Genomic DNA, 57,671 nt, shown 5'->3' with positions numbered 1-57,671 from the left:
GATATTGCAAAAAGAATTGCAGTGATGGACAGTACATCTCCTGAAATTATAAATGAGGTAGAACAAATTCTTGAAAGAAAGCTTTCTACTACCGTTACTCGTGATTATACAAACACAGGTGGAATCGATTCTGTCGTAGAAGTGTTAAATCAGGTAGACAGAAGTACAGAAAGAACCATCCTTGACTCTTTAGAAATTCAAGATCCGGAATTGGCAGAAGAAATCAAGAAACGAATGTTCGTATTCGAAGACATTGTTACGCTTGATAACATGGCAATACAGCGAGTAATTCGTGATGTGGAAAATGAAGACATGATGCTTGCTCTGAAGGTTGCCAGTGAAGAGGTCAAAGAAATTGTGTTTAAAAACATGTCTAAACGAATGGTAGAAACCATGAAAGACGATATGGAATACATGGGTCCTGTTCGCTTAAAGGATGTCGAAGAATCCCAATCTAGAATCGTAGGTATCATTAGAAAGCTTGAAGAAGCAGGGGAAATTGTCATTGCTCGTGGCGGAGGAGATGACATCATTGTCTAAGTTAATAAAATCATTTTCTTTAATAGAAGGAAATAAGGAATCTGTTTCCATAAAAGTTGCTCCTATATTCAAGAAAAACCAATCGGAGACGAAAGCGGAAACAGTACTTGGCCATAGTATAGAATCCATCAATCTTGCTATTGAAAAAGCAAATAGGGACGCCGCTGACATTTTGGAACAGGCAGCCTTAGAAAGACAAAAAGCAGCAATGGCAATTGAAGAGGATAAGAAAGCTTGGGAATCAGAGAAAGAGTTATGGATGCAAAAAGCGTATAACGAAGGACATGAACAAGGATTTCAAGCAGGTGAAAAACAGGCACGAGCATTATATGAAGAGCGGCTTAATGAGGCTAACCGCATTATCGAATTGGCTAAATTGCAGTACAACGAAAAACTTGACAGTTCAATCGAGTCCATCGTCATGCTTAGTGTTAAAGTTGCAGAAAAAATTATTGGATCCTCCTTGGATTCAGACCCTTCCACTTTTTCGCAATTGGTTCAGACAGCGCTGAAAGAAGTCAAAGAAAAAGAGGAAATAAAAATTTATGTAAGTCCTAGCCAATACCCAAATCTACTGATGAATAAACAAATTTTGCAAAATATCATCAATAGCCAGTATGATCTTATTATTTTTCCTGATGCAGATTTACAAGATAATGGATGCTGGATTGATTCTACTGCAGGACGAATTGATGTTTCGATTGATACGCAGTTGAAAGAAGTTAAAGAACATCTTTTGCAACTTGTCAGGGTGGAGTTGTGATTATGTTGACCATTGACGATTTGCTGAAAGAAATAGATACAATAAACCCGTACAGGCGTTACGGAAAAGTAAAAAGAGTTATCGGGCTAATGATTGAATCTAAAGGGCCTGAAAGCTCCATTGGGGATGTATGTAATATCATCATCCATAAAAAGAAAAGAAGAGTTGTCCAAGCAGAAGTTGTTGGCTTCAGGGATGACCATGTTATTTTAATGCCATTTACAGATATTCAGGATATCGGACCAGGATGTATGGTGGAAGCGACTAATAATCCTTTAGAAATCAGAATCGGTGAAGAGTTAAGGGGGATGGTACTGGATGCAATGGGCAAACCATTAAATCCAGAAGAGGAATTACCTGTTGGTTTAGGTAAATACCCAACGGACCAGGCACCACCAAATCCAATGACGCGGCCATCTATCACAGAAGAGTTGGAAGTGGGAGTAAAAGTCATAGACGGCCTGCTTACAGTCGGCAAAGGTCAGAGGGTAGGAATCTTTGCAGGTAGTGGGGTAGGAAAAAGTACGCTTCTTGGCATGATTGCACGAAACACTCATGCAGACATCAATGTGATCGCACTCATTGGAGAACGTGGCAGAGAAGTTCGGGACTTTTTGGAACGTGACCTTGGTCCTGAAGGATTAAAACGCTCCATTGTTATTGTAGCCACATCCGATCAACCGGCTCTTATGCGTATTAAAGGGGCGTATACCGCGACCGCCATCTCCGAGTATTTTCGAGATATGGGATATAATGTCATGCTCATGATGGATTCCGTAACAAGGGTAGCGATGGCGCAGAGAGAGGTGGGCTTAGCTGTGGGAGAACCACCGACTACCAAAGGCTATACCCCCAGCGTATTCTCCATGCTGCCTAAGTTGTTGGAAAGAACCGGTACAAACCAATTAGGCTCCATCACAGCTTTTTATACTGTGTTAGTGGATGGTGATGACATGAATGAGCCAATAGCTGATACGGTGCGAGGTATTTTAGACGGCCATTTCGTTTTAGATAGAGACCTAGCCAATAAGGGACAATACCCAGCTATTAACGTATTAAAAAGTGTGAGTCGAGTAATGAATCATATCGTTGATCATGAACATAAAAGGGCAGCGGAATCCATGCGGGAAAAGCTATCGAAATATTACCAAGCAGAAGATCTCATCAACATTGGCGCGTATAAACGCGGCAGCTCCAGAGAAATTGATGATGCCATTCAATCCTACCCGGCCATCATTAACTATTTAAAACAAGAGGTTGATGATAGCTGGAAGTTTGCTGATACAAAAAAAGAACTAACAAACTTAATGAAGTAGGTGGTAGGCATGTCTGTAAGAAAAGGACGTTTAGAGAAGCTGTTGGTAGTGAAAAAAGCGGAGAAAGATCAAGCGAGTTCAGAATATCAAACAGCCATTTCACAGTTTGAAACGGAAGGACAAGCCTTATACGAACTTTTAAAGAAAAAAGAGCAATTAGATGAATCACTCCAAGCTAGCCTTCAAAGCGGAATACCAATAGAAACACTTAAACAGCAACAATTTTTCATGGGGAACTTGGAAAAAAACTTGCTACACCAACAAAAAAAAGTAAGCCATGCGAGAGCGTTCATGAATCTTAAAGAAGAAAAACTGAAAGAACAATCCGTGGAATGTAAAAAATATGAAGTGTTGGATAACAAAGAAAAACTTTACTGGAAGCAAAGTGATCTTAAAGTGGAGGCGACTTTTATAGACGAACTCTCCATCCTTCAATATTCGCAACATACGAATAGGTGAATAAATGATGAAAAAAGAGAAACAAACAGAAGAAGTAGAAGAAAAATATTCATTTTTGCAAAAGCTTTTATACTTGTTTATCATTCCACTTCTTTTTACTTTGGTCATTGTACTGGGCTATCTGACATATGAGGGCAAGAATATATTTGAAGTTGCCCAGTCTTTTCTCCCAGCTGATGAAAAGATGACAACAACAGAAGAAAAGAAAGAGGAAAAGGAAGTGTCTTCATCACAACAAACAGATAACCAAAATTCTTCACAAGAAATCATTCTCTTAGAAAGGCAAGTTAGTGAAAAAGAGAGAGAGATTACAAAGCTTGTTGCAAGTCTTGAAGAAGCGAATAGTAGAATAGAAGATTTAGAGAAACAACAACAGGAAATAAAGACTTCAACCAAAGAGCTGGCAAAGCTATATGAAGGTATGTCTACGAAAAAGGCTGCTCAAATCATGATGGAACTAGATGAAGAAATGGCCCTCCTGATCTTAAATCAATTAAGCACATCGAAAACATCTTCCATATTAGGACAGCTAGAACCACAACAGGCAGCAAGATTTACGGAATTACTAGCCGATAATGAATAGGTTTTTAGAAAGGAATGAAAGAAGTGAACTTTTTTGTAACAGGTGAAGGTTCTGCTTCTGTCGGATCAAGCAAAAAAATGACCAACGACGGAGTGAGAAAATCAGAGCAACTTACCGAAAATACATCGGACAGTTTCCGTTTTATTTTGTCTGAAAGTCTTCTTTCCACCAGGATGTCACTTTCAAAGCCCAATAGTGACATGGTTGACGATGAAAATGTCATCATCGAGAAGTTGTTGAAAGAAATGGATGAAACTCTGACATTGCAGCTTGTGTTGCTAAATGAACTTCAAGAATGGCGAGAGATGGAGTCAGATACAGCTGATACAAAAGAATACTTCCATCTTTTAGAAGATGTGATGGCGATGATGTCACTATTCGCCAATCTAGACGGTAATTTTCAAGGAAAAATAGATAAACAGTTGATACAACCATTCACTCAAGTTTCAGAAAGAGTGATGATGTTCATAAAAAGCTATATTATGTCAGTTGATGAACAGACAGAACTGCAAATAACTACTAAAGAACAGTCAAACGTAAAGGATCTTTTAAAGGCGATAGAATCCAAATTGGGGAAGGTGGAACAGGTGATTAGGGCAACTCATCCAGTTTTACAACCATCCACATCGGATTCGCCTACTACAAGAGCAGCTTTTGTGCCTAATAATGAAACGTTTCTACAAAACGGTCCGATTACGATGAACTTGTTGCATCAACCAAAACAGACAACCATTCAATGGGTCGTAGATACAACAACAAATGAGGTTGCACGTGAACAGTTGATGCAAAAGCTAGAAGGTATTCTGTCTAAAACAACGACAAAACTAGTGAACGGTAACCAATCCATGACTATAAGATTGGCCCCGGAGCATCTTGGAACATTACATATTAAATTGCAGGAAACCCAGAACGGCTTAGTCACAAAGCTAATTGTCCATTCCAAGTCTGCTGCCGCGCTTCTTGAAAGTGGAATGAGCAATTTGAAACAAACTCTTGCCCAAACGAATACGAGTATAGACAAGATAGAAGTCGTGTTTTTAGATCATGATCAAAAATTAACTCAACAGCATAAAGGAACAAACGAAGAAAATGCTCAACAGAAGCAATCTTTTAAGCAGGACAAACAACAAGACGATTCAAATCAATCTTTTGAAGATGTCCTTTTAGAAGAGTTAGAAACAATAAATCCTGAAGGTGAGAGAACATGACAAATTCCATTTCATCTGATCTTTTCATTCAGAACCGTCCGGTAGAATCGACCAAACAAAATAATGTAATGGGAAAAGATGATTTTCTTCGGCTACTTATTGCCCAATTACAAAATCAAGATCCTTTAAATCCGATGGAAGATAGAGAATTTATTGCCCAGATGGCAAACTTCTCCTCCCTTGAACAAATGGCGAACTTGAACAAGAGCATGGAAGGTTTTATAGACACCCAGAATAAAATGAACGTACTCTCCTTGCAACAGTATTTAGGCTCAGAGCTTACATGGCAGCACACATATATGGTGGAAAACGAACCATTTGTCGAAATGAAGAATGGTACGGTTACAAGTATCTCTATGCAAGCTGGAAAAGCTAGATTAATTATGGACGATGGAAGTCAAATTACCGTAGAGCAAATCACTAAGGTGAATCAATCTGAAGAAGTTTCTCAAGGCGGAAACGCTTCTCTATTATCAGCAAGTCATCTTATAGGAAAAAAGGTTTCCATAAGCTTAGGGGAAGAATCCTATGAAAATGTCTTGGTAAACTCTGTTCTTACAAAGGATGGAAAAATCCATCTCACTGTCACTGATGAGCGCTTGTCAGATAAAAAGATACCACTAGAAGCCATCCAACAAATTACACAATAAAGAATATCGGTAGAGAAGAAGGGGGAAAAAAACATGCTACGTTCCATGTATTCAAGTATCGGCGCACTAAGAAATTTTCAAACTAAATTAGATGTGATCGGAAACAACATCGCAAATGTCAATACGTACGGATTTAAGAAAGGAAGAGCCACTTTTCAAGAGATGATGGTTCAACAATTATCAGGTGCAAGTGGCCCAGCGGCAGGTAAAGGTGGGGTTAATGCGAAGCAAATCGGTTTAGGTTCCATGATCAGTACAATAGACACTATCCAAACTCAAGGGTCCCTTCAAACCACTGCACGACCATTAGATTTAGCCTTATCAGGTGATGGATTCTTCGCAGTAGCCTCCATTGCAGACGTGACAAGAGTGAATGTGGATAGTGCCACCACCTACGGCGACAACAAAATCTTAGGTGGGGCGATTAACAATGCAGTTGCAATGAATTATACAAGATCAGGTAACTTCTACCTTGATAATAATGGCTATATCGTGAATGCAAACGGTATGTACATGATTGGGGAAACAGGGGAGAAGAAAATTCCAAATGACCAGATCATGGCTGCATCCAACGCTGCATTGAATTCAGGAGAGATTTTCTTCGATGAATACAGGGACTTCAGAAATGATACGAACAAATACCTTGACCTTGCAATGAAGTTCCTGGAGGCACAACGGACATTTGAAGATGCTGAAAAAGCGAATTTGGAATCTGGAGGTAATGATCCTCAGCTGGCAGCGGCCGCAACGGCAGCCCAAACTGCTAGAGATAATGCAGCAACCCAGTTCAATGACTTTAATACAGATATCTATGAAAACCAAAGAACAGGATTTATAACTTCAGCTCAAAACATGAACAATGGAATTGATAGTTTCATAGGTGCAACTGGTGAAATAGCATACAGAATGATTGACCCGGTTGTCCAAAACCCGACCATTCCAATTCCAACTGGAGCAACAGCCAATATCAATGACTTATCTAATCTCGTCAGCTATGCACAGTCCGTAAAGACCAGCCTTGACACGGCTTTCAAGACTTTCGAGAATTTCATCGCTAAAGCGGAAATGATCCAGCAACCTACATGGACAGATTCATTAAGCGGCAGTCCAGGGCTGATTCAAATTCCCCCTAATGCAAGAAGCTTCAGTATTTCCGGTGATGGAAAAGTGAACTTTATCGATCAATTCGGAGACTTAAAAGTTGCTGGCCAGTTAATGTTAGCGAAGTTCCCAAATGATGCTGGATTAGAAAGAATCGGGGAAAACCTATTTCAACAGTCAAATAACTCAGGGACAATGGATAAAAACGGAGACGGAATTCAACTTGATGAAATGTTCAGACCCGGTGACAACGGGGCTGCATCTATTATTTCCGGGACGCTTGAGATGTCGAATGTAGATTTATCAGAAGAATTCACGGAGATGATTACAGCTCAAAGAGGATTCCAAGCGAACACAAGAATCATCACGACATCAGATGAAATACTTCAAGAGCTCGTCAACCTGAAGCGATAAAGGGGGAAGGGCTAAGTGGGAATGACTTGGCCCGATAGATATGATAAAGCTAACTAAACTCAATGGTCGTCCTTTTGCGGTCAATGTTTGGTTGATTGAACAGGTTGAAGAAACACCAGATACGATGATTACTTTAAATAACGGTAAAAAAGTGATAGTAAAAGAGAGAATGGAAGAAGTGATTCTGTATTGCAAGGAGTTCTATGCTCACATGCATCATGGAACACATTTGGAGGGTAAAAAAGATGTTTCGCAATAAATTACTTAATATCATGATTATTATCCTTCTTGGTATATCACTTATTGGAGTAGTTGCACTCATTACAGTGGATAAATTTTATGCGGATGAATCAACAGAAGATCCCACCATTGATGAAATCATTAAATACTCTGTTGATTTTGATGAAATAACAACAAATTTACAAAGCGGTGGCTATGTACGTTTGAAGATGAAAGTCCAAACGGATAGTAAAAAAGCAACGGAAGAACTATTGAAAAGAGATTTCCAGGTGCAAAACATCGTGATACATGAAATTGCCAACAAGACTGCTTCCGATTTTGAAGGTGGAAAAGGTCTGACTCAATTGGAACAGGAAATTCAACTAAAAATAAATGAAGTGATGCAGGACGGAGAAATCGTGAAAGTCTATACAACCTCCTTTCTCCTTCAAAACTAATCACCAAGAGAACGATGTAAATTAGGAGGTGATGGATATGTCGACAGAAGTGATGTCACAAAGTGAAATTGATGCGCTTCTTTCAGCCTTATCAACAGGGGAAATGAACGCCGAGGAGCTAAAAAAGGAAAATCAGGAGAAAAAGGTTAAAGTTTATGACTTTAAAAGGGCACTTCGTTTTTCCAAGGATCAAATCCGAAATTTGACTAGAATACATGAAAACTTTGCTCGATTATTAACGACCTATTTTTCTGCACAACTTAGAACCTACATACAAATCAGTGTTGCATCTGTTGATCAACTCCCGTATGAAGAGTTCATTCGTTCGATACCTAAAATGACAATTCTGAATGTGTTTGAAGTAGCTCCACTTGAAGGAAGGGTTGTCCTTGAAATAAACCCAACCATCGCCTATGCAATGCTTGACAGGCAACTTGGCGGCAAAGGGACAGGCGTTAACAAAGTGGACAGCTTGACAGAAATAGAAACAAGACTTATGACCACCCTTTTTGAGGGAGCCATTGAGAATTTCGGTGAAGCTTGGGATACAGTAGCCGAAATACATCCGTTTCTCTCGGATCTAGAAGTGAATCCACAGTTTTTGCAATTAGTTTCTCCGAATGAAACGGTCATTGTAATATCCATGAATATTACCATCGGTGAAGTGACAGGGATGATCAATATCTGTATTCCCCATGTCGTTTTGGAACCGGTTATCCCGAAATTATCTGCTCACTATTGGATGGAAGAAAAAAATAAAGTGAGGCAAGATCACGAGATAGCAACTCTAGAAAAAGCAATCAGGGCAACATCATTAACAATAACGACTGAATTGGGGAATTCAGAAATATCATTTTCTGACTTATTGAACATAACCATTGGCGATGTACTCCCATTACAACAGAAAATAGATGAGCCTATCATTGTCAAAGTAGACAATAAACCTAGTTTTTATGCACAGGTCGGCCAGGTAAAGAAAAACATGGCCGTACAAATATTAGAAAAAATCAAGGAGGGATACGAGGATGATGAGTGATGGAATGTTATCTCAAGATGAGATAGATGCGTTGCTTCGAGGAACAGATAACAACAATGAAGAACCCCTCTTTGTTGATCTTAATATTGAAGAATATCTATCTACAATGGAACAGGATGCGCTTGGCGAAATTGGGAATATATCATTTGGTAGTTCGGCAACCGCTTTATCTACTTTATTAAATCAAAAAGTCCAAATAACAACCCCAAAGGTGTCTCTGGTAGAGAAGAGCAGGTTGGAAAGTGAATTCCCAGATCCATATGTAGCCATAAGAGTCAGTTATACAGAAGGTTTTTCAGGTTCTAATATACTAGTAGTGGAACAAAGGGATGCTGCTATCATCGCAGATCTAATGCTTGGAGGAACAGGTGAAAACCCTCAAAGTGATTTTGATGAAATTCATCTCAGTGCCGTTCATGAAGCGATGAATCAGATGATGGGGTCTGCGGCTACTTCCATGTCGACAGTGTTTGCAAAAAAGATTGACATATCACCACCATCTGTCATGCTAATTGATTTTAAAGCAGGAGACGGAACTGCGGAGATGCCTGAGGATGAACTATTAATAAAAGTGGCATTTTCCATTAAGATCGGCAACTTAATTGACTCATCCATTATGCAAATACTTCCTTACCCTTTTGCAAAAAAGTTAGTGGAAGAGCTATTACACCGTGATGATGACAAGATTCAATCTCCACAAGTTAACCAAGAAGCTGAAACACTAACTAATCAAGCGAGCGTAAACTCCTATGAACAGCGTAATCAATCACAAACGGCTTCTTCGGCAAATCATTATCATAAAGAGGATGAGCACTACGTTGCTGAAACTCCTCAAAGAGAACATGCATATGCAGGTGGGCATGAAAGACCTAGCAATCCTACACCAAGACCGCAGCAAGCTGTTAATGTGCAACCTGCAGTTTTCACGAGTTTTGAGACCACAACTGTAGAGGAATCTGAACCTAATAACTTAAATATGCTATTGGATATACCTCTTCAGGTTACGGTGGAATTAGGAAGAACGAAGCGTTCTGTCAAAGACATCCTTGAATTATCAACAGGCTCCATTATTGAACTGGATAAGCTTGCAGGGGAACCGGTGGACATCCTTGTCAATAATAAACTTATCGCTCAAGGTGAAGTAGTCGTGATAGATGAAAGTTTTGGAGTAAGAGTAACAGATATTGTAAGTCAAACAGATAGAATCAGAAAACTTCGATAGAACCTAGGAGGAAATAACATGAGTAAAAGAATTTTAATAGTTGATGATGCAGCATTTATGAGAATGATGATAAAGGATATCCTGACGAAAAATGGCTATGATGTTGTAGGTGAAGCGGCTGATGGAGTCCAAGCTGTGGAAAAATACAAAGAACATCACCCAGACTTAGTTACAATGGATATCACCATGCCAGAAATGGATGGAATTACTGCACTTAAGGAAATCAAAGCGATCAATCCGAATGCAAAAGTCATCATGTGTTCTGCAATGGGGCAACAAGCAATGGTCATTGATGCAATCCAGGCGGGTGCGAAAGACTTCATCGTAAAACCTTTCCAAGCGGATCGAGTGATTGAAGCTATCCACAAAACTCTTTCCTAGAGGTGTCTGTTTTGTATGCCAACAAGATATTACGTAGTTTACTAGTTTTGGCTTTTCTATTTTCACTGCCGATGATAGGTTTTGCGAATGGTCTGGAAAATAGTGTGAAAAACCAACTGGAAAAACAAAAAACTGACCAAACAGAAGGAGAACGGAACACTCCTTCTGAAGTTGAAAAGGATATTTTGGAGCAAAAGCCGCCATCTGTTTCCTTTTTTGATTTTATTAAAATGATATTTGCCCTGCTATTTGTACTGGCGCTGCTTTATGGAGCTTTGAAACTAATCAATAACAGAAATAGGTTAGATAGTGGTCGTTCGGTTGAAAATATTGGTGGGACAAACCTCGGAAACAACAAATCTCTTCAACTTGTAAAAGTAGGAAACAGTGTGTTGGTTGTTGGGGTTGGAGATTCCATTAATCTTTTAAAAGAAATTACAGATGAACAAGAACGTGAACAACTGATTCAGTCCTACCGTGATCGCTCAGAGAATCTCGCCATCAATACGGATAGGCTATCAAGTTTGGTGGAAAAGGTTAAAGGAATGAAGAAAACTAAAAGTAAATCGAGTTTTTCATCACTTTTACAAGATCAATTAGGGCAATTATCTAAAGATCGGAAAACGAAGTTGACGGAAATGGATGATAAGAAGGAGCATGGACAATGACGGAATTCATGGAACTATTTAGTGGGAATGAAGCGTCAACCGTCTCCACATCCGTGCAACTATTATTATTACTGACAGTTTTCTCATTAGCACCGGCGATACTTATTTTAATGACGAGTTTTACGAGGATCATCATTGTATTATCGTTTGTCCGAACATCTCTTGCAACTCAATCGATGCCGCCAAATCAAGTTCTTATAGGCCTTGCTTTATTTTTGACGTTTTTTATTATGGCACCAACCTTTTCACAAGTGAATGATCAGGCACTTCAGCCTCTTTTCAACGAAGAAATTACGCTCGATGAGGCATATGAAAAAGCGAGCATCCCTTTGAAGGAGTTCATGAGCAAACATACAAGACAAAAGGACCTGGCATTATTTATCGATTATGCAGGAATGGAACGACCAGAAAGCATCGAAGATATACCTCTTACCGTTCTGGTTCCGGCGTTTGCCATTAGTGAGTTGAAAACCGCCTTTCAAATCGGCTTTATGATTTTTATTCCCTTCCTAGTTATCGATATGGTTGTCGCAAGTGTTTTGATGAGTATGGGGATGATGATGTTGCCTCCAGTAATGATTTCATTGCCGTTCAAAATCTTATTATTCGTCCTTGTTGATGGTTGGTATTTAATTGTTAAATCTTTATTGCAAACATTTTGAATGAGGTGTAGAAATGAGCCCGGAATTTGTAATATCTATGGCAGAGCGGGGAGTATATACTATTCTATTAATTAGCGCCCCTCTTCTGATACTGGCTTTAGTTGTGGGCTTGATTGTAAGTATTTTTCAAGCAACTACCCAAATCCAAGAGCAGACGCTAGCTTTTATACCTAAAATTGTAGCGGTATTGGTGGGATTGGTTGTTTTTGGTCCGTGGATGCTGTCCAATATGCTTTCCTATGCATTGGAAATTTTCAATAATATTCACAGGTATGTGAGTTAGTCCCATGCTAGAATGGGTGAACTATTTTCCGGCATTTTTATTAGTTTTAACAAGAGTGACAGCATTTTTTGTTACGCTTCCTCTTTTTTCTTATCGGAACGTTCCTTCTACTTTTAAAGTGGGTCTTGGATTTTTCTTTGCACTCGTCATGTCTTTTTCCTTAGACCTTCCGATCGTCGGTATTGATGGGACATACATTTTGTTAGTGATAAAAGAGTTGATGGTAGGTTTGCTTATAGGCCTGGTCGCTTATATGGTTTTATCTGCCATTCAAATAGCAGGAGGTTTTATCGACTTTCAAATGGGGTTTGCGATTGCCAATGTTATTGACCCGCAAACAGGTGCACAAAGTCCAATCATGGGACAGTTCTTCTATATTTTTGCGCTGCTGCTCCTTTTATCTGTAAACGGGCACCACTTAATGATGGACGGGATATTTTACAGCTATGAATTAATAGCGATCACGCAACCATGGATACCACTTGGGGAATCACAAGTGTTTGAATTTATTTTAAAGACAATCAACACGATGTTTGTCATTGCGCTTCAACTTGCCATTCCAATCGTCGGCGTTCTATTTCTCGTGGATGTGGCACTGGGGATCGTTGCTAGGACAGTTCCGCAGCTTAACGTTTTCGTGGTGGGTCTTCCTTTAAAGATTGGGGTAAGTTTTATCACGATTATATTTTCACTCACCATACTTTTCACACTGTTTTATAAGCTGTTTGAACTCATGCTTCATACGATGAGAGGCTTAATGGAATTACTTGGGGGTTTTTAGATGACTAACTTGGTGAGGTTAGACCTGCAATATTTCAGTGGTGAAAAGACCGAGAAAGCTACACCGAAAAAGAAGCAGGATACAAGAAAAAAAGGACAGGTTGCCAAAAGTGCCGACGTGAACACTTCCTTCGTTTTAATTTCAGTCTTTCTATGTCTGTTGGCTATTGGCCCTTGGATGAAGGTAGAGGTCTTACAACTTTTTGAGCATTCCTTCCGTGTTTATTTGCTTGAGGAAGTAACTGTCCAAAAAGTTCATATGATTTTTTTGGAATTGATCATGAAATTGGTTTGGATCGTAGGACCGATTATGCTTGCTGCTTTCCTTGGGGCTGTGATTGCAAATTATCTACAGGTTGGTCCTTTATTTTCAACTGAAGCAATTCACATGAAACTAAATAAGCTAGATCCTATTCAAGGATTTAAACGAATCTACTCTGTACGCGCTATCGTCGAATTTGTTAAGTCTATGTTGAAAATAGTATTTGTTGGGGTCATCACTTTTTCTATTTTGTGGCTGAGTTTAGAAGAAGTGCTGATACTTTCCCAAAAGAACTTACATGAGGCGTTTTCCTTTTTAGGGAGCTTGACCGTACGAATGGGGTTATTTGCTGGAGGAGCATTATTATTTTTATCCATTTTTGATTATTTGTATCAAAAATATGATTATGAAAAGAACATCCGAATGTCCAAGCATGATGTGAAGGATGAATATAAAAAAGCGGAAGGTGATCCGCTTATCAAATCTAAAATCAAGCAAAAACAACGGGAAATGGCGATGCAGAGGATGATGCAGGATGTTCCTCAGGCAGACGTTATCATTACAAATCCAACGCACTACGCTATTGCATTGAAATATGATGAAACTAAAGGAGATGCGCCAATCGTTCTTGCTAAAGGAGTGGACTTTGTCGCCAAAAAGATTAAAGAGAAAGCAAAAGAACATAACATTGCCACAGTAGAAAATAAACCGCTAGCAAGGTCGCTTTATGCACAGGCTGAAATAGGAGATGCCATTCCGGAAGAATTCTTTCAGGCGGTTGCAGAGATTCTGGCGTATGTTTACCGATTACAAAATCAAGTGAAATGATGGTTGGAAGAAAAGGAGAGATAGAAGTCTATGTCAGCTAGAGATTTATCCGTATTACTTAGTGTCATTCTAATTATTGCCATGTTAATTATTCCTTTTTATCCATGGATGCTAAGTATTTTTATCATTATTAATATCTCCCTTGCTCTGATTGTTCTTTTAACAACCATGAATATTCAAGAGCCGTTGCAATTTTCGATATTTCCTTCCTTACTTTTACTACTAACACTGTACAGGTTAGGTCTAAACGTTTCTACGACAAGATCCATTCTGAGTGAAGGTACTGCGGGTACTGTTGTAGAAACGTTTGGAACATTCGTTGTAGGTGGCAATGTCGTCGTTGGACTTGTTGTTTTCATAATTTTGGTGGTCATTCAGTTTGTGGTTATTACAAAAGGCGCAGAACGTGTCTCCGAAGTTGCTGCACGTTTTACGTTGGATGCAATGCCTGGTAAGCAGATGAGTATAGATGCAGACCTGAACGCAGGAATGATTTCCGAACAAGTTGCCAAAGAAAGACGTGAAAAAATTGCTAAAGAAGCGGACTTCTATGGAGCAATGGACGGAGCCAGTAAGTTTGTGAAGGGGGACGCCATTGCAGGGATCATCATCGTGTTCATCAATGTCATCTTCGGTATAGTAATCGGAATGGCGCAGATGGGATTAAGCTTTGCTGAATCTGCTCAAAAGTTTACTCTTCTTACAGTCGGGGATGGGATTGTTTCTCAGATTCCTGCCCTTTTAATAGCAACTGCTACAGGTATCGTGGTGACAAGGGCAGCATCAGAGGGGAATCTTGGTGGAGATATTACGAAACAATTGTTTGCCTACCCGCAGATGCTTTATGTCGCTGGTACCACCATTCTCCTACTAGGAATTGCCACTCCTATTGGGCCTATATTAACGGCACCTATTGCTTCTCTTATCATTGTTGGTGGGTACATGATAAGTAAAAAGCAAAAAGAAGATATTGTGGTGGAAGAGGAAACGGAAGAGGAAGTTGTTACAGATGAACTGAGGAGTCCAGACAGCGTAGTCAATCTTTTATCTGTCGACCCAGTTGAATTTGAATTCGGCTATGGGCTGATCCCACTAGCAGACTCCAAACAGGGAGGAGACCTGTTGGATAGGATCGTCATGATAAGACGCCAATTAGCTCTTGAGCTGGGGTTAGTCATACCTGTTGTTCGCATAAGGGACAATATTCAGCTACAACCGAACGAGTACCGTTTGAAAATAAAAGGAAATGAAGTCGCTAAAGGCGAGCTATTGCTTGATCACTACCTTGCAATGAGCCCAGGAATGGACGAGGACAGCATTGAAGGGATTGATACGATAGAACCCTCCTTTGGTCTTCCTGCTAAATGGATAAGTGAAGATATGAAGGATGAAGCAGAAATGTATGGCTACACCGTTGTCGATCCTCCTTCTGTGGTATCGACCCATATTACAGAAAAAATGAAACAACATGCCTATGAGCTGCTTGGAAGGCAAGAAACAAAACAACTAGTCGATCATTTGAAGGAAAGCACTCCGATTTTAGTAGAAGAGGTAACTCCATCACCACTTTCTATTGGGGATGTACAGAAAGTCCTTGCCAAACTATTGAAAGAAAATGTGTCAATCAGGAACCTGCCTATAATTTTTGAAACGTTGGCAGACTACGGAAAAATGTCAGCAGACACTGACCTTTTAACTGAGTATGTAAGGCAAGCATTAAGTAAACAAATTACCAATCAATATGTTGTAGGAAACGAGACGTTTAAGGTCGTTACATTGGCAGGCAGGGTGGAAAAACTGATTGCTGATCACATTCAGCAAACAGAACACGGGAATTTCTTATCACTTGATCCGAATGTATCGATGGAAATTGTCCAGAAAGTGGGAGAGCAGATGGAACAGTTCTCTGTTTATGAACAATCCCCAATCCTTTTATGCTCGCCGGCTGTCAGAATGTATGTGAAGCAAATGTTAGATCGATATTTGCCGCAAGTACCTGTTCTATCTTATAACGAGTTGGAAGCAAGCATCGAAGTACAAAGCATCGGGGTGGTGAATGTGGAAGGATGAAAGTAAAAAAATATAAAGCTGAGAATATGCAACAGGCAATGCAACTGGTTCGTCTTGAATTGGGTGATGATGCAGTCATCCTTAATTCAAAAGCAGTCAAAACATCAAGGTTTTTCGGGCTCCTTTCCAAAAAAGGAGTGGAAGTGATAGCTGCAGTGGATGAAGAACCGTCTATTCAAATGGTGAAAACTAAGAATGCCAATATGCGTCCCGTGCCGGGAATGCAAGATTCCAAGGATACAATCACTTCTCCAACATCAAAGGGAGAGCAGGATAAACTTTTTGACAGTATTCAGGAAATGAAGAAGATGATGAAAAGCCTAACGAAAGAAAAGCAGCGGGATCCTTTGCTGCCAGATTACTTCTTCCATTTGGAAGAAAAACTCTCAACAACTGATATCAACGCGGTAAAGGTTGAAGAGATAATGGATAGGTTGTATGAGAAGTGGTTGGAAAATAAAACATTGGCTTATAAATCTATGTTGGAGCTAATAGAAGCGGATGTGCTTCAGTCTTTGGAAGAGGTATCGTTTGACCCAAAACCTTACAAAAAGAAATTCATCTGCCTCGTAGGCCCGACAGGAGTAGGAAAAACAACGACATTAGCCAAATTGGCTGCTAACGCCGCCCTTAAAAAAGGGAAATCCATCGGCTTCATTACAACAGATACTTACCGTATCGCAGCAATTGAACAATTGAAAACTTACGCTAGCATATTAGAAGCACCTATAGAAGTCTGTTATTCTGCCGAAGATTTTTTAGCTGCCAAAAACAAGCTTTCCCATTTGGATGTCGTCTTCATAGATACAGCAGGAAGAAATTTTCTAAACGAACGTTTTGTAGAAGAATTGAAGGAAGTACTCAATTTTAGAGAAGAAATGACCACATTTTTGGTATTATCTCTTACCTCTAAATTGTCTGATATGAAAAAAATAACGGATCAGTTTTGGAATGTGGGAATCCACCAATTCATTTTTACCAAAAAGGACGAAACAACCTCGATAAGTTCCATGTATGAGATTTCTAGGGTGTATAAAAAAGGGGCTGCGTTTGTAACGGACGGTCAAAATGTTCCTGAGGACCTTATCCCGTTCACAAAAGAACTGATGGTCCGCTCCATCATGGAGGAAATTCAAGAATGAATGATCAGGCAAGAGCGTTAAGGGAACAAGTAAAAGAATCAAAGAGACAGCCTGAAGAAGAAATTACGAAAAAAAATGAAGCCAGGGCCATTGCAGTGATGAGCGGAAAAGGTGGTGTCGGCAAGTCGAACTTCTCTTTAAACTTTTCCTTAACTCTTCAAAAAAAAGGCTATAAGGTATTACTTTTTGATATGGACATAGGGATGGCTAACATAGACATACTGCTGGGAGTAACTCAAAGATATAGCATTCTGCACCTTTTTGAACGTAACCTTTCTCTAGAAGAAATTGTTCAGAAAGGTCCAGAAGGATTATCTTATATTGCCGGTGGTTCAGGCTTAAAGGATATTTTCCATTTTGATGAACAAAAACGAAACCACTTTCTCTCTCAACTGCAACGGTTGTCCTTTCAATATGATTACATTATTTTTGATATGGGGGCAGGAATTACAAGTGAAAGTTTACAGTTAATCTTGGCATGTAATGAGATAATACTGATTTCAACATGTGAACCTACCGCTATGACGGATGCCTACTCTGCCATGAAATTTATTCACAACCACGACCAGAATATACCTTTTCAATTGGTTGTCAATCGTGCAGTAAGTCTTAAACATGCGATAAATACCGCTATGAGGCTACAATCCGTCACTCAACAATTCTTAAATAGAAACCTTTCCCATTTGGGGTCGTTGCCTGACGATAAAAATGTGACGTTAGCTGTAATGGAACAAACTCCATTTGTAATAAGATTTCCCAACAGTCATGCAAGTCGTGCCGTCCGTGACATTGCAGCCAACTACATACATGGACGTGATACAACTACCATCAAGAATACGAACACATTTATACATAAGCTTCGACGACTGTTCGGTTAGGTTTATGGGAGAGGAAGGGCTGTAACATGAAAAAAGTGAAAGTACTTATTACAGATGACTCCATATTTATGAGAAAGCTATTATCCGAGCTGCTAGAGAAACATCCCAAGATAGAGGTAATAGCTACCGCTAAAAACGGAAAAGAAGCTATTGAGAAAATAAAAGAGTATTCTCCAGATGTTGTCACCCTGGATGTAGAGATGCCCCAAATGAATGGCTTGCAGGCACTGGAGGTCATTATGAGGGAACACCCGGTTCCTACAATTATGCTATCAAGTACAACATCAGAGGGTTCCTTAAATACAATCATTGCAATGGAACAAGGCGCAGTTGATTTTGTTGCTAAACCATCTGGTGCCATTTCGCTGGATATACATAAAGTGAAAGAAGAACTCATCAACAAAATACTGTTGGCGTCTAAATCAAACCTGTCACTTTTCAAGCAATCTATTAAAAAAGAGAAGGAAATACTTTCCTCCCATAATTTTTATAGTAAAATAGACCTATTAGGAAAACGCCGTAAGGATGAGGATGCATTGGTCTGTATCGGGACATCTACTGGTGGACCTCGGGCGTTGCAAACACTCCTTTCCACGCTTCCAAAATCTTTTCCTGCACCGCTTTTTATTGTGCAGCACATGCCAAGACATTTTACCAAGTCACTTGCTGATAGACTTAACACCTTGTGCAATATCACAGTACTTGAAGCCGTACATAATCAAAAAGTAGAAACGGGAACCGCCTATATCGCACCTGGAGATTTTCATATGGAAGTGATAAAGCGTGCCGGAAGCCTATATATTCACCTTCATGATGCTCCGCCTAAAAGAGGTCATCGTCCTTCTGTAGACATGTTATTCCAATCTATTAGCATTCTGGAAAACTACCAAAAAATTACCGTGTTACTTACAGGAATGGGGAATGATGGGACAGACGGATTAAAGCAGATAAAGGAAAGAGCGGCTACAGAAACATTGGCTCTTGCAGAGTCAGAAGAATCTTGCATCGTATTTGGTATGCCAAGGGCCGCAATACAATCAGGTATGGTAGATGAAGTACATCATTTGAAAGATATGTCAAAGAGAATTAACCAATATATTTTGTCATAGGGGTGCAAGGAATGGACTTAAACCAATATTTAGATATTTTTCTAGAAGAGAGCAAAGAACATTTGCAAACTATCAATAATCAGCTATTAGAGTTGGAGAAACACCCTGCAAACATAGAGATTGTTAACGAGATATTCAGATCTGCCCATACTCTTAAAGGTATGTCTGCCACAATGGGGTATGATGATCTGGCCAGCTTGACTCATCAAATGGAAAACGTACTTGATCTTATCCGTAATGAAAAATTGAACGTTACCACCAACCTGTTAGACATCGTATTTCGTTCCGTTGAATACTTAGAGGAGATGGTGCTTTCTATTTCAGAAGGCGGAAACGGGAAAAAAGATGTCAGTGAAGTGGTGTCCCTTCTTATAAAAATTGAGAAGGGGGAAGAATTCTCCTTGCCAACTACGTCTGCTGATCAATCAGCTTCAGAACATACTTATGATTCTTATGAAGTTACCATCTTGCAACAATCCGAGGAACAGGGATACACCCCATATGAAGTAACGATATCTCTTAGACCAGATTGTTTATTAAAAGCCGCAAGGGTGTTTATGGTATTTGAAGTGGTAGAGGGGATGGGAGAAGTAATCAAATCCTACCCTTCCGTCGACCTTCTAGAGGAAGAGAAATTTGAAGATAGCTTCCAAATCACAATGGTAACAAAAGAAGAAGTAAGTACTATTAAAGAAAAAATAATGAAGGTATCTGAGCTTGAAAAGGTAACGGTTAATAAGCTAGATACGCAACTTCTTGCCGCGTTCGACTCAGAAAGCTCCGTAGAAGTTGCAGTGGAAGAAGTGATAACAGCACAAGCAGAAGTTGCCCCAACATCAGCTGTATTGGAAAAAAAGGAAGACAAGCCCACTTCAGTCAAGGCAACACCAGGATCCAATAAAACAATCCGTGTCAGTATTGACCGATTAGACGGATTAATGAATTTGTTTGAGGAACTTGTAATAGACAGAGGGAGATTAGAACAAATCTCTAAAGATCTGAACGAACCTGAATTAATTGAAACAGTGGAGAGAATGTCCCGGATCTCTAATGATTTACAAAATATTATCTTAAACATGCGTATGGTTCCAATAGAAACAGTCTTTAACCGTTTCCCTAGAATGGTAAGACAACTTGCGAGAGACCTTGGTAAAAAGGTGGACATTGAAATTATCGGCGCGGAAACTGAGCTTGATAGAACCGTGATGGATGAAATAGGAGATCCCCTTGTTCACTTATTGCGCAACGCGATTGACCATGGCATCGAGACACCTGAGGTTAGAAACAGTAATGGAAAGCCAGAAGAAGGAAAAATAACGCTCAAAGCTTATCATAGCGGAAATCATGTTTTTATTGAAATAATGGACAATGGTGCCGGTATCTCGAAAGAAAAGGTTCTTAATAAAGCCATCAGTAAAGGGGTCATTTCTCAACAGGAAGGGGAAAGGTTAACCGAACAAGAAGTATATCAACTTATCCTTTCTTCTGGTTTTTCCACCGCAGAAGTGATTTCTGATATTTCAGGTCGCGGTGTTGGACTTGATGTTGTGAAAAACACAATAGAGTCATTAGGCGGGAAGATCACCATTGATTCTCTTGAAGGTGTAGGCACAACATTTTCCATCCAGCTTCCGTTAACGCTCTCCATCATTTCCGTTTTACTAACGGAGATAGAGAATGAAAAATATGCAATTCCTTTGTCTTCTATCATAGAGACTGCCATCATTAAAAAGGATGAGATCCTAACGGCACATAATCAGGAAGTCATTGATTTCAGGGGGAAAATCGTACCGGTCGTATATTTAGAAAAAGTCTTCCAAGTGCAAAAGGAGCAAGTAGAACGGCCAGATTTATATTCACTTGTTTTAGTGAAAAAAGGCGAAAAAATAGCCGCGCTAGTGGTTGATTCCTTTATCGGACAACAAGAAGTAGTACTGAAGGGTCTAGGACAATACCTGAACTCAACCTTCGCAATCAGCGGAGCAACTATCCTCGGCGACGGCCAAGTAGCCCTAATCGTAGACTGTAACGCTCTAATTAAATAAATCATAAAAGAACAGGAGGCATCACTGATGGAGGCAACCGAAAAGAAATTAAAGCTAATCGTATTCGAACTCCAAAAAGAAGAATACGCAATACCAGTCCAACAAGTACGTTCCATTGAAAAACTTTTGCCAATCACACGTGTTCCCAACGTACCTCCACATATAAAAGGAGTCATCAACTTAAGGGGCGTCATCACTCCAATAGTGGACTTGCGCACAAGGTTCAACCTTGAGGAAAAACTGGAATCAGAGGCTTCTCGCATCATCATCACCGTAGTAGATGAGCATGAAGTAGGATTTATTGTAGATGCTGCCAATGACGTAGTGGATATTACAGAAGAGGCAATCGAACCTGCTCCCGAAGTGGTAGGCTCTGTAGAAAATAAATACGTTCAAGGTGTAGTGAAAATCGATAAAAGACTATTCGTGTGTCTAAATCTAAATGAAATCCTGCAGTTAGATCAATCTAAAGTTTGAGGCCGTATAGATGAATAAATTTAACGAATTAGATCTTTTAAAGGAGTTAGGGAATATAGGGGCAGGCAATGCAGCAACCGCATTATCCCAACTACTTAATAAAGAGATAAATATGAATGTCCCCTTAGCAAAAATTGTTTCTTTTAATGAGATGATGGACTTGATGGGTGGATCAGACAGACCTGTAGCTGCAGTCTTTCTAAGGATGGAGGGCGAATTATCTGGAAGCTTGTTCTTTGTTTTATCATTGGAAGATGCGACTAAGCTGATAAACCAACTGATTCCTGAGAAAAAAATAAGTGTGGATGAACTTCCTTCACATGAACTTGGCCTTTCCGCTTTGCAAGAGCTGGGAAATATAATATCTGCACATTATCTGACTGCGTTATCTGAGTGCATCGGGCTTAGTGTTACACCTTCTGTACCAGAAGTCACCATTGATATGGTTGGAGCAATCGTGGTAACTGGTCTTTTGGAGATCTCCCAAGTCAGTGACCATTCCATTTTTATTGATACAGAATTGACGGAAACAACAGATAGCCAGGTAGAGAAAACGAAAGGCCATTTTTTCCTCATTCCTTATCCGGATTCATTTGAAAAAATAGTGTCAGCGTTGGGTGAAGGATAATGATGAGTGTAGAATCAGTCATTAAGGTTGGTATTGCAGAAATGGGAATAGCGAAAGCTCCCCAACTAATTCGAACTGCCGGCCTTGGGTCATGCGTAGGCGTTGTAATATATGACACCACGACCAAGATTGCCGGAATGGTCCATATTATGCTTCCCAATTCAAATCTGACAAGACAGGTTCCCATCAATGCAGATAAATATGCAGATACAGGGATCCTGCATCTTGTTGACACTCTTATTCAAAAAGGAATCAAGTCCTATAGCATGAAAGCCAAGATTGCAGGCGGAGCTCAGATGTTCCAGTTTAGCAGTGCGAGCGCTGACATGATGAGAATTGGACCGAGAAATGTAGAAGCGGTAAAGGAGAAACTAGCCGCCTTACATATTCCATTGATTAGTGAGGATTGTGGGGGAAACAATGGAAGAACCATTGAATTTAATCCTGAAAACGGGAAGTTAATGATAAAAGCCGTTAATAAAGGAGTATGTTACATTTAACCGCTTTCGGTCTTAGGAGTATATTAGGAGGAAAGCCATGACTACTTCAACTTCAAACAAAGATTCCCTCTATTGGGATCTTTGGAAAACAAAAAAAGATCCTGACGCAGGGGACTATTTAGTGAAAAAATATATGCCTCTTGTTCATTATCATGTTCAGCGAATTTCAACAGGATTGCCTAAAAGTGTGAAAAGGGAAGAACTGAAAAGCTTGGCATTTGTAGGTTTATTTGATGCCATTGAAAAATTTGACCCGTCACGCGAATTGAAATTCGATACGTATGCTTCTTTTAGAATAAGAGGATCAATTATAGACGGTTTACGAAAAGAGGACTGGCTCCCAAGAAGTGTAAGAGAGAAGGCAAAAAGAATTGAGTCCACTCTAGAAAAACTAGAACAGAAACTGATGAGAAACGCTACCTTGGAAGAAATTGCAACTCACCTGGGCATGCCGGAAGAAGAAGTCTCCACTGTTATGCATGAAGTCTTTTATTCAAACATACTGTCGATGGATGAGATGCCAAAGGAAAACGATGAACAACCCCAGGGGGCGTATGTTCTCAAAGATGAAAAGGTTATTTCTCCAGAAGAAGAATTAATCAGGTCGGAACTCATCCGTCTACTAGGAGAACAGATTGAGAACCTAACGGAAAACGAGCAAATAGTAATCAGTTTATTTTATAAAGAAGAATTAACTTTGACAGAGATTGGACAAGTTTTGGGACTTACAACATCCCGCATATCCCAAATTCATTCCAAAGCTATCTTTAAATTAAGAAAACAATTAAATCCTATACTGTAACATTTTTTGGCCGCCTGTTGTCCAACCAGGGCAACAGGCAAATGATATAAGGGTTGTGAAGACATGTTAATAATTTTTACTATTGTAAATTTCGCACTCATACTTCTTGCGATTTTTTTTATTATTTTACTTTTTATAAAGACATCCAAAGTTCAACAGCTAGAGCAAGAATACCGTACCCTGCTTCAGGAAGCAGAAGATACCATCACAAGCTACGTATTGGAATTAAAAGAAGAGAATAATTCCTTTCTGCAGAAGCTGTCAAAACCTAGCCCTATTCCCTCAAATAAAAGAGAAAGGTTTGACACTAGGGAGGACGTCCTTACTGAAACAGACTTAAAGGAATTTTTGACGCAACAAAACGTTAAGGAAGAAAACCAGGGAGCTTTGGCGGAAGAGGTGCCATTTGAAAATTGGACATTGAAAGATCAAGTGTTGGATCTAAGTGAAAAGGGGCTTTCTGGCTCTGAAATTGCCAAAAAACTTAATAAAGGGAAAACAGAAATTGAATTGTTGTTGAAATTTCGACAATGAACCCTATTTAGAACTTGATTGTCAAAAGTGATTATGATATATTTATTTTCGGTGTTATAAATTCACACGTTTACCGATCTGAGCATTGGTGCTGATTCGTCAGTTTTGCTTGGAGATGACGTTGACGGAGGAAAAAAAACCATTAGGAGGAATATAACATGTCAGTAATTTCTATGAAACAATTATTAGAAGCTGGTGTACACTTCGGTCACCAAACTCGTCGCTGGAACCCAAAAATGAAGAGATACATCTTCACTGAGCGTAACGGCATCTACATCATCGACCTTCAAAAAACTGTTAAAAAGGTTGAAGAAGCTTACAACTTCGTTAAAGAACTTGCAGGTAACGGCGGAACAGTATTATTCGTTGGTACTAAAAAGCAAGCTCAAGATTCTGTGAAGGAAGAAGCAGAACGTTCTGGAATGTACTATGTTAACCAACGTTGGTTAGGTGGAACTTTAACTAACTTTGAAACAATCCAAAAGCGTATCTCCCGTCTTAAAGCAATTGAAAAAATGCAAGAAGACGGTACTTTCGAAGTACTTCCTAAGAAAGAAGTTGTAATGTTGAAGAAAGAGCTTGAGCGTCTTGAGAAATTCTTAGGCGGAATCAAGGACATGAAAGGTCTTCCTGATGCATTGTTCATCATCGACCCTCGCAAAGAGCGTATCGCTGTTGCAGAAGCAAGAAAATTAAACATCCCTATCGTTGGTATCGTTGACACTAACTGTGATCCAGACGAAATCGATGTTGTAATTCCTGCAAACGACGATGCTATTCGCGCGGTTAAACTATTAACTGGTAAAATGGCAGACGCTATCTTAGAAGCTAAACAAGGCGAAGAGACAGCTACAACTACTGCATAATTTGATTGAAGAAAAGGTGATAAGAGGGGAAAGCCTTTTATCACTTTTTTTTGGAAAATATGACATTCGTAAAAAAATACTTACATATCCTAAGGAGGAAATGAACAATGGCTGTTACTGCTCAAATGGTAAAAGAATTACGTGAAAAAACTGGCGCTGGCATGATGGATTGCAAAAAAGCGTTAACGGAAACAAACGGAGACATGGAAAAAGCAATCGATTTCTTGCGTGAAAAAGGTATTGCTAAAGCTGCTAAGAAAACAGACCGTATCGCTGCTGAAGGTCTAACTGCAATCGTAACGAAAGGAAACGAAGCAGTAATTCTTGAAGTAAACTCCGAGACAGACTTCGTTGCGAAAAACGAAGGCTTTAAAACACTTGTAAACGAACTAGGTGAATTCCTTATCTCCCACAAGCCTGAGTCTGTAGAAGCTGCTCTTGAAGCTAAAATGGACAACGGTGTTGCGGTTTCTGAACACATCAACTCTGCAATTGCTAAAATCGGTGAGAAATTAACTCTTCGTCGCTACACTATCGTTACAAAAACGGATGCAGACGCATTCGGTGCTTACTTGCACATGGGCGGACGCATCGGAGTATTGACTCTTCTTGAAGGTACTACTGATGAAGCTGCTGCAAAAGACGTTGCTATGCACATCGCTGCAATCAACCCTAAATACATCTCTCGTGACGAAGTTTCTCAAGAAGAAGCAGACCGCGAGCGCAAAGTATTAACAGAACAAGCTCTAAACGAAGGTAAGCCAGAAAACATCGTAGCTAAAATGGTAGAAGGCCGTCTTGGAAAGTACTTCGAAGATATCTGCCTACTTGACCAAACTTTCGTTAAGAACCCTGACATGAAAGTACGTCAATTCGTAGAAAGCAAAGGCGCTACTGTAAAATCCTTCATCCGTTACGAAGTTGGAGAAGGAATCGAAAAACGCCAAGACAACTTTGCTGAAGAAGTAATGAGCCAAGTTAAAAAATAAGAGGAACAACATATATAAAAGGGGAACACTTATGTGTTCCTCTTTTTAGGAAAAATATTTTATAATGATTCTGTTAAAGTTTAAGTATTAGCTCTTTAAATATCCTAGCTGTTGATTGGAGCAAAAGGCGAAGACTCCTGAGGGAGATAGCGCTAGGTGGAGACCCCGCAGGCTTGCCGAGGAGGCTCCAGCAGCGCCCCTAGGAAAGCGAAGCCATTTGCGGAAATCAACAGCGGAGTTTAACAGATTCGCAATCATTAAACCCTTTTATTAATGGAGGTTACTATGGCTCAAGCTAAATATCAACGTATCGTACTAAAACTAAGCGGAGAAGCTCTTGCAGGTGATCAAGGCTTCGGAATCAACCCATCTGTCATCAAATCCGTATCCCAACAAGTAAAAGAACTAACCGAACTAGGAGTAGAAGTAGCAGTCGTAGTTGGCGGCGGTAACATCTGGAGAGGAAAAGTCGGCAGTGAAATGGGTATGGACCGTGCATCAGCAGATTACATGGGCATGCTTGCAACTGTTATGAACTCCTTAGCACTTCAAGATAGTTTAGAGAACTCCGGTGTGCAAACACGAGTTCAAACATCCATTGAAATGCGTCAAGTTGCTGAACCTTATATTAGAAGAAAAGCAATTCGTCACTTAGAGAAAAAACGTGTCGTCATTTTCGCAGCAGGAACAGGAAACCCATACTTCTCCACAGATACAACTGCAGCGTTGCGTGCGGCGGAAATTGAAGCGGACGTCATTTTGATGGCGAAGAACAATGTTGATGGAGTATACAGTGCAGATCCTACTATCGACGCGACTGCAACAAAGTATGATACATTATCTTACCTAGACGTCTTACGTGAAGGACTAGCTGTTATGGACTCTACTGCTTCATCTTTATGTATGGATAATGATATTCCAATTATCGTTTTCTCCATCATGGAAGAAGGGAATATTAAACGAGTAGTTTTAGGTGAAAATATCGGAACGATTGTGAGGGGGAAATAATTATGGCAAATCAAGTTATTACTCAAACAAAAGACAGAATGGAAAAAGCGGTACAAGCTTACTCCAGAGAATTGGCAACAATCCGTGCAGGTCGTGCAAGTGCAGCTTTACTTGATAAAGTGACAGTTGACTACTATGGTGCGCCGACTCCAGTCAACCAATTGGCTTCTTTAAATGTCCCTGAAGCAAGACTGCTTGTGGTACAACCTTACGATAAAACATCATTAGGTGATATCGAAAAAGCGATCATCAAAGCAGACCTTGGATTAAACCCATCAAATGATGGTACAGTAATCCGTATCTCTATCCCTGCTCTGACTGAAGAACGACGCAAAGACTTAGTAAAACAAATCAAGAAAATTTCTGAAGAAGCGAAAGTTGGTATCCGCAACATTCGCCGCGATGGAAATGATGATTTGAAGAAATTAGAAAAGAACGGAGAAATCACAGAAGACGAGTTACGCGGCTATACGGATGACATCCAAAAGCAGACTGACGCGTTCATCGCCAAAGTTGATTCCGTTACAAAAGAAAAAGAAAAAGAAATCATGGAAGTATAAGCGATTTACATGTAAAATAGAAAGATGGAAAGACCCTCTAATGTTTACAGGGGGTTTTTTTGTTAATACTGTTACTATAAATGGATAGACCCTATAGGTACGTCTGTTTATTTTTAATGGAGGATTTTTATGCTGAAGAAAATACAAGAGTGGAGAGGCAAAGAAACCTCTAAATCGCTTAGCTTAAAAGAAGAAATAATGAACCACCCCATCCCTGAGCATATCGCCATCATCATGGACGGAAATGGACGGTGGGCAAAAAAACGTGCCATGCCGAGAATAGCTGGGCATCATGAAGGTATGAAAACGGTAAGAAAAATCACCAAGGCTGCCAATAGCCTGGGGGTAAAAGTTTTGACCCTGTATGCTTTTTCGACTGAAAATTGGAAACGACCAAAACTCGAAGTAGATTTTCTGATGAAATTACCAGAAGAGTTCCTCGGTACATTCTTGCCAGAATTAATGGAAGAGAATGTACAAGTACGACTGATGGGGAATAAGTCTGATTTACCGGAACATACGCTTCGAGCTGTTAACAATGCAATGGAGAAAACGAAGGATAACACTGGACTTATTCTTAACTTTGCTTTAAATTATGGGGGACGCGATGAAATTCTCCGTGCAGTAAAGGATGTAGCTGCCGATATCAAAGATAACGCACTTACAACCGACCAATTAACAGAAGAGATGTTCTCAGAATATCTTTTCAGCAATTTATTACCGGATCCAGATCTTTTAATACGTACAAGCGGTGAAATACGATTAAGCAATTTTATGCTGTGGCAATTGGCGTATGCAGAATTTTATTTTACAGATGTACTATGGCCTGACTTTGAAGAAAATGATTTATATGAGGCAATTAATAGTTTTCAAATGCGCGGGAGAAGATTTGGTGGTATATAAGAAGGTGTTGGACATACAATGAAACAAAGAATTATAACAGCTGTTCTTGCAGCAGCAGTTTTTTTACCAATCGTAATTTACGGCAAGCTCCCATTTGTTGTCTTTATCTATTTTTTGGCGACAGTCGGACTATTTGAAGCAATGAGAATGAAGCGTTTGTCTTTGGCAAGTGTACCAGGAGTGCTGTCATTGTTACTTCTATGGTTTCTGATGATACCTTCAAGCATGTATGAGGCAGATTCGCTAATACTTTCAAAAATGGATTTTATCCTGCTTATCGCCCTTTTGCTATTATCGTACACGGTCCTTTCTAAGAACAAGTTTACATTCGATGATGTTGGATTCCTGTTAATTTCGACTATCTATGTTGGTTTAGGATTTTATTATTTCATAGAAATTAGAGAACTAGCGTTAGCGTTCGTGTTCTTTGCTTTATTCGTTATTTGGACTACAGATTCAGGGGCCTATTTTATCGGAAAGTCAATGGGGAAGACGAAATTATGGCCTGAAATCAGTCCAAATAAAACAGTAGAAGGATCTCTTGGTGGAGTTATTTGTGCGATTGTTGTGGCATTAATTTTCCACTTTGTTGTTGATTTTGAACACTCGCTTTTCATCACCATTATTATTGCCAGCCTTTTATCCATTTTTGGACAAATTGGCGATTTGGTGGAATCTGCACTTAAAAGACATTACAAGATTAAGGATTCAGGTTCTATTTTACCTGGTCATGGTGGGATATTAGATCGCTTTGATAGCCTTCTTTTCGTATTGCCGCTATTGCATTTTATACATATCTTTCTTTTCTGACACATTGTAGGAGAAGGCTTTTGGAGAGGTGAGTGTTGGTGAGGAAAATAAGTCTATTGGGAGCATCAGGCTCAATAGGAATACAAACAATAGAAGTAATTAGGCAACATAGCGACCAATTTCAGCTACTAGCTTTCAGTGTGGGTGGAAATATCAAAGTCGCACAAGAATTGATAAAGGATTTTAATCCGCTTGTGGTCTCGGTCCAAACAAAAGAAGATTGTGAGGCGTTAAAAAGTCAATTCGCTTCTACAGATATCCGGTTTGTTTTTGGCGAGGAGGGGTTAATTGAAGTGGCAACCCTCCATGAAGCAGATGTGTTGGTTAATGCTGTGATGGGGAGCGTGGGGCTCGTCCCTACCCTACATGCCATTGAAAATAAAAAGGTGATAGCACTTGCTAACAAGGAAACCCTCGTCACAGCAGGTCATATCGTGATGGAGGCAGCTAGAAAGCATCAAGTTCCTATACTTCCTGTAGACAGCGAGCATTCTGCGATTTATCAATGTCTTCAAGGGGAAAAAGAAAAAAACATTGAGACCATTATTCTCACAGCATCAGGAGGAAGCTTTCGCGACCGAACGAGACAACAGCTTGAAGGTGTAACAAGGGAAGATGCACTCAATCATCCAAACTGGTCGATGGGCGCCAAAATAACCATTGATTCTGCTACCATGATGAACAAGGGATTGGAAGTAATCGAAGCTCATTGGCTGTTTGATATTCCTTATGAAGATATACAAGTTGTTTTGCATAGGGAGAGTGTCATCCATTCGATGGTAGAGTTTCATGATACCAGTATCATTGCCCAGCTTGGAACACCAGATATGAGGGTACCCATCCAGTACGCACTGACATACCCGGATAGATTGGCTCATCCAACAGGCAAAAGGTTGAACTTTATGGATATTGGAAAGCTCCATTTTGAAAAAATGGACTTTGATCGTTTTCGATGTTTACAGTATGCATTTGATGCAGGAAAAGCAGGGGGGACCATGCCTACTGTGTTAAATGCAGCAAATGAGATTGCTGTTGATGCGTTCCTTAATGGAAAAATAGAATTCCTTGCCATCGAAACATTTATTGAAAAGGCTATGTCCAAGCATTCCATACAGTTAAATCCTGATTTACAGACCATTAAGGAAGTGGATTTAGAAACTAGAAACTATGTTCGTTCACTAATAGATTAGAGGTGGATATCTAGTGAATACCGTAATCGCGTTTATTATTATTTTTGGAGTACTTGTTTTTGTCCATGAACTTGGACATCTTGTATTCGCCAAAAGAGCCGGGATACTTTGTAGAGAATTTGCAATAGGGTTTGGTCCAAAGGTGTTTTCTTTCAAGAAAAATGAAACAGTCTATACAATAAGGCTACTTCCTATTGGGGGGTTTGTTCGTATGGCTGGCGAAGATCCCGAAACCATTGAAATTAAACCAGGCTATCATATTGGCCTCTTGTTCAACTCTAAGGGAGAAGTCAATAAAGTAGTAGTCAATAATAAAGATAAACACCCTGATGCAAAAGTTATTGAGGTAGAATATGCAGACCTGGAGAAGGAACTTGTCATCAGAGGATATGAAATGAATGAAGAGGAAGTCTTAAAGGAATACAAGGTAAGCGAGGAATCGTATTTTGTCATGGACGGGCAGGAAATACAAAATGCCCCTTATAACAGACAATTCGGATCCAAGACACTAGGCCAGCGTACGATGGCAATATTTGCCGGACCTATGATGAACTTTGTACTGGCCTTTTTCATCTTCACATTCCTAGGGATGGTACAAGGATACCCGATCAATGAGTCCGTAATTGGCGAATTGACTCCTGATGGAGCTGCACAGGCTGCTGGTCTTCAACAAGGTGATAGAGTGGTTGCAATTAATGATTCAGAAGTTTCGACCTGGGAAGAAGTAGTTAAAATCATTCAAGAGAATCCTGGTGAGGAACTTGATTTCTTGATCGAAAGAGAAGGTCAATCCGAAACGATCGCAGTTACTCCTAAAGCAGAAACTATTGAAGGTGAAACTCGCGGAATAATTGGTGTTTACATGCCTATGGAGCAGTCTTTCTGGGGATCTTTCCCGAAAGCTGCCTCTGAGACCTATAACTGGTCGAAAGAAATCGTGGTAGGGTTGGGTAAATTGATCACGGGTCAATTCTCCCTAGACATGTTATCTGGTCCTGTAGGTATTTATAAATCGACAGAGGTTGTCGCAGAATCTGGTGTATTCCTTTTAATGAGATGGGCTGCGGTCCTTAGCATCAATTTAGGTATCATCAACCTTCTGCCAATTCCGGCATTGGACGGTGGAAGACTGATGTTCTTCGCAGCAGAAGCAGTTAGAGGGAAACCGGTTGATCGTCATAAAGAAGGACTTGTCCACTTTATCGGCTTTGCACTGTTAATGCTGTTAATGCTTGTTGTAACATGGAATGACATTCAAAAGTTCTTCCTGTAAAATAGAAACATAAGCACATGGACTTGCATCATGAAATGTGGTGCAAGTTTTCTTTTTTAACTCCCTGATGACTTCCGTTCCAGGTGTTCGCTTTCCGCGGGACGATGCTTGAGCCTCCTCACTTCGTTGCGGGGTCTCAACCAACCGTTATCCCCCGCAGGAGTCTCACACCTTGCACTTCAGTCAACAGGGGAAAATTGCAAATTACATAAATTTAATAGAAAAGGTTATGGGGTGCAGAAATGAAACAAAGTAACATGCTAATTCCAACACTAAGAGAAGTCCCAGCAGACGCGGAAGTTAAAAGCCACCAACTACTGCTAAGAGCCGGATACATCCGACAAAACACAAGCGGTATTTACAGCTTTCTGCCACTTGGAAAAAAAGTGTTAAAGAAAGTAGAAGACATTGTCAGAGAAGAAATGGAAAACGCAGGTGCAGTGGAATTACTAATGCCAGCAATGCAAGCTGCTGAACTATGGCAGGAATCAGGAAGATGGTATTCCTACGGTCCAGAATTAATGAGATTAAATGACCGTCATAACCGTGAATTCGCCCTTGGAGCTACCCACGAAGAAGTAATAACAACACTTGTCAGAGATGAAGTGAAGTCTTATAAAAAGCTTCCATTATCACTTTATCAAATTCAAACAAAATTCCGTGATGAAAAACGTCCGCGCTTCGGACTATTAAGAGGGCGCGAATTCCTTATGAAGGATGCGTATTCGTTTCATGCAAATGCAGAATCATTGGATGATACATACGAAAAGATGTTCACAGCCTATTCCAACATTTTTACAAGGCTTGGACTAAACTTCCGTGCTGTAATTGCTGACTCAGGAGCAATGGGTGGAAAGGATACACACGAGTTTATGGTGTTATCTGAGATTGGTGAAGATACCATTGCATATTCTACGGAATCTTCCTTTGCTGCAAATATTGAAATGGCTCCGGTCCTTGCAAATTATGAAAAGAAATCGGAATCTGCACGTGAAATGGAAAAGGTGAATACTCCGGACCAAAAAACGATTGAAGAAGTGGCAAGCTACCTGCAAATGGAGAAATCCGACTTAATCAAATCCATCGTCTTTAAAGTAGATGAGAAATTTGTTCTTGTATTAGCAAGAGGTGACCACGAAATCAATGACATAAAGGTCAAAAACTTCTATCAGGCTTCTGTCGTGGAGACGGCCACTGCTGAAGAAGTTCAAAAGGTGATGGGATGTGCTATAGGTTCACTAGGTCCAATAGGGGCACCTGAAAGTGTTGAAATCATTGCAGATACAGCTGTGGAGTATATAGTTAACGGTGTAACTGGAGCGAATGAAGAAGGCGTTCATAACATCAACGTTAACCCAGGTAGGGACTTTAGCGCACAATATACGGACTTGCGATTTATTAAGGAAGGAGACCTGTCTCCTGATGGACAAGGCGTCATTAAATTTGCAAAAGGCATTGAAGTAGGTCACATTTTCAAACTTGGTACCCGTTACAGCGAAGCAATGGGAGCAAACTTCCTTGATGAAAACGGAAGAAACCAACCAATGATCATGGGTTGCTATGGTATTGGAGTATCTCGTGTGCTTGCTGCAATCGTAGAGCAGTATCATGATGAAAACGGAATTGTGTGGCCAAAAGCAGTAACCCCATTCGATGTTCACGTCATTCCTGTAAATACAAAAAATGAAGCTCAAGCTTCTTTGGCAGAAGAAATTTACTCTGAACTAAGGAATTCTGGAATGGCTGTGCTGTTGGATGATCGCCAAGAACGTCCTGGTGTTAAATTCACTGACGCTGACTTGATTGGACTTCCTGTCCGAGTGACAGTTGGTAAAAAAGCAGAGGAAAAAATCGTGGAAGTCAAGTGGAGAGAAACAGGGGAAATGGAAGAACTATCTGTAGAAGAATTAATACAAAAACTACGTTAGAATATAGTACAATAGGTATGAATATTAAAAGGAAGGTACCCCATATTGGTGGTACCTTCCATTATGTCCTAACAGAATAAATAACAAAGATAGACTATGCAAGGGAAAGGGGACAGAATTTTGCTTGACCAGATGTCTCAAGAAAAAAAAGATAGATTGCGTCTATTGCTACAACAACTCGAAATGACAAGTGATGATATATTTCCTTACTTTGCAGAAGCTGGAATTGAAAAACTTACAGTAGAAAAAACAACAAAACGATGGCACTTTCATTTCATTTTGGAAAAGATCTTACCTGCAAAAGTGTATATGCTTTTTTATGAAAAATTGACTAAAAGCTTTGCGCACATCGCAAATGTATCCTTCACTTTGACTGTGCAAGACCGCTCATTTGAAAATTCCTATATCGCCGATTATTGGCCGATTTGTTTAAAGGAATTACAAGGTGGTTCACCACCTCTCATGATGTTGCTTAACGGACAAACACCTGCCCTGCAAGGCAACAAGCTTATGTTAAAAGCAAGGAATGAAGCAGAGGCAATTGCTGTTAAGAAAAAATTGAGCTCAACCATATGCACGATTTATGAAGGATTTGGCTTTCCTACCTTCATCTTAGACACAACTCTTTCTCATTCTGAGGAAGAATATCAGCAATTTGTGGAACAAAAACAACAAGAAGATAAACAAAAAGCATTGGCTGCTGTAACAGAAATGCAGAAAAAAGAAACTTCTAAAGATGAAGGTTCCGTGAGTGGACCGGTTATGATCGGGTACACCATTAAAGACGATGCAGAAATCAAAACCTTGGCGGAAATTGTGGAAGAAGAAAGGCGTGTGGCAGTTCAGGGATACGTTTTTGAAGCGGAAACAAAAGAGCTTCGCAGTGGAAGAACATTACTGACCTTTAAAATTACTGACTACACAAATTCCATTATGGTCAAGATGTTCTCCCGTGATAAAGAAGATGTGCCTCTATTACAAGCAGTCAAAAAGGGAATGTGGCTAAAAGTAAGAGGAAGCATCCAAAATGATACCTTTGTACGTGACCTTGTCATGATGGCAAATGATATCAATGAATTTCATGGAAAAGAAATATTGGATACAGCTCCTGAAGGGGAGAAAAGGGTTGAACTGCACCTTCACACTCCTATGAGCACCATGGATGCTGTGAGCTCCATATCATCATTGGTGGCGCAAGCAAAAAAATGGGGCCATGAAGCCATAGCAGTTACAGACCATGCAGTAGCTCAAGCCTATCCAGAAGCATATGCAGCAGGGAAAAAGAATGGTGTGAAAATATTGTACGGGCTTGAGGCCAATCTTGTAGATGATGGTGTGCCAATCGCCTATAATCCTGCACATCGAAATCTTGCAGACGAAACCTATGTGGTTTTTGACGTGGAAACGACAGGGTTGTCAGCGATGTATGATACTATTATCGAGCTTGCTGCAGTGAAGGTAAGAGGCGGCGAAATTATTGACCGCTTTGAATCTTTTGCCAACCCGCACCACGCTCTATCAGCAACTACGATTAACTTGACAGGAATAACCGACGACATGGTACAAGACGCACCGGAAGTTGGAGATGTGTTAAAACGTTTTTCCGATTGGATGCAAGATGACATTCTTGTTGCACATAATGCAAGCTTTGATATGGGCTTTTTGAATATTGGTTTCCAACGGATAGGATTAGGAAAGGCAAAGAATCCTGTCATTGACACTTTGGAACTGGGACGTCTTCTCTTCCCATCATTAAAAAATCACCGATTAAATACATTATGTAAAAAGTTCGATATTGAATTGACCCAGCATCACCGAGCCATATATGATGCCGAGGCAACAGGTTATTTGCTAGTCAAGATGCTAAAAGATGCGTTGGAAAAAGGGATAACATTTCATGATGAATTAAATGAACATTCGGGTACAACAGATGCCTACAAACGAGCGAGACCTTCCCATGTCACCTTGCTAGCAGTCAATGATACAGGTCTAAAAAATCTATTCAAAATAGTATCTATTTCACATATGAACTACTTTTTCCGTGTTCCAAGAATTCCAAGGTCACAGTTGCAAAAGCTACGTGAAGGAATTATTGTCGGAACAGCTTGTGATAAGGGTGAAGTCTTTGAAGGCATGATGCAAAAATCCCCAGATGAAGTGGAAGCTATTGCGGAATTCTATGACTATATCGAAGTACAGCCACCAAGCAATTATGCTCACTTGTTGGAGCTGGAATTAGTCCGGGATGAAAAGGCATTAAAAGAAATCATCACCAACATTGTTAAGCTAGGTGAAAAACTTGAAAAACCTGTTGTGGCAACAGGTAATGTTCATTATTTAAAAGAAACGGATAAAATTCACCGCGAGATTTTGGTTCGTTCTCAATCAGGTGCAAACCCGTTGAACAGGCATCAATTGCCAGACGTTCACTTTAAGACAACAGATGAAATGCTTGCCGCCTTCTCTTTTCTTGGCGAAGAAAAAGCAAAAGAAATTGTTGTAACAAACACCCAAAAAGTAGCTGGAATGATTGAGGAAATTAAACCAATCAAAGATGACCTTTATACGCCAAAAATAGAAGGTGCAGATGAAGAAATCAGAGAGATGAGCTACTCCAGGGCTAGAAGCATCTACGGCGAGGATCTACCAGAGCTTGTCGAGAAGCGGATTGAAAAGGAATTAAAAAGTATTATCGGTCACGGATTTGCTGTTATCTATTTGATTTCTCATAAGCTAGTTAAAAAATCCCTGGACGATGGATACCTCGTAGGTTCCCGTGGTTCTGTTGGATCTTCCTTTGTCGCAACCATGACCGAAATTACAGAGGTAAATCCGTTGCCTCCTCATTATGTTTGTCCGTCATGTAAAAAATCAGAGTTCTTTGATGACGGATCAGTAGGTTCTGGTTTTGACCTGCCAAACAAAGACTGTCCAAATTGCGGCGAGGCATACACAAAGGACGGCCATGATATCCCATTCGAAACCTTCCTTGGCTTTAAAGGGGACAAGGTACCCGACATCGATTTGAATTTTTCAGGTGAATACCAGCCGAGAGCCCATAACTATACGAAGGTGCTGTTTGGAGAAGATTATGTATTTAGAGCGGGAACCATTGGTACAGTTGCCGACAAAACGGCCTATGGTTATGTGAAAGGATATGCGAACGACCGCAATTTAATTTTGCGTGGAGCTGAGGTAGACAGACTTTCAGCAGGATGTACAGGGGTAAGAAGATCGACTGGCCAGCATCCAGGCGGGATAATCGTTGTTCCGGATTATATGGATATTTTTGATTTCTCCCCAATCCAATATCCAGCAGATGATCAGTCATCAGAATGGAAAACGACTCATTTTGATTTCCACTCTATTCATGATAATTTGCTTAAGCTTGATATCCTTGGACACGATGACCCGACCGTAATCCGGATGCTTCAGGACCTTAGCGGAATTGATCCGAAGACTATTCCGACAGACGATCCGTATGTAATGAAGATTTTCAGTGGAACGGAATCACTTGGCGTGACAGAAGAACAGATTATGTGTAAGACAGGAACCCTTGGGATTCCTGAGTTTGGTACAAGGTTTGTTAGACAGATGCTTGAAGATACAAAACCGTCGACATTCTCTGAGCTAGTACAGATCTCTGGTTTGTCCCATGGGACCGATGTTTGGCTTGGGAATGCCCAAGAACTCATTCATAATAAGACTTGTACTCTAAGTGAAGTAATCGGTTGCCGTGATGACATCATGGTTTACCTTATCTATAAAGGGCTTGAACCTTCCATGGCCTTTAAAATCATGGAGTCAGTACGTAAAGGAAAAGGGCTGTCAGACGAATTTAAAGAGGAAATGATTAAAAATGATGTGCCAGCATGGTATATTGACTCCTGCTTGAAAATAAAATACATGTTCCCGAAAGCCCATGCTGCTGCTTATGTACTTATGGCAGTGCGTATTGCATATTTCAAAGTGCACTTCCCGCTAATGTACTATGCAGCGTATTTCACAGTCCGCGCAGATGACTTTGACATCGATACGATGGTGAAGGGGTCTGCAGCCATCCGTAAGGTAGTAGAAGAAATCAATGCAAAGGGCTTAGAAGCATCGCCAAAAGAAAAGTCCTTACTCACTGTAATGGAACTTGCTTTAGAAATGAGTGAACGAGGGTACTCTTTCAAGAAGGTGGACTTATATAAATCAAGCGCCACTGACTTCTTAATAGAGGGCGATTCCCTGATCCCGCCATTCAACTCCATTCCGGGACTTGGAACAAACGCAGCGATCAACATCGTGAACTCAAGAGCAGATGGAGAATTCTTATCCAAAGAAGACCTGCAACAAAGAGGCAGAATCTCCAAAACAATCCTTGAGTACCTTGACAACCATGGCTGCCTCACAGGTCTACCAGACCAAAACCAACTATCATTATTCTAATGTTCATGGGGAATTGTTTGGTTTATCCAATCCACCCTGTTGACTGAAGTGAAAGTTGTGAGACTCCGGCGGGAGGTAGCGGTAGGTCGAGACCGCAACGAAGGCGGCCACTGAATAACTGATATGATATAGTTCTTAGTAATATCCAGCTGTTGATTGGAGCAAAAGGCGAAGACTCCTGAGGGAGATAGTGCTAGGTGGAGACCCCGCAGGCGAAGCCGAGGAGGCTCTCGTCAGCCCCTAGGAAAGCGAAGCCATTTGCGGAAATCAACAGCGGTGTTTAACAATTTCTAAAATCTAAGACTTTTTCAGTGGCTTCTAACGAAGCGAGGAGGCTCCAGCACCGCCCCTAGGAAAGCGAACACCTGGAACGGAAGTTAACAGGGAGTTAAAAGCGGAAAGCGCCGTAACCCCCTGAAAACACTAGAAAGATTTGCATATTCCATACGGATATGATATATTTACATTGGAAATGCTATATACAGGTAATTAGCAGAGAGTGGGGAAACCCACTCTTTCGTATTGTATTCCCGTTTTTTCTGGCAACCTTGTTTTTTCATGACATTGAGAAAAAAGGGAATGTTAGATTTTCGTATCAGCTTTACATAAGCTTGCTTGTTTACGATTCCCTGCTTATCGGCAGGGTCTTTTGTTCAGATTTTAAAGACATCGTCTCGCGCTTGCGAAGGAGGAAAATGATGAGCAAAAATGTTACAGAAACGGTGGAAGAACTAGCTCTTCCCATCGTAGAAGAAATGAATATTGAATTAGTGGATATTGAGTATGTAAAAGAAGGGTCCTCTTGGTTTTTACGTGTATTCGTCGATAAAGAAGGCGGTATTGACATCGAGGATTGCGGAACTGTAAGTGAAAAGTTAAGTGAAAAGCTTGATGAATTAGATCCTATTCCTCATAACTATTTCCTGGAAGTTTCCTCTCCTGGTGCTGAACGCCCTCTAAAGAAGAAGGAAGACATCGAGAAATCGGTTGGTAAATATGTCAACATCAAAACGTATGAACCTATCGACGGCTTAAAGTCCTTTGAAGGTGATCTTCTGGACTTCGATGGAGAAACAATTAAACTCTCCATGACTATAAAAACACGTAAAAAGGAAGTTTCCATTCCATATCCAAAAGTAGCGAAAGCACGCTTGGCAGTCAGGTTCTAAGAAGAACCAGATAAACCGATTACACCAATGTAAACGTAATTGGTTAAAAAATTATGAATGATAGGTATATTAAGGGGGACATGGTTGTATGAGCAGCGAGTTATTTGATGCTTTAACCCTGATGGAAAAGGAAAAGGGCATTAGCAAAGATGTTATTATTGAAGCGATTGAGGCTGCACTTATATCTGCTTACAAAAGAAACTTTAATCAAGCACAGAATGTACGAGTAGATATGAACCTGGAAACAGGAACAATGCGCGTATTTGCAAGAAAAGACGTAGTAGATGAGGTTTTTGATTCTCGTCTAGAGATCTCTGTTCAAGAAGCGCGTCAAATCAATCCAAACTACCAAGAAAATGATGTACTTGAGATTGAAGTTACACCAAAAGACTTCGGTCGTATTGCTGCACAAACAGCAAAGCAAGTAGTAACGCAGCGAGTAAGAGAAGCAGAACGAGGAGTTATCTACTCTGAATATATCGAACGTGAAGAAGATATCATGACAGGAATTGTTCAGCGCTTAGACTCTAAATTTATTTATGTGAGCCTTGGAAAAATTGAGGCATTGTTGCCAGTAAATGAGCAAATGCCTAATGAACATTACAAACCTCATGATAGAATTAAAGTGTTCCTAACTAAAGTGGAAAAAACAACAAAAGGGCCACAAATTTTTGTTTCCCGTTCTCATCCGGGTCTTTTAAAACGCCTTTTTGAACTTGAAGTTCCAGAAATTTATGATGGCACCGTAGAAATTAAGTCCGTTGCACGTGAAGCAGGAGACCGTTCAAAGATTTCTGTTCATTGTGATAATCCGGAAATCGATCCGGTAGGAGCTTGTGTTGGACCGAAAGGACAGAGGGTGCAAGCGATTGTGAACGAATTAAAAGGAGAGAAAATTGACATTGTTAGATGGTCAAAAGATCCTGTAGAATTCGTTGCTAATGCACTAAGTCCTTCTAAAGTACTGGAAGTTCAAGTTAATGAAGAAGAAAAGGCAACAACAGTCATCGTACCTGATTACCAACTATCTTTGGCAATTGGTAAACGAGGACAAAATGCGAGACTTGCTGCTAAGTTAACAGGTTGGAAAATCGACATTAAGAGTGAGTCTGAAGCGGAAGAACTAGGAATTTACCCAAACCTTTCTTTATCAAAAAATGATACAGAAGATATGGATAATGAATTCTATGACGATGACAATTTTGAAGACTGATTTTTAAAAGAAGGTGAATCAGGTGAACAATCGCAAAAAGGTCCCTATGCGGAAATGTGTGGCAAGTCAAGAACTAAAGCCTAAAAAGGAATTGATTCGTATCGTCCGTTCTAAAGAAGGCGAAGTTTCAATTGACCCTACAGGGAAAAAGTCAGGCCGAGGAGCATATCTTGCAAGAAACAAGGAGAGCATCCTCCTTGCCAAAAAGAAAAACATCCTAGCCCGTCACCTGGAAGTAGCGATTGATGATTCATTGTATGAAGAATTACTTCAGCTGGTAGAAACGGAGAATAACTCAACACATGAATAATCAGTGGCTATCCATTGTCGGTCTTGCAACTAGAGCAAGAAAAACCATAACAGGGGAAGAACTTGTCATTAAAGAAGTGAGGGCAGGCAAGGCGAAGTTGGTGCTATTGGCTAGCGATGCTTCTGCCAACACGACGAAAAAATTACAAGATAAATGTACGTACTATAACGTACCGATAAGAACAGTAGACGATCGGTATGAGTTAGGTCGAGCGATAGGAAAAGATGCGAGAGTTTCGGTCGCCATTCTTGATGAAGGGTTCGCCAACAAACTACTCACCATGCTCGATTAATCTTTGGGGGTGAATGTATGACGAAATTACGCGTGTACGAATACGCTAAACAAAAGAACGTATCAAGTAAAGATGTCATTACAAAACTAAAAGAAATGAATATTGAGGTATCAAACCATATGGCAACATTAGACGACGACACGATCCAAAAACTGAACGGCACAAATAAAACGGAAGCACCAAAGAAAGCACCGGCACAAAACACTGCTTCTGCACCTAAGAAACAAAATAACAACCAATCTCAAGGTGGTAACCAAGGCGGAAAAGGCAAAAACACCTCTTCACCTAAAAAGCCATTTAACAACAGCAATAACAATAACTCCTCTAAAGGGAAAAAGAAACAAAACAATAAACAAAACCAAAACCGCGGACAACAACAAGCTCCGCCACAACCAGTAAAGAAAAAAGAAACGCCTTCCAAAATTACTTTCACAGGTTCCTTAACAGTTGGAGAGCTAGCGAACAAGCTGAACAAAGAGCCGTCTGAAATTATCAAAAAGCTCTTAATGCTTGGTGTTATGGCAACTATCAACCAGGATTTAGATAAAGATTCCATTGAGTTGATCGCAGGCGAGTACAATGTGGAAGTGGAAGAGGAAATCATCTTTGAAGTAACGGATTTTGAAGGATACGATTCTGAAGATACAGAAGAAGTAATGGAAGAGCGTCCTCCAGTTGTTACGATTATGGGTCACGTTGACCACGGTAAAACAACGCTTCTTGACTCCATTCGTAATACAAAGGTTACTGCAGGTGAAGCTGGTGGAATCACACAGCACATCGGTGCGTACCAAGTAGAAGTGGATCAAGGTAAAAAAATCACATTCCTTGATACTCCTGGACATGCTGCGTTTACAACCATGCGTTCCCGTGGAGCTCAAGTAACAGATATCACAATTCTAGTAGTTGCTGCAGATGACGGAGTAATGCCTCAGACAGTGGAAGCAATCAACCATGCTAAAGCTGCAGAAGTACCAATCATTGTAGCGGTAAACAAAATGGATAAAGAAGCTGCCAATCCTGACCGTGTTATGCAGGAATTAACAGAGCATGGCCTAGTGTCAGAAGCTTGGGGTGGAGATACTATCTTTGTACCACTTTCCGCTTTAAGTGGAGAAGGCATTGATACATTGCTTGAAATGATCCTACTTGTTTCTGAAGTAGAAGAATATAAAGCTAACCCTAAACGTGCTGCACAGGGTACAGTTATTGAAGCTCAGCTTGATAAAGGTAGAGGTTCTGTCGCTACTCTTCTAGTTCAAAAAGGTACGCTACGTGTCGGAGATCCTATCGTAGTAGGTAACACGTTCGGTCGTGTTCGTGCAATGGTTAATGATCTTGGACGCCGTGTAAAAGAAGCTGGTCCATCTACACCAGTTGAAATCACTGGACTAAATGAAGTTCCACAAGCTGGAGACAACTTCATGGTCTTTGCTGATGAGAAAACAGCACGTAACGTCGGGGAAGCACGTGCTCAAAAGCAACTTCAAGAACAACGCAGCGAAAAGACACGTGTAACACTTGATGACTTGTTCGAACAAATCAAACAAGGTGAAATGAAAGAAATCAACTTGATTGTGAAAGCGGACGTTCAAGGTTCTGTAGAAGCAATGGCTGCCTCCCTACAGAAGATTGATGTAGAAGGGGCTAAAGTGAAAATCATTCACACAGGCGTTGGAGCCATCACAGAATCTGATATTATCCTTGCTTCTGCATCCAATGCGATTGTCATTGGTTTCAACGTTCGTCCTGATGCAGGTGCGAAACGTACAGCTGATGCTGAGAGTGTTGACATCCGTCTGCACCGTATCATCTATAAAGCCATTGAAGAAATTGAAGCGGCAATGAAAGGTATGCTTGACCCAGAATTTGAAGAGAAAGTCATCGGTCAAGTAGAAGTACGCCAGACATTTAAAGTTTCAAAAGTTGGAACCATCGCAGGTGCTTACGTAACAGAAGGTAAAATCACGCGTGATTCCAGCATTCGTCTAATCCGTGACGGAATTGTTATTTTTGAAGGGGAACTTGATACACTCAAGCGTTTCAAAGATGATGTGAAAGAAGTTGCGACAAACTACGAATGTGGTGTAACAATCAAGAACTTTAACGACATTAAAGAAGGCGACATCATCGAAGCGTACGTAATGCAAGAAATTGAAAGAAAATGATTGGATATATAGAGTGTGACTGTATGATCTATGATGCTCAATCTTTGAAGGAAAAAAGAGCAGTCCTTCAGCGTGTGATGACGAGGCTGAAGCAAAAGTTCAATATTTCCATCTCAGAGATTGATCATCAAGACGTATGGCAACGGACGAAGATTGGAATAGTAGCCATCTCTTCCTCCAAATCCATCACCGAAAAAGAATTGCAAAAAGTACTCGACTACCTGGATTCTTTTCCAGAGATAGAGCGGGCAGAAACTTCGCTTGATTGGCTTTAAAGGGGTGAAAGGTATGACACTCAGATCAAACAGAGTTGGAGAGCAAATGAAAAAAGAGCTTTCCGATATCATTGGTCGTAAAATTAAAGATCCTCGTGTAGGCTTTGTAACAGTAACGGATGTACAGGTTACTGGAGATCTTCAACAAGCCAAGGTTTTCATCTCTGTACTTGGAGATGATGAAAAAAGACAAGACACTTTGATTGGCTTGGCAAAAGCAAAAGGCTTCATCCGCAGTGAAATTGGACGCAGAATTCGCCTAAGAAAAACTCCAGAGCTTTTCTTCGAGTTTGACGAATCCATCGCTTACGGAAACCATATCGAAAGCCTGATCCATGAATTGAATAAAAGAGACTCTGATTCTGATGATGAAGAGTAAAAGAAAAGGATAGGCAGCAGTTGTCTATCCTTTTTGTTGACTCTAATGATATTTCGCATTGACTCCCTGTTGATTTCCGTTCCAGGTGTTCGCTTTCCGCGGGACGATGCTTGAGCCTCCTCACTTCTTTGCGGGGTCTCAACCTACCGTTACCCCCCGCAGGACAAGGAAGGCTTCGGCAGAAATTCATCGCACGAAGAAAATGCGTTAGCATTTTCGAGGAGTCTCACACCTTGCACTTCAATCTACAGGGGATTACTTATTATAAAATGAAAGGGGTGGCCTATATGGATGGCATATTAATCTTAAACAAACCAAAAGGGTTCACTTCGCATGACTGCGTATTTAAAGTGAGAAAGATTTTGAAAACAAAAAAAGTCGGCCACACAGGCACACTAGATCCAGAAGTGACTGGAGTGCTACCTATCTGTATCGGCAGGGCAACCAAAGTAGTGGAATTCCTGACCGCAGAAGAAAAAACATACGTGGCTGAAGTCACAATTGGCACTGCAACAACAACAGAAGACCAGACAGGAGATGTAGTGGAAGAAAAAAGGGTGGACAACCCTATACCAAAAGAAAAAATACTTTCCGTTCTTCAACAGTTAAAAGGAGAAATTGAACAAACACCTCCAATGTACTCCGCTGTAAAAATTAATGGTAAAAAACTTTATGAATATGCAAGAGAAGGAAAGGTTATTGACAGGCCATCTAGAAAAGTGACCATTCATGATATTTTCCTGACAAGCGATATTACATATGAAGAAGAAAAGGGCCAAGTCCGTTTCTCCTTTCAAGTAAACTGTAGTAAAGGTACATATGTCAGAACCCTTGCTGTACAAATAGGAGAGCTGCTCGGATATCCTGCACATATGTCCTATTTGACGCGAATAACTTCAGGTAACTTCACCATCGACCATGCAATTACGCTAGAACAGCTAAGTGAGTTGGCTGAGCAGGGAACTGTAGATGAACATTTGCTGCCGATGGAAGAAGCACTAAGTTCATTGCCTAAGTTGGAAATTAGTGATAAAGTAGCAGAGAAAGTGTATAACGGTGCGGTTTTACCGTATCCGGAGAATATCAGTGATACAAATGAATACTTTAGTGTTTTCCACGATAATAAATGCTTGGCCATCTATATGAAACATCCTTCAAAGCCAGGACTGATGAAGCCCAAAAAAGTTTTTCACGGCTAATTGGCGTAGTTTGGTCTTGCATGATTAATTGAGATTTAGGTGATAATTGATGAAAGTTATGTATTTGGAGCATCCCCATTCTCTTACAAAAGAAGAGTGTATCCCTGCGACAGTCGCTCTCGGATTTTTCGATGGTATTCATCTTGGACATCAAAAAGTCATTAAGAGTGCGCTGGCAAAAGCGAAAGAACTAGGAACTGCAAGCGCAGTAATGACGCTAGATCCGCATCCTTCTGTCGTTTTAAGAAGAACGGTCCAGCATGTCCGTTATATAACCCCTCTTTCCGAAAAGATAAGACTTCTTGAATCATTAGGGGTGGACATTCTTTATGTGGTTAAATTTGACATGTCCTTTGCATCTCTTGTACCGCAGGACTTTGTAGATCAATATATTATTGGGCTTAATATCAAACATGTAGTAGCTGGATTTGATTATTCCTACGGCAGTCTTGGTAAAGGGACAATGGAGACGCTCCCGTTTCATTCCAGACAACAATTTGATCAGACTGTTGTGGAGAAATATACAACAAATGAACTCAAAGTAAGTTCCACCTTCATAAGAGAACAATTGAAGGAAGGAAAAGTTAATGATTTGCCGGATACTTTAGGAAGATTTTATCAAGTACGAGGAAAAGTCGGTCACGGAGAAAAACGGGGTAGGACCATTGGATTCCCTACTGCCAATGTTGTACTTGACGATGAATATGTTATTCCCAGAACCGGTGTCTACACCGTGCGAATGTATGTGAATGATCAATGGGTGAATGGTGTGTGCAATGTCGGCTATAAACCGACTTTTCACAAGCAAAAGAAAGAAAGCCTACCGTCCATTGAAGTACATCTGTTAAATTTTGATCAGCAGATCTATGGATTTGAAGTAATAATAGAATGGCATAATTGTATAAGGGAAGAAAAGAAGTTTTCGGGTATTGATGAACTTGTTGCTCAGATAAGAAAAGACAAGGGAATTGCGGAAGACTATTTTCAAAAAAACCTACACGATACTTGCTTTTTGACTTAAAAAGAGGTATGCTATTAAACGTACTAAAACCATTGCTTGGCAAGTCGAATCACCAACGCTTGCTCGGTAATAGGGGTTTTTACTATTAAGGAGGTGAATAGGATGGCTATTACACAAGAGCGTAAACAAGAACTTATCAACGAGTTCAGAACTCACGAATCTGACACTGGATCTCCAGAAGTACAGATCGCTGTCCTAACAGAACAGATCAACAACCTGAACGAGCATTTACGTACTCACAAGAAAGATCACCACTCACGTCGTGGTCTATTGAAAATGGTTGGTAAGCGTCGTAACTTACTTACTTACCTACGTAACAAGGATGTAACTCGTTACCGTGAACTAATCAACAAATTAGGTTTACGTCGATAAGTTTGTCAGAAAAAGCGGGAGAGAATTCCCGCTTTTTTATTAGTATTTTAGAAGTTATTTTCAAAAATTGCTCATAATCCTTTAAAAAAGCGATTTTTTTCCTATACATGCTGGAATTCTATTGATATGTAGTAGTTATTTCGTTCATACTATACATAATACTAAAACTTATTTTCACATAGACTGTCCTACTGATTAACATTCCGTTGAATGGATCAGGTAGGAGAAGAAGGTCAATACATATGAAAGCTAGAGAGGGGTTAAACGAACTCATGGGACAAGATAAACAAGTCTTTTCTATCGACTGGGCTGGAAGAAACCTGACGGTAGAAGTGGGACAATTGGCAAAACAAGCAAATGGAGCAGTGATGGTCCGCTACGGAGATACGGCTGTTCTTAGCACTGCAACCGCTTCAAAAGAACCGAAGAAATTAGATTTCTTTCCTTTAACAGTCAACTATGAAGAGAGATTATACGCAGTAGGTAAAATTCCAGGTGGTTTCATCAAGCGTGAAGGACGTCCAAGTGAGAAGGCTGTATTGGCTAGCCGCTTGATTGACCGTCCAATCCGTCCGCTTTTTGCTGATGGTTTCCGTAACGAAGTACAAGTTATCAGCATTGTGATGAGTGTGGATCAGAACTGTTCATCTGAGATGGCAGCGATGTTCGGTTCTTCTTTGGCGCTATCTGTTTCCGATATTCCTTTCCAAGGTCCGATTGCAGGTGTAACAGTAGGAAGAATCAACGACGAGTTCGTTATAAATCCTAATGTGGAACAGCTTGAAAAGAGTGATATCAACTTAGTTGTAGCTGGAACGAAGGATGCAATCAACATGGTGGAAGCTGGTGCTGATGAAGTTCCGGAAGAAGTTATGTTAGAAGCAATCATGTTTGGTCATAACGAAATCAAACGTTTAATTGCTTTCCAAGAAGAAATCGTACAAGCAGTAGGTAAAGAAAAAACAGAAGTTACTCTTTATGAAGTAGATAAAAACCTTGAGCATGAAATTCGTGCGCTTGCTGAAGAGAAGATGACAAAAGCAGTTCAAGTCTTTGAAAAGCATGCACGTGAAGCTGCTATTAAAGAAGTAAAGACAGAGGTTGTTGCACGTTATGAAGAGCAAGAAGTAGAAGCTGATGTGTTGAAACAAGTTAACGAAATCTTAAGCATGCTTGTAAAAGAAGAAGTAAGACGCCTCATTACGGAAGATAAAGTACGCCCTGATGGACGTAAGAGTGACGAGATTCGTCCACTTGCTTCTGAAGTTGGCCTATTGCCACGTACTCACGGTTCCGGTCTGTTTACACGTGGTCAAACTCAAGCCTTAAGTATCTGTACACTAGGCGCACTAGGTGATGTTCAGATTCTTGACGGATTGGGAATTGAAGAAGAAAAACGTTTTATGCACCACTATAACTTCCCATTGTTCAGTGTTGGGGAAACAGGACCGTCTAGAGGACCTGGACGTCGTGAAATCGGACATGGTGCACTTGGGGAACGCGCGCTTGAACCAGTTATCCCTTCCGAGAAAGACTTCCCATATACAGTACGTCTTGTATCAGAAGTTCTTGAGTCAAATGGTTCCACTTCTCAAGCAAGTATCTGTGCAAGTACACTTGCGATGATGGATGCTGGAGTACCTATTAAAGCTCCTGTAGCTGGTATCGCAATGGGATTAATTAAAAAAGGCGAGCATTATACGGTTCTTTCCGATATTCAAGGGATGGAAGATCATCTTGGAGATATGGACTTTAAAGTTGCTGGTACCGCTAAGGGTGTAACAGCACTGCAAATGGACATCAAGATTGAAGGTCTTTCCCGTGCTATTCTAGAAGAAGCGCTTCAGCAAGCTAAAATTGGACGTATGCATATTCTTGATTCTATGCTTGCGACAATTGATGAGTCTCGAAAAGAGCTTTCTCCTTATGCACCAAAGATCTTGATGATGAGCATCAACCCAGATAAGATTCGCGATGTTATTGGACCAAGCGGTAAACAAATCAATAAGATTATTGAAGAAACTGGAGTAAAAATTGACATCGAACAAGATGGAACAGTATTTATTTCTTCTATTAATATGGAGATGAATGATAAAGCGAAAAAAATCATCGAAGATATCGTACGCGAAGTCCAAGTTGGCGAAATCTACATGGGTAAAGTAAAACGTATCGAAAAATTCGGTGCATTTGTTGAGCTATTCAGTGGTAAAGACGGACTAGTCCACATTTCTGAACTTGCAGAAGAACGCGTGAAACAAGTAGAAGATGTTGTGAAACTTGGTGAAGAAGTTCTTGTAAAAGTAATGGAAATTGACAAACAAGGAAGAGTAAACCTTTCTAGAAAAGTCCTTCTGAAAGAACAAAAAGAGAAAAACGAACAAATGTCCTAATATAGGAGCCTGGTTTGACCGCCGGGCTTTTTGCAGTACCTACCCCATTTAAATTTATTTTTTGGAGATGGTATGCAGCTAGCTTTATTTGTTCTACCTTGTCCACTTCCTACATAAATTTATTGTAGGAAGGAGTGGGTGGAATGAAAAGAAGTACGTTTCAAATGTTGGCATTTGTTATTATTGCATTTTTTACATATAACACGGTGAGTCAACCATTTCAGGGTGATATATCTTCTGTGCTTTCTAACGATATTGCGGAAGTTGCCAAGAAAAAGGATGCACTCTACGTGGAGATTGAAGAAAAGGCAGCTACTTATGAAGTTGCCCCACAAGATGCTAAGATAGATAAGATCTGGAAGGCTCAACCGGGACTTAACGGATTAAAAGTCGACCTCGAAGCTTCATATAAGAATATGAAAAAGAGCGGTGAATTTGACGAGAAAAAGCTTGTCATGAAGCAAATACCGCCGAAGATTCACCTCTCTGATTTACCACCTTCTCCGATTTATCGGGGGCACCCTGAAAAGACAATGGTTTCGTTCCTGATAAATGTCGCTTGGGGAAATGAGCATATTCCAGGGATGCTGGAAACATTGAAAAATCATGGGGTAAAAGCAACCTTTTTTCTTGAAGGAAGATGGGTTAAAGAAAACCCTTCGATGGCTAAAATGATTATAGATGCTGGACATGAAGTAGGGAATCATTCCTACACTCATCCTAATATGAAAACATTAGGAAGTACTGCAGTAAGGGAACAGCTTCTAAAAACAAATGAAGTCATCGAGGCAATTTCTGGCAGTAAAGTCACTTGGTTTGCACCTCCTAGTGGAAGCTATCGTGACGAGGTAGTAAACATTGCCCATGACATGAAACTAGGGACCATTATGTGGAGTGTTGACACCATTGATTGGCAAAAGCCGGAGCCTAATGTTCTCATTAATCGAGTGATGGGCAAGATCCATCCAGGAGCAATGGTTCTTATGCACCCTACGCCATCAACAGCAAACAGTTTGGAAACTCTTATTACATCCATAAAAGATAAAGGGCTTGAACTAGGAACAGTTTCTTCTCTTTTAAGCGAAGAAAGAATCGTTCATCACAACTAGATTTGGCAAACTTGAATAGGAGGATTATCGTTGCTTACTAAACATACATGTTCAAACGGAGTTAGAATCGTTTTAGAAAATATACCACACGTCCGCTCGGTTGCGATTGGCGTATGGATTGGTACAGGTTCACGGAATGAAGATAACGTTAACAATGGTGTATCGCATTTCCTTGAACATATGTTTTTTAAAGGAACAGAAACAAAAAATGCACGTGAAATTGCTGAGGCTTTCGATTCAATCGGAGGGCAGGTTAATGCATTCACTTCAAAGGAATACACATGTTATTATGCAAAAGTGATGGATGAACATTCCTCCTATGCACTTGGCGTCTTAGCAGATATGTTTTTCCATTCAATCTTTGATGAAGAAGAATTGAAAAAAGAAAAAAATGTTGTGTACGAGGAAATCAAAATGTATGAAGATGCACCAGATGATATCGTTCATGACGTATTGGCGAGAGCATCCTATGGAAATCATCCTTTAGGTTATCCGATATTAGGAACGGAAGAAACGTTATCTGCCTTTAACGGCAATACGTTGCGTGAATATATGAAGGAAACCTATACTCCTGACAATGTGGTCATTTCAGTAGCTGGTAATATTGATGAGTCATTTGTCAAAGAGATTGAAGACCTATTTGGAAGTTATGAAACTGGTTACTCTAAGCGTGAATACGTAAAACCTTCCTTTGAAACCGGACGAATTGCAAAGAAGAAAACGACTGAACAAGCTCATCTCTGCATAGGTTACGATGGGCTTCAAATTGGGGATAAAGATATTTACAATTTGATTGTATTGAACAATGTCCTTGGCGGCAGTATGAGCAGTCGTCTATTCCAGGATGTAAGGGAGGAACGCGGACTTGCATATTCCGTCTATTCCTACCACTCCACTTTCCAAGACAACGGGATGCTTACCATTTATGGTGGAACTGGCAGCAACCAATTAGATCTGTTGTTTGAAACCATACAACAAACACTTAACACGCTTAAACGCGACGGGATTACAAAAAAAGAACTGGTTAACAGTAAAGAGCAAATTAAAGGCAGTCTTATGTTGAGTCTTGAGAGTACAAATAGTCGGATGAGCAGAAACGGAAAGAATGAGCTTCTCCTTGGAAGACATCGCTCCCTTGATGATATATTAGAAAGAATCAATAGTATCACAGAGGAATCTGTCAATAACTTGGCAACCAAGATTTTTACAGATGAATACTCGGTTGCTTTGATCAGTCCTAGCGGCGAAATGCCTAAATCAATTCAAGAAAAATAATATGATGCCTGCCATTTTCTAATGGCAGGTTTTTTTTTGGACTTCTTCTAATATAGATAATATAGGAGGTGTATTTTATATGAGGTTAAGTGAAATGAGCGGAAAGGAAATTGTCGATGTGAAACGGGCAGAACGCCTTGGGATACTCGGTCATACAGATCTTGAGATCAACGAAAATACCGGTGAGATACGTTCGCTCATCATTCCTTCATTGAAATGGTTCGGATTGAAGAAAGAAGGAAGTGATATTCGTGTACCGTGGAATCATATTAAAAAGATTGGTACAGATATGATTATTATTGACATACCGGAAGAAGAAGAGTAAATGACTCGGCGTGAGCTGGGTTTTTTTTGTGTTCAAGAGCTTTGTATGCCCGAACGGCAAGGATTACGTGGTATACGGTAGTAGAGAATAGAGAAGCCTTTTCTAAGCCCGAATGGCAGGGGTACCACTGATTTCGGTAAGAGTGAAGCCTTCTCTAGCCAGAAAAGCAGGGGTACCCCAGATTTCGGTAAGAGAGGAGCCTTCTCTAAGCCCGAACGGCAAGGGTAACGTGTATTTCGGTAAGAGAGAAGCTTTTTCTAAGCCCTAACAGCATAGATCAAACAACTTTAGATATAAGAGAAGCCCTCTCTAAGCCCAGAACATAAAAAATAATTTCTTATTTGAGCTATTAGATCAATAAACATCCAATGAATCCATCCACATACTCCTAAATACCACCTACTTGCAAACTCTTCCCTTTCTCCTTTGATTCAAGCACAGATTTTCCATAGGTTACATAAGATGTGTAAGTAAGAAAAACTTGAGCCAGATTTACAAACTTTCACGAAGTAGAAGAAGGTGAACGATATATGCTGACCGGTTTGCACATAGCTGTCATTGGCGGTGATGCAAGGCAGTTGGAAGTGATACGCAAGCTTATTGAGCTAGACGCGAAGCTTTCGCTTGTAGGATTTGACCAATTAGATCACGGCTTTACTGGTGCTTCAAAGGAGCAGATGAATGAAGTAGATTTCACGACTGTCAATGCCATTATCCTTCCTGTTCCCGGCACAAATTTAGAGGGGCAGGTTGATACAATTTTCTCAAACGAAAAAATTGTGCTAACGGAGGAAATAGTCAAGAATACACCAGATCACTGTACCATTTATTCAGGAATCACCAATCCGTATTTGAATCAACTGGTTGCAAGTACAAATAGGAAGTTGGTTCAATTGTTTGATCGTGATGATGTTGCCATTTATAATGCAATTCCAACTGTGGAAGGTACCATCATGATGGTGATTCAACATACAGATATTACGATCCATAACTCCAATGTAGCGGTGCTGGGATTAGGGAGAGTAGGAATGAGTGTAGCACGAACTTTTGCCGCACTCGGTGCCAATGTACGTGTAGGCGCTCGAAAGTCCGAACATATTGCCCGTATATTCGAGATGGGCGTAACTCCTTTTTATCTAAACGACTTGGCTGAGAATGTCACAGATGTTGATGTTTGTATTAATACTATTCCACACCTAATCGTTACATCGGATGTAATCTCTAAAATGCCTGCTCATACTCTAATTATCGATTTGGCATCCAAACCAGGAGGTACTGATTTCCGGTATGCCGAGAAAAGAGGAATTAAAGCATTATTAGCTCCAGGACTTCCAGGAATTGTTGCTCCGAAAACTGCGGGGCAGATCGTGGCGAATGTTTTGTCACAATTACTTAAAGAAGAAATGGAAGGGAGAAAGGGGAATTAACCATGCAATTAAAAGGAAAACGGCTAGGTTTTGGTTTAACGGGGTCTCATTGTACGTATGATGCTGTTATTCCGGAAATACAAAAACTACTTGATGCTGGTGCTGAAGTGAGGCCAGTAGTTACTTCGACCGTTCAACATACAAATACAAGGTTCGGTCAAGGGGAAGATTGGATTAAATTGATTGAAGACATGACAGGATTTAAAGTGATTGATTCCATTGTAAAAGCAGAACCGCTTGGACCGAAGATTCCATTGGATTGTATGATCATTGCCCCTTTAACCGGGAACTCGATGAGTAAATTGGCTAATGCGCTTACAGATTCACCTGTACTAATGGCTGCAAAAGCAACACTGCGAAATCATAACCCTGTAGTCTTAGGGATATCTACCAATGATGCCCTCGGATTAAACGGATTAAATTTGATGAGATTAATGGCTACCAAAAATATATACTTTATTCCTTATGGGCAAGATGCACCGGACAAAAAACCGAATTCCATGGTTGCCAGAATGAGTATGCTCATGCCAACAGTTGAGCATGCATTAGATCATAAACAAATTCAACCAGTCATCGTGGAAAGGTACAAAGACGATTTATAATAAAATTTGTTCAGAAGAGAAGAAAAGTAAGAATTTCTTCTCTTCTTTATTTCAGTAATATGATAAAATTAAAAACTATATATGAATATTTATTCTGAAAGCTCAGTGAAATATTAATAGAGCTATTTTTAAAATGGAGAGGTGCTTAATAGATGAGTGGTTTACATGTAGCAGTTGTAGGCGCAACAGGAGCAGTAGGACAGCAAATGCTTCATACATTAGAAGAGAGAAATTTCCCGGTTAAGAAGCTTACGCTATTATCTTCGGAGCGCTCTGCAGGTAAAAAAGTATTATTTAAAGGGGAAGAAGTGACAATTGAAGTTGCAACACCTGATAAATTTGAGGGTGTTCATATAGCATTGTTCAGTGCAGGAGGAAGTGTTTCCAAGGAGCTTGCCCCTGAAGCGGCAAAGCGTGGAGCGATAGTGGTTGATAACACTAGTTTCTTCCGTATGGATCCAAATGTCCCGTTAGTAGTTCCAGAAGTAAATGAAGAAGACATTAAATCCCATAACGGAATCATTGCCAACCCAAATTGCTCAACTATTCAAATGGTGGTCGCACTAGAGCCAATCAGGAAATCATTTGGTCTAACTAAAGTTATTGTCAGCACTTATCAAGCAGTATCAGGAGCAGGTGCGGCGGCAATCGAAGAACTAGAATCCCAATCACAGGCCATTTTAAACAATGTAGCATTCACACCAAGCATTCTACCTGTAAAAGGTGATAAGAAACATTATCAAATCGCTTTCAATGCCATTCCGCAGATTGATAAGTTTGAAGAGAATGGTTTCACTTTTGAAGAACTAAAAATGATAAATGAAACGAAAAAAATTATGCACGATCAAAACTTACAGGTTGCAGCTACTTGTGTACGTCTTCCAGTTGTAACAGGACATTCCGAGTCTGTATATATTGAAGTAGAAGACGAAAATGTGACTGTTCAAGATTTAAAGGCGTTGCTTGAAAAAGCTCCTGGAGTGGTACTGCAAGACAATCCTGCAGAACAGGTATACCCGATGCCTGCTGATTGTGTAGGTTCTAACGATGTGTTTGTCGGTCGAATCAGGAAGGACTTAGATAACAAAAGAGGCTTCCATTTATGGATTGTATCTGACAACTTGTTAAAAGGTGCAGCTTGGAATTCCGTACAAATAGCAGAGAGCTTAGTGAAACTCGGCGTAATCAACCAATAAATAGAGATAAAAGGTCTTTCAGAGACCTTTTCTTTTCGGAAGAAAGACCGATTTACCCCATCGCCATTCTTGAACAGTGAGCGCCTTCTTGGAAGGTACTATTTTCATCACATCTTTCGTATGTATTAAGGATGTTTCTAAACCGCGATGAGGTGTCAATATATGAAAATAATAGTTCAAAAATTTGGTGGAACGTCAGTAAGGGATGAAGCGAGTAGACTTGCTGCAGTCAACCATATAAAAAAGGCAGTGAACGATGGATACAAAGTGGTCGTGGTCGTATCCGCCATGGGAAGAAAAGGGGAGCCTTACGCAACGGACACCCTTTTAAACCTTTTGGAGTCAGGTAAGAACAACGTGTCAAAGCGTGAAATAGATATGCTATTATCTTGTGGAGAAATCATCTCTTCCATTGTATTCAGTAGCCTTCTGCAAAAGGAAGGAATATCTGCAACTGCATTAAACGGTCCACAGGCTGGATTCCGAACCAATAACGACCACACAAATGCCCGTATCATTGAAATGAAATGTGAAAGACTTCTTGAAATGCTAGAATTGCACCAAGTAGTAGTTGTGGCAGGATTTCAAGGGGAAACGAAGAACGGGGATATTTCCACCATTGGGCGTGGAGGAAGTGATACTTCAGCGGCCGCATTAGGTGCAGCCCTTCATGCAGAATGGATTGATATTTTTACAGATGTGGAAGGGGTCATGACAGCAGATCCACGCATTGTAAAAGATGCTTCTCCATTACCTGTTGTCACCTATAACGAAATATGTAACATGGCATATCAAGGGGCTAAAGTGATTCATCCTCGTGCCGTGGAAATTGCAATGCAAGCTAAGATTCCAATTCGTATCAGGTCGACTTATTCCAATTCAACTGGGACATTAGTGACCTCGCTAGATAGAATGGGAAAAGGTGCAGATGTAAAGGACCGCTTGATCACGGGAATAGCCCATGTACCTAATGTCACACAAATAAAGGTCTTTGCTAAAGAGGGCAATTATGGCATTCAAACCGAAGTCTTTCGCGCAATGGCCAATGAACAAATTAGCGTTGACTTTTTCAATATTTCACCTACTAGTGTGGTTTATACCGTCACAGATGAAATGAGTGAAAAAGCGATAAATGTACTGCAGAAATTGGGGTATGAGCCAAAAGTAAACCGCCACTGTGCAAAAGTTGCAACAGTTGGAGCGGGGATGACAGGTGTACCCGGGGTAACATCGAAAATAGTATCAGCACTGTCGGAACTCGGCATACAAATTCTTCAATCCGCAGATAGCCATACCACAATCTGGGTACTTGTAAAACAAGAAGATATGATTAAAGCGGTGAATGCTTTACACAAGGCTTTCAATTTAGCAAGAAAACAAATAACGATTTTACATCCAACCGCAGAAGAAGGAGAGAAAACAGTTCATGATTAACTTTGGTAAAGTTTCTACAGCTATGGTGACTCCATTTGATAATAAAGGAAACATAGATTTTGAGAAAACAACACAATTGATCAACTATCTTATAAAAAACGGTACGGATTCCGTTGTTGTTGCCGGAACAACAGGTGAATCTCCTACACTATCAACAGAAGAAAAGCTCGCCCTTTTCGCTCATGTTGTAAAAGTTGTCGACGGTAGAATTCCAGTAATTGCCGGCACGGGAAGCAATAATACCAGAGCATCCATTGACCTTACAAAAAAAGCGGAGGCAGCAGGTGTTGATGCCATCATGTTAGTGGCACCATACTACAATAAGCCGAGTCAAGAAGGGCTTTATCAACATTTTAGTACCATTGCATCTGAAACTTCACTGCCTGTGATGTTATACAATATACCTGGTAGGTCCGTTGTTAATATGTCGGTTGAAACGATTGTTCGCCTTTCTGAGATTGATAACATCGTTGCTGTAAAAGAAGCAAGCGGAAACCTGGATGCCATGACTGAAATCATTGCAAATACACCGGATGAATTTGTTCTTTACAGTGGTGATGACGGCTTAACCTTGCCGGTGCTTTCTATCGGAGGAAATGGTGTAGTATCTGTAGCGTCACATGTGTTAGGAAATGAAATGCAAGAGATGATTCGTTCTTTTGAGGCAGGGGAAATCGCGAGTGCTGCGAAACAGCATCAAACGTTGCTGCCTGTCATGAAGGGATTATTCAGTGCACCAAGCCCGTCCCCAGTAAAAACAGCCCTACAATTAAAAGGAATGGATGTCGGCGGTGTAAGACTTCCATTGGTGCCGTTAACAGAACAAGAAAGAAATACGTTAACGAAACTTATAGAAACAGTTTAATATTCAAAAAGAGCCAAAGCTTGTTAGGAAGCTTTGGTTTTTTTAGTTGTTAAAGGAACTATAAAATAATGGATTCGTTGGGATGAAGACCTCAGTGACGGGGAACCAGGAGAATAGAGGTCCTCATCACCATTATGAAGACCTCAGTGACGGGGAAAAAGGAGGAGAGAGGTCCTCATCACCGTTATGAAGACCTCAGTGACGGGGAAAAAGGAGGAGAGAGGTCCTCATCACCGTTATGAAGACCTCAGTGACGGGGAACCAGGAGAATAGAGGTCCTCATCGCCGTTATGAAGACCTCAGTGACGGGGAACCAGGAGAATAGAGGTCCTCATCGCCGTTATGAAGACCTCAGTGAAGAGAAATCTGGAGGAGAGAAGTCATCATCGCCGTTATGAAGACCTCAGTGACGGGGAACCAGGAGAATAGAGGTCCTCATCGCCGTTATGAAGACCTCAGTGACGGGGAACAAGGAGGAGAGAGGTCCTCATCAAAGTATTGAAGACCCCAGTGACGAGAAATCCGGAGGCGATAGATGCTCATCGCCGTTATGACGTCCACAGAAACAGGAAAGCATGCGGACAGAGCTACTCATCACCGCTATGAAGACCTCAGTAATGAGAAAAAAGGAAGAGAAAGGTCCTCATCCCCGTTATGAAGACCTTAGTGAC

The 57,671-nt window shown here is 40.3% G+C and carries 57 protein-coding genes (1 of these 57 running past the window's edge); all 57 read left to right on the top strand.

Features of this window, described 5'->3' with window-relative positions; genetic code table 11:
• Positions 1 to 540 carry the 3' portion of a flagellar motor switch protein FliG gene (gene fliG / locus HC179_RS07625; protein ID WP_148986514.1) on the top strand. It extends 480 nt beyond the left edge of the window, so only the last 540 of its 1,020 coding nucleotides appear in the window; its start codon lies off the left edge, out of view; the stop codon is at positions 538 to 540.
• Positions 533 to 1,303, top strand: a complete 771-nt coding sequence (gene fliH, locus HC179_RS07620) for a flagellar assembly protein FliH (RefSeq protein ID WP_168863793.1) — start codon at positions 533 to 535, stop codon at positions 1,301 to 1,303. The genes fliG and fliH overlap by 8 nt, the downstream gene beginning before the upstream one ends.
• A 2-nt stretch (positions 1,304 to 1,305) precedes the next feature.
• Entirely contained in the window at positions 1,306 to 2,619 is a 1,314-nt protein-coding gene (gene fliI / locus HC179_RS07615) for a flagellar protein export ATPase FliI (protein WP_205825254.1), read from the top strand.
• A gap of 9 nt (positions 2,620 to 2,628) precedes the next feature.
• Positions 2,629 to 3,078 carry a flagellar export protein FliJ gene (gene fliJ, locus HC179_RS07610; RefSeq protein WP_168863792.1) on the top strand — a complete coding sequence of 150 codons (450 nt, stop codon included), beginning with the start codon at positions 2,629 to 2,631 and terminating at the stop codon, positions 3,076 to 3,078.
• A 4-nt stretch (positions 3,079 to 3,082) separates the two neighbouring features.
• Positions 3,083 to 3,661, top strand: coding sequence for a MotE family protein (locus tag HC179_RS07605; RefSeq protein ID WP_168863791.1), 579 nt, complete (start codon positions 3,083 to 3,085; stop codon positions 3,659 to 3,661).
• A 14-nt stretch (positions 3,662 to 3,675) separates the two neighbouring features.
• Positions 3,676 to 4,869, top strand: coding sequence for a flagellar hook-length control protein FliK (locus HC179_RS07600; RefSeq protein WP_168863790.1), 1,194 nt, complete (start codon positions 3,676 to 3,678; stop codon positions 4,867 to 4,869).
• Positions 4,866 to 5,519: a flagellar hook assembly protein FlgD gene (gene flgD / locus HC179_RS07595; protein ID WP_168863789.1), complete on the top strand. Its 654-nt coding sequence runs from the start codon at positions 4,866 to 4,868 to the stop codon at positions 5,517 to 5,519. Before HC179_RS07600 ends, flgD begins: the two co-directional genes overlap by 4 nt.
• 33 nt (positions 5,520 to 5,552) lie before the next feature.
• Positions 5,553 to 7,034, top strand: coding sequence for a flagellar hook-basal body complex protein (locus HC179_RS07590; protein ID WP_168863788.1), 1,482 nt, complete (start codon positions 5,553 to 5,555; stop codon positions 7,032 to 7,034).
• 40 nt (positions 7,035 to 7,074) lie between these two features.
• Positions 7,075 to 7,293, top strand: a complete 219-nt coding sequence (locus tag HC179_RS07585) for a flagellar FlbD family protein (RefSeq protein WP_168863787.1) — start codon at positions 7,075 to 7,077, stop codon at positions 7,291 to 7,293.
• Complete coding sequence (gene fliL / locus HC179_RS07580; protein WP_168863786.1) at positions 7,280 to 7,711, top strand: flagellar basal body-associated protein FliL; 432 nt, start codon at positions 7,280 to 7,282, stop codon at positions 7,709 to 7,711. The genes HC179_RS07585 and fliL overlap by 14 nt, the downstream gene beginning before the upstream one ends.
• A gap of 37 nt (positions 7,712 to 7,748) precedes the next feature.
• On the top strand, positions 7,749 to 8,747 hold the full coding sequence (gene fliM / locus HC179_RS07575; protein WP_168863785.1) for a flagellar motor switch protein FliM: 999 nt from the start codon (positions 7,749 to 7,751) through the stop codon (positions 8,745 to 8,747).
• Positions 8,737 to 9,969, top strand: a complete 1,233-nt coding sequence (fliY, locus tag HC179_RS07570; protein WP_168863784.1) for a flagellar motor switch phosphatase FliY — start codon at positions 8,737 to 8,739, stop codon at positions 9,967 to 9,969. The genes fliM and fliY overlap by 11 nt, the downstream gene beginning before the upstream one ends.
• 18 nt (positions 9,970 to 9,987) lie before the next feature.
• On the top strand, positions 9,988 to 10,350 hold the full coding sequence (locus HC179_RS07565) for a response regulator (protein ID WP_010193369.1): 363 nt from the start codon (positions 9,988 to 9,990) through the stop codon (positions 10,348 to 10,350).
• A gap of 11 nt (positions 10,351 to 10,361) precedes the next feature.
• Positions 10,362 to 11,018: a flagellar biosynthetic protein FliO gene (locus tag HC179_RS07560; protein WP_168863783.1), complete on the top strand. Its 657-nt coding sequence runs from the start codon at positions 10,362 to 10,364 to the stop codon at positions 11,016 to 11,018.
• Positions 11,015 to 11,680 (top strand): flagellar type III secretion system pore protein FliP, encoded by a 666-nt coding sequence (gene fliP / locus HC179_RS07555; protein WP_148986495.1) that lies wholly within the window; start codon positions 11,015 to 11,017, stop codon positions 11,678 to 11,680. Before HC179_RS07560 ends, fliP begins: the two co-directional genes overlap by 4 nt.
• 13 nt (positions 11,681 to 11,693) lie before the next feature.
• Positions 11,694 to 11,963 (top strand): flagellar biosynthesis protein FliQ, encoded by a 270-nt coding sequence (gene fliQ / locus HC179_RS07550; protein ID WP_010193366.1) that lies wholly within the window; start codon positions 11,694 to 11,696, stop codon positions 11,961 to 11,963.
• Positions 11,964 to 11,967: 4 nt separating this feature from the next.
• Positions 11,968 to 12,744, top strand: coding sequence for a flagellar biosynthetic protein FliR (gene fliR / locus HC179_RS07545; RefSeq protein ID WP_168863782.1), 777 nt, complete (start codon positions 11,968 to 11,970; stop codon positions 12,742 to 12,744).
• Positions 12,745 to 13,833: a flagellar biosynthesis protein FlhB gene (flhB, locus tag HC179_RS07540; RefSeq protein ID WP_168863781.1), complete on the top strand. Its 1,089-nt coding sequence runs from the start codon at positions 12,745 to 12,747 to the stop codon at positions 13,831 to 13,833. It abuts the gene before it with no gap.
• Positions 13,834 to 13,863: 30 nt separating this feature from the next.
• Positions 13,864 to 15,903 carry a flagellar biosynthesis protein FlhA gene (gene flhA / locus HC179_RS07535; RefSeq protein ID WP_168863780.1) on the top strand — a complete coding sequence of 680 codons (2,040 nt, stop codon included), beginning with the start codon at positions 13,864 to 13,866 and terminating at the stop codon, positions 15,901 to 15,903.
• Positions 15,900 to 17,045, top strand: coding sequence for a flagellar biosynthesis GTPase FlhF (flhF, locus tag HC179_RS07530; RefSeq protein ID WP_168863779.1), 1,146 nt, complete (start codon positions 15,900 to 15,902; stop codon positions 17,043 to 17,045). Before flhA ends, flhF begins: the two co-directional genes overlap by 4 nt.
• A complete protein-coding gene (locus HC179_RS07525; protein ID WP_168863778.1) occupies positions 17,042 to 17,923 on the top strand; it encodes a MinD/ParA family protein in 882 nt (293 codons plus the stop codon). Before flhF ends, HC179_RS07525 begins: the two co-directional genes overlap by 4 nt.
• Positions 17,924 to 17,949: 26 nt before the next feature.
• Positions 17,950 to 19,032: a protein-glutamate methylesterase/protein-glutamine glutaminase gene (locus tag HC179_RS07520; protein WP_168863777.1), complete on the top strand. Its 1,083-nt coding sequence runs from the start codon at positions 17,950 to 17,952 to the stop codon at positions 19,030 to 19,032.
• An 11-nt stretch (positions 19,033 to 19,043) separates the two neighbouring features.
• A complete protein-coding gene (locus HC179_RS07515) occupies positions 19,044 to 21,077 on the top strand; it encodes a chemotaxis protein CheA (protein WP_168863776.1) in 2,034 nt (677 codons plus the stop codon).
• Positions 21,078 to 21,104: 27 nt separating this feature from the next.
• A complete protein-coding gene (locus tag HC179_RS07510) occupies positions 21,105 to 21,554 on the top strand; it encodes a chemotaxis protein CheW (protein ID WP_168863775.1) in 450 nt (149 codons plus the stop codon).
• A 10-nt stretch (positions 21,555 to 21,564) separates the two neighbouring features.
• Positions 21,565 to 22,182: a chemotaxis protein CheC gene (locus HC179_RS07505; RefSeq protein WP_168863774.1), complete on the top strand. Its 618-nt coding sequence runs from the start codon at positions 21,565 to 21,567 to the stop codon at positions 22,180 to 22,182.
• On the top strand, positions 22,182 to 22,682 hold the full coding sequence (locus tag HC179_RS07500) for a chemotaxis protein CheD (protein WP_168863773.1): 501 nt from the start codon (positions 22,182 to 22,184) through the stop codon (positions 22,680 to 22,682). The genes HC179_RS07505 and HC179_RS07500 overlap by 1 nt, the downstream gene beginning before the upstream one ends.
• Positions 22,683 to 22,719: 37 nt before the next feature.
• Positions 22,720 to 23,484 (top strand): FliA/WhiG family RNA polymerase sigma factor, encoded by a 765-nt coding sequence (locus HC179_RS07495; RefSeq protein WP_168863772.1) that lies wholly within the window; start codon positions 22,720 to 22,722, stop codon positions 23,482 to 23,484.
• 63 nt (positions 23,485 to 23,547) lie between these two features.
• Entirely contained in the window at positions 23,548 to 24,018 is a 471-nt protein-coding gene (locus HC179_RS07490) for a DUF6115 domain-containing protein (RefSeq protein WP_168863771.1), read from the top strand.
• Between the two features lie 158 nt (positions 24,019 to 24,176).
• The gene (gene rpsB / locus HC179_RS07485; protein WP_060665922.1) at positions 24,177 to 24,884 is read left to right on the top strand and encodes a 30S ribosomal protein S2; all 708 of its coding nucleotides are present in this window, start codon (positions 24,177 to 24,179) and stop codon (positions 24,882 to 24,884) included.
• A gap of 107 nt (positions 24,885 to 24,991) precedes the next feature.
• A complete protein-coding gene (tsf, locus tag HC179_RS07480) occupies positions 24,992 to 25,873 on the top strand; it encodes a translation elongation factor Ts (protein WP_148986475.1) in 882 nt (293 codons plus the stop codon).
• 285 nt (positions 25,874 to 26,158) lie between these two features.
• Positions 26,159 to 26,881 carry a UMP kinase gene (pyrH, locus tag HC179_RS07475; protein WP_168863770.1) on the top strand — a complete coding sequence of 241 codons (723 nt, stop codon included), beginning with the start codon at positions 26,159 to 26,161 and terminating at the stop codon, positions 26,879 to 26,881.
• Positions 26,882 to 26,883: 2 nt separating this feature from the next.
• Positions 26,884 to 27,441, top strand: a complete 558-nt coding sequence (gene frr, locus HC179_RS07470; protein WP_060665925.1) for a ribosome recycling factor — start codon at positions 26,884 to 26,886, stop codon at positions 27,439 to 27,441.
• A gap of 129 nt (positions 27,442 to 27,570) precedes the next feature.
• Entirely contained in the window at positions 27,571 to 28,344 is a 774-nt protein-coding gene (locus tag HC179_RS07465; RefSeq protein ID WP_168863769.1) for an isoprenyl transferase, read from the top strand.
• An 18-nt stretch (positions 28,345 to 28,362) separates the two neighbouring features.
• Positions 28,363 to 29,154, top strand: coding sequence for a phosphatidate cytidylyltransferase (locus HC179_RS07460; RefSeq protein WP_168863768.1), 792 nt, complete (start codon positions 28,363 to 28,365; stop codon positions 29,152 to 29,154).
• A 38-nt stretch (positions 29,155 to 29,192) separates the two neighbouring features.
• Positions 29,193 to 30,344 (top strand): 1-deoxy-D-xylulose-5-phosphate reductoisomerase, encoded by a 1,152-nt coding sequence (gene dxr / locus HC179_RS07455; protein ID WP_168863767.1) that lies wholly within the window; start codon positions 29,193 to 29,195, stop codon positions 30,342 to 30,344.
• A 13-nt stretch (positions 30,345 to 30,357) separates the two neighbouring features.
• Positions 30,358 to 31,617 carry an RIP metalloprotease RseP gene (gene rseP, locus HC179_RS07450; protein ID WP_168863766.1) on the top strand — a complete coding sequence of 420 codons (1,260 nt, stop codon included), beginning with the start codon at positions 30,358 to 30,360 and terminating at the stop codon, positions 31,615 to 31,617.
• Between the two features lie 242 nt (positions 31,618 to 31,859).
• Positions 31,860 to 33,545 carry a proline--tRNA ligase gene (locus HC179_RS07445; RefSeq protein ID WP_168863765.1) on the top strand — a complete coding sequence of 562 codons (1,686 nt, stop codon included), beginning with the start codon at positions 31,860 to 31,862 and terminating at the stop codon, positions 33,543 to 33,545.
• A gap of 132 nt (positions 33,546 to 33,677) precedes the next feature.
• Positions 33,678 to 37,979, top strand: coding sequence for a PolC-type DNA polymerase III (locus HC179_RS07440; protein WP_481747959.1), 4,302 nt, complete (start codon positions 33,678 to 33,680; stop codon positions 37,977 to 37,979).
• Between the two features lie 698 nt (positions 37,980 to 38,677).
• Complete coding sequence (gene rimP / locus HC179_RS07435; protein WP_168863836.1) at positions 38,678 to 39,148, top strand: ribosome maturation factor RimP; 471 nt, start codon at positions 38,678 to 38,680, stop codon at positions 39,146 to 39,148.
• A gap of 88 nt (positions 39,149 to 39,236) precedes the next feature.
• Positions 39,237 to 40,361, top strand: coding sequence for a transcription termination factor NusA (gene nusA, locus HC179_RS07430; RefSeq protein WP_168863763.1), 1,125 nt, complete (start codon positions 39,237 to 39,239; stop codon positions 40,359 to 40,361).
• Between the two features lie 22 nt (positions 40,362 to 40,383).
• On the top strand, positions 40,384 to 40,671 hold the full coding sequence (gene rnpM / locus HC179_RS07425; protein ID WP_168863762.1) for an RNase P modulator RnpM: 288 nt from the start codon (positions 40,384 to 40,386) through the stop codon (positions 40,669 to 40,671).
• On the top strand, positions 40,664 to 40,963 hold the full coding sequence (locus HC179_RS07420; RefSeq protein WP_168863761.1) for a YlxQ family RNA-binding protein: 300 nt from the start codon (positions 40,664 to 40,666) through the stop codon (positions 40,961 to 40,963). The genes rnpM and HC179_RS07420 overlap by 8 nt, the downstream gene beginning before the upstream one ends.
• A 17-nt stretch (positions 40,964 to 40,980) precedes the next feature.
• Positions 40,981 to 43,131 (top strand): translation initiation factor IF-2, encoded by a 2,151-nt coding sequence (infB, locus tag HC179_RS07415; protein ID WP_168863760.1) that lies wholly within the window; start codon positions 40,981 to 40,983, stop codon positions 43,129 to 43,131.
• Positions 43,128 to 43,406, top strand: a complete 279-nt coding sequence (locus HC179_RS07410; RefSeq protein WP_168863759.1) for a DUF503 domain-containing protein — start codon at positions 43,128 to 43,130, stop codon at positions 43,404 to 43,406. The genes infB and HC179_RS07410 overlap by 4 nt, the downstream gene beginning before the upstream one ends.
• 13 nt (positions 43,407 to 43,419) lie before the next feature.
• Positions 43,420 to 43,785: a 30S ribosome-binding factor RbfA gene (rbfA, locus tag HC179_RS07405; RefSeq protein WP_060665936.1), complete on the top strand. Its 366-nt coding sequence runs from the start codon at positions 43,420 to 43,422 to the stop codon at positions 43,783 to 43,785.
• Between the two features lie 287 nt (positions 43,786 to 44,072).
• Positions 44,073 to 44,984, top strand: coding sequence for a tRNA pseudouridine(55) synthase TruB (truB, locus tag HC179_RS07400; RefSeq protein ID WP_168863758.1), 912 nt, complete (start codon positions 44,073 to 44,075; stop codon positions 44,982 to 44,984).
• 49 nt (positions 44,985 to 45,033) lie between these two features.
• Positions 45,034 to 46,005 carry a bifunctional riboflavin kinase/FAD synthetase gene (ribF, locus tag HC179_RS07395; protein WP_168863757.1) on the top strand — a complete coding sequence of 324 codons (972 nt, stop codon included), beginning with the start codon at positions 45,034 to 45,036 and terminating at the stop codon, positions 46,003 to 46,005.
• 102 nt (positions 46,006 to 46,107) lie between these two features.
• Entirely contained in the window at positions 46,108 to 46,377 is a 270-nt protein-coding gene (rpsO, locus tag HC179_RS07390) for a 30S ribosomal protein S15 (RefSeq protein ID WP_010193305.1), read from the top strand.
• Positions 46,378 to 46,649: 272 nt separating this feature from the next.
• Positions 46,650 to 48,767: a polyribonucleotide nucleotidyltransferase gene (pnp, locus tag HC179_RS07385; protein WP_168863835.1), complete on the top strand. Its 2,118-nt coding sequence runs from the start codon at positions 46,650 to 46,652 to the stop codon at positions 48,765 to 48,767.
• Between the two features lie 143 nt (positions 48,768 to 48,910).
• Positions 48,911 to 49,876 (top strand): polysaccharide deacetylase family protein, encoded by a 966-nt coding sequence (locus tag HC179_RS07380; protein WP_168863756.1) that lies wholly within the window; start codon positions 48,911 to 48,913, stop codon positions 49,874 to 49,876.
• Between the two features lie 30 nt (positions 49,877 to 49,906).
• Positions 49,907 to 51,151: a M16 family metallopeptidase gene (locus tag HC179_RS07375; RefSeq protein ID WP_168863755.1), complete on the top strand. Its 1,245-nt coding sequence runs from the start codon at positions 49,907 to 49,909 to the stop codon at positions 51,149 to 51,151.
• A 79-nt stretch (positions 51,152 to 51,230) separates the two neighbouring features.
• Positions 51,231 to 51,476 carry a YlmC/YmxH family sporulation protein gene (locus HC179_RS07370; protein WP_010193298.1) on the top strand — a complete coding sequence of 82 codons (246 nt, stop codon included), beginning with the start codon at positions 51,231 to 51,233 and terminating at the stop codon, positions 51,474 to 51,476.
• 530 nt (positions 51,477 to 52,006) lie between these two features.
• Complete coding sequence (dpaA, locus tag HC179_RS07365) at positions 52,007 to 52,903, top strand: dipicolinic acid synthetase subunit A (protein ID WP_168863754.1); 897 nt, start codon at positions 52,007 to 52,009, stop codon at positions 52,901 to 52,903.
• 2 nt (positions 52,904 to 52,905) lie between these two features.
• Entirely contained in the window at positions 52,906 to 53,505 is a 600-nt protein-coding gene (locus tag HC179_RS07360) for a dipicolinate synthase subunit B (RefSeq protein WP_168863753.1), read from the top strand.
• A gap of 152 nt (positions 53,506 to 53,657) precedes the next feature.
• On the top strand, positions 53,658 to 54,701 hold the full coding sequence (gene asd / locus HC179_RS07355; RefSeq protein WP_168863752.1) for an aspartate-semialdehyde dehydrogenase: 1,044 nt from the start codon (positions 53,658 to 53,660) through the stop codon (positions 54,699 to 54,701).
• Between the two features lie 162 nt (positions 54,702 to 54,863).
• Entirely contained in the window at positions 54,864 to 56,135 is a 1,272-nt protein-coding gene (gene dapG / locus HC179_RS07350) for an aspartate kinase (protein WP_168863751.1), read from the top strand.
• Positions 56,128 to 57,000 (top strand): 4-hydroxy-tetrahydrodipicolinate synthase, encoded by an 873-nt coding sequence (gene dapA / locus HC179_RS07345; protein ID WP_168863750.1) that lies wholly within the window; start codon positions 56,128 to 56,130, stop codon positions 56,998 to 57,000. The genes dapG and dapA overlap by 8 nt, the downstream gene beginning before the upstream one ends.
• Positions 57,001 to 57,671 lie beyond the last annotated feature (671 nt).

It is taken from the genome of Bacillus sp. RO1 (assembly GCF_012524115.1).
Taxonomy (GTDB): domain Bacteria; phylum Bacillota; class Bacilli; order Bacillales; family Bacillaceae_I; genus Sutcliffiella_A.
This window is presented reverse-complemented; position numbering and strand designations above follow the sequence as displayed.

Excerpts from the sequence above, each read along its gene's own strand:
- fliI (WP_205825254.1), top strand. The coding sequence starts at position 1,306 with ATGTTGACCATTGACGATTTGCTGAAAGAAATAGATACAATAAACCCG.
- fliJ (WP_168863792.1), top strand. The coding sequence starts at position 2,629 with ATGTCTGTAAGAAAAGGACGTTTAGAGAAGCTGTTGGTAGTGAAAAAA.
- HC179_RS07605 (WP_168863791.1), top strand. The coding sequence starts at position 3,083 with ATGATGAAAAAAGAGAAACAAACAGAAGAAGTAGAAGAAAAATATTCA.
- HC179_RS07600 (WP_168863790.1), top strand. The coding sequence starts at position 3,676 with ATGAAAGAAGTGAACTTTTTTGTAACAGGTGAAGGTTCTGCTTCTGTC.
- flgD (WP_168863789.1), top strand. The coding sequence starts at position 4,866 with ATGACAAATTCCATTTCATCTGATCTTTTCATTCAGAACCGTCCGGTA.
- HC179_RS07590 (WP_168863788.1), top strand. The coding sequence starts at position 5,553 with ATGCTACGTTCCATGTATTCAAGTATCGGCGCACTAAGAAATTTTCAA.
- HC179_RS07585 (WP_168863787.1), top strand. The coding sequence starts at position 7,075 with ATGATAAAGCTAACTAAACTCAATGGTCGTCCTTTTGCGGTCAATGTT.
- fliL (WP_168863786.1), top strand. The coding sequence starts at position 7,280 with ATGTTTCGCAATAAATTACTTAATATCATGATTATTATCCTTCTTGGT.
- fliM (WP_168863785.1), top strand. The coding sequence starts at position 7,749 with ATGTCGACAGAAGTGATGTCACAAAGTGAAATTGATGCGCTTCTTTCA.
- fliY (WP_168863784.1), top strand. The coding sequence starts at position 8,737 with ATGATGAGTGATGGAATGTTATCTCAAGATGAGATAGATGCGTTGCTT.
- HC179_RS07565 (WP_010193369.1), top strand. The coding sequence starts at position 9,988 with ATGAGTAAAAGAATTTTAATAGTTGATGATGCAGCATTTATGAGAATG.
- fliP (WP_148986495.1), top strand. The coding sequence starts at position 11,015 with ATGACGGAATTCATGGAACTATTTAGTGGGAATGAAGCGTCAACCGTC.
- fliQ (WP_010193366.1), top strand. The coding sequence starts at position 11,694 with ATGAGCCCGGAATTTGTAATATCTATGGCAGAGCGGGGAGTATATACT.
- fliR (WP_168863782.1), top strand. The coding sequence starts at position 11,968 with ATGCTAGAATGGGTGAACTATTTTCCGGCATTTTTATTAGTTTTAACA.
- flhB (WP_168863781.1), top strand. The coding sequence starts at position 12,745 with ATGACTAACTTGGTGAGGTTAGACCTGCAATATTTCAGTGGTGAAAAG.
- flhA (WP_168863780.1), top strand. The coding sequence starts at position 13,864 with ATGTCAGCTAGAGATTTATCCGTATTACTTAGTGTCATTCTAATTATT.
- flhF (WP_168863779.1), top strand. The coding sequence starts at position 15,900 with ATGAAAGTAAAAAAATATAAAGCTGAGAATATGCAACAGGCAATGCAA.
- HC179_RS07525 (WP_168863778.1), top strand. The coding sequence starts at position 17,042 with ATGAATGATCAGGCAAGAGCGTTAAGGGAACAAGTAAAAGAATCAAAG.
- HC179_RS07520 (WP_168863777.1), top strand. The coding sequence starts at position 17,950 with ATGAAAAAAGTGAAAGTACTTATTACAGATGACTCCATATTTATGAGA.
- HC179_RS07515 (WP_168863776.1), top strand. The coding sequence starts at position 19,044 with ATGGACTTAAACCAATATTTAGATATTTTTCTAGAAGAGAGCAAAGAA.
- HC179_RS07510 (WP_168863775.1), top strand. The coding sequence starts at position 21,105 with ATGGAGGCAACCGAAAAGAAATTAAAGCTAATCGTATTCGAACTCCAA.
- HC179_RS07505 (WP_168863774.1), top strand. The coding sequence starts at position 21,565 with ATGAATAAATTTAACGAATTAGATCTTTTAAAGGAGTTAGGGAATATA.
- HC179_RS07500 (WP_168863773.1), top strand. The coding sequence starts at position 22,182 with ATGATGAGTGTAGAATCAGTCATTAAGGTTGGTATTGCAGAAATGGGA.
- HC179_RS07495 (WP_168863772.1), top strand. The coding sequence starts at position 22,720 with ATGACTACTTCAACTTCAAACAAAGATTCCCTCTATTGGGATCTTTGG.
- HC179_RS07490 (WP_168863771.1), top strand. The coding sequence starts at position 23,548 with ATGTTAATAATTTTTACTATTGTAAATTTCGCACTCATACTTCTTGCG.
- rpsB (WP_060665922.1), top strand. The coding sequence starts at position 24,177 with ATGTCAGTAATTTCTATGAAACAATTATTAGAAGCTGGTGTACACTTC.
- tsf (WP_148986475.1), top strand. The coding sequence starts at position 24,992 with ATGGCTGTTACTGCTCAAATGGTAAAAGAATTACGTGAAAAAACTGGC.
- pyrH (WP_168863770.1), top strand. The coding sequence starts at position 26,159 with ATGGCTCAAGCTAAATATCAACGTATCGTACTAAAACTAAGCGGAGAA.
- frr (WP_060665925.1), top strand. The coding sequence starts at position 26,884 with ATGGCAAATCAAGTTATTACTCAAACAAAAGACAGAATGGAAAAAGCG.
- HC179_RS07465 (WP_168863769.1), top strand. The coding sequence starts at position 27,571 with ATGCTGAAGAAAATACAAGAGTGGAGAGGCAAAGAAACCTCTAAATCG.
- HC179_RS07460 (WP_168863768.1), top strand. The coding sequence starts at position 28,363 with ATGAAACAAAGAATTATAACAGCTGTTCTTGCAGCAGCAGTTTTTTTA.
- HC179_RS07445 (WP_168863765.1), top strand. The coding sequence starts at position 31,860 with ATGAAACAAAGTAACATGCTAATTCCAACACTAAGAGAAGTCCCAGCA.
- HC179_RS07440 (WP_481747959.1), top strand. The coding sequence starts at position 33,678 with ATGTCTCAAGAAAAAAAAGATAGATTGCGTCTATTGCTACAACAACTC.
- rimP (WP_168863836.1), top strand. The coding sequence starts at position 38,678 with ATGAGCAAAAATGTTACAGAAACGGTGGAAGAACTAGCTCTTCCCATC.
- nusA (WP_168863763.1), top strand. The coding sequence starts at position 39,237 with ATGAGCAGCGAGTTATTTGATGCTTTAACCCTGATGGAAAAGGAAAAG.
- HC179_RS07420 (WP_168863761.1), top strand. The coding sequence starts at position 40,664 with ATGAATAATCAGTGGCTATCCATTGTCGGTCTTGCAACTAGAGCAAGA.
- infB (WP_168863760.1), top strand. The coding sequence starts at position 40,981 with ATGACGAAATTACGCGTGTACGAATACGCTAAACAAAAGAACGTATCA.
- HC179_RS07410 (WP_168863759.1), top strand. The coding sequence starts at position 43,128 with ATGATTGGATATATAGAGTGTGACTGTATGATCTATGATGCTCAATCT.
- rbfA (WP_060665936.1), top strand. The coding sequence starts at position 43,420 with ATGACACTCAGATCAAACAGAGTTGGAGAGCAAATGAAAAAAGAGCTT.
- truB (WP_168863758.1), top strand. The coding sequence starts at position 44,073 with ATGGATGGCATATTAATCTTAAACAAACCAAAAGGGTTCACTTCGCAT.
- ribF (WP_168863757.1), top strand. The coding sequence starts at position 45,034 with ATGAAAGTTATGTATTTGGAGCATCCCCATTCTCTTACAAAAGAAGAG.
- rpsO (WP_010193305.1), top strand. The coding sequence starts at position 46,108 with ATGGCTATTACACAAGAGCGTAAACAAGAACTTATCAACGAGTTCAGA.
- pnp (WP_168863835.1), top strand. The coding sequence starts at position 46,650 with ATGGGACAAGATAAACAAGTCTTTTCTATCGACTGGGCTGGAAGAAAC.
- HC179_RS07380 (WP_168863756.1), top strand. The coding sequence starts at position 48,911 with ATGAAAAGAAGTACGTTTCAAATGTTGGCATTTGTTATTATTGCATTT.
- HC179_RS07370 (WP_010193298.1), top strand. The coding sequence starts at position 51,231 with ATGAGGTTAAGTGAAATGAGCGGAAAGGAAATTGTCGATGTGAAACGG.
- dpaA (WP_168863754.1), top strand. The coding sequence starts at position 52,007 with ATGCTGACCGGTTTGCACATAGCTGTCATTGGCGGTGATGCAAGGCAG.
- HC179_RS07360 (WP_168863753.1), top strand. The coding sequence starts at position 52,906 with ATGCAATTAAAAGGAAAACGGCTAGGTTTTGGTTTAACGGGGTCTCAT.
- asd (WP_168863752.1), top strand. The coding sequence starts at position 53,658 with ATGAGTGGTTTACATGTAGCAGTTGTAGGCGCAACAGGAGCAGTAGGA.
- dapG (WP_168863751.1), top strand. The coding sequence starts at position 54,864 with ATGAAAATAATAGTTCAAAAATTTGGTGGAACGTCAGTAAGGGATGAA.
- dapA (WP_168863750.1), top strand. The coding sequence starts at position 56,128 with ATGATTAACTTTGGTAAAGTTTCTACAGCTATGGTGACTCCATTTGAT.